At 69.9% G+C, this 55,926-nt stretch carries 53 protein-coding genes (2 of these 53 cut by a window edge); 32 read left to right on the top strand and 21 right to left on the bottom strand.

The genetic code is table 11. The features are described 5' to 3' along the window. The 3 genes in view from JUB11_RS07530 to JUB11_RS07520 are tightly spaced (each overlapping or abutting the next) and all read right to left on the bottom strand, a layout consistent with a single transcriptional unit that may run on beyond the window. A protein-coding gene (locus tag JUB11_RS07530) for a glycosyltransferase (protein ID WP_207457905.1) crosses the window boundary here: on the bottom strand, positions 1-17 show its 5' end (the start). It extends 826 nt beyond the left edge of the window; only the first 17 of its 843 coding nucleotides appear in the window; the start codon lies at positions 15-17; the stop codon falls past the left edge of the window. Beyond that, a complete protein-coding gene (locus JUB11_RS07525) occupies positions 14-1,042 on the bottom strand; it encodes a glycosyltransferase family 4 protein (RefSeq protein WP_207457904.1) in 1,029 nt (342 codons plus the stop codon). The genes JUB11_RS07530 and JUB11_RS07525 overlap by 4 nt, the downstream gene beginning before the upstream one ends. After that, positions 1,029-2,036: an NAD-dependent epimerase/dehydratase family protein gene (locus JUB11_RS07520; protein WP_207457903.1), complete on the bottom strand. Its 1,008-nt coding sequence runs from the start codon at positions 2,034-2,036 to the stop codon at positions 1,029-1,031. Before JUB11_RS07520 ends, JUB11_RS07525 begins: the two co-directional genes overlap by 14 nt. Before the next feature lie 232 nt (positions 2,037-2,268). Here JUB11_RS07520 and JUB11_RS07515 point away from each other — a divergent pair, with 232 nt between their 5' ends. The 7 genes from JUB11_RS07515 to JUB11_RS07485 all read left to right on the top strand — a co-directional run bounded on the left by JUB11_RS07515 (position 2,269) and on the right by JUB11_RS07485 (position 6,819). After that, positions 2,269-2,607, top strand: a complete 339-nt coding sequence (locus JUB11_RS07515; protein WP_207457902.1) for a hypothetical protein — start codon at positions 2,269-2,271, stop codon at positions 2,605-2,607. Positions 2,608-2,647: 40 nt separating this feature from the next. Next, positions 2,648-2,827 (top strand): hypothetical protein, encoded by a 180-nt coding sequence (locus JUB11_RS07510; protein ID WP_207457901.1) that lies wholly within the window; start codon positions 2,648-2,650, stop codon positions 2,825-2,827. 135 nt (positions 2,828-2,962) lie between these two features. Next, entirely contained in the window at positions 2,963-3,517 is a 555-nt protein-coding gene (gene dcd, locus JUB11_RS07505; protein ID WP_207457900.1) for a dCTP deaminase, read from the top strand. 75 nt (positions 3,518-3,592) lie between these two features. Beyond that, the gene (murA, locus tag JUB11_RS07500; RefSeq protein WP_207457899.1) at positions 3,593-4,885 is read left to right on the top strand and encodes a UDP-N-acetylglucosamine 1-carboxyvinyltransferase; all 1,293 of its coding nucleotides are present in this window, start codon (positions 3,593-3,595) and stop codon (positions 4,883-4,885) included. A gap of 30 nt (positions 4,886-4,915) precedes the next feature. Then, positions 4,916-5,371, top strand: a complete 456-nt coding sequence (locus JUB11_RS07495; RefSeq protein ID WP_207457898.1) for a DUF2948 family protein — start codon at positions 4,916-4,918, stop codon at positions 5,369-5,371. A 47-nt stretch (positions 5,372-5,418) separates the two neighbouring features. Continuing rightward, positions 5,419-6,156, top strand: a complete 738-nt coding sequence (gene nfi, locus JUB11_RS07490) for a deoxyribonuclease V (RefSeq protein WP_207457897.1) — start codon at positions 5,419-5,421, stop codon at positions 6,154-6,156. Between the two features lie 78 nt (positions 6,157-6,234). Next, entirely contained in the window at positions 6,235-6,819 is a 585-nt protein-coding gene (locus JUB11_RS07485) for a type 1 glutamine amidotransferase domain-containing protein (RefSeq protein WP_207457896.1), read from the top strand. A gap of 73 nt (positions 6,820-6,892) precedes the next feature. On the opposite strand, the gene JUB11_RS07480 is transcribed toward JUB11_RS07485, so the two are convergent. After that, entirely contained in the window at positions 6,893-7,555 is a 663-nt protein-coding gene (locus tag JUB11_RS07480; RefSeq protein ID WP_207457895.1) for a response regulator transcription factor, read from the bottom strand. A 324-nt stretch (positions 7,556-7,879) separates the two neighbouring features. Between JUB11_RS07480 and JUB11_RS07475 the strand changes: the two genes are divergently transcribed. Then, the gene (locus JUB11_RS07475; RefSeq protein WP_207457894.1) at positions 7,880-8,587 is read left to right on the top strand and encodes a response regulator transcription factor; all 708 of its coding nucleotides are present in this window, start codon (positions 7,880-7,882) and stop codon (positions 8,585-8,587) included. Positions 8,588-8,843: 256 nt separating this feature from the next. Here JUB11_RS07475 and uraH read toward each other — a convergent pair whose 3' ends face one another. After that, positions 8,844-9,200: a hydroxyisourate hydrolase gene (gene uraH / locus JUB11_RS07470; protein WP_207457893.1), complete on the bottom strand. Its 357-nt coding sequence runs from the start codon at positions 9,198-9,200 to the stop codon at positions 8,844-8,846. A 28-nt stretch (positions 9,201-9,228) separates the two neighbouring features. Then, positions 9,229-9,747, bottom strand: coding sequence for a 2-oxo-4-hydroxy-4-carboxy-5-ureidoimidazoline decarboxylase (gene uraD / locus JUB11_RS07465; RefSeq protein ID WP_207457884.1), 519 nt, complete (start codon positions 9,745-9,747; stop codon positions 9,229-9,231). 285 nt (positions 9,748-10,032) lie between these two features. Here uraD and JUB11_RS07460 point away from each other — a divergent pair, with 285 nt between their 5' ends. The 13 genes from JUB11_RS07460 to JUB11_RS07400 all read left to right on the top strand — a co-directional run bounded on the left by JUB11_RS07460 (position 10,033) and on the right by JUB11_RS07400 (position 20,019). After that, positions 10,033-11,088: an ABC transporter substrate-binding protein gene (locus JUB11_RS07460; RefSeq protein ID WP_207457882.1), complete on the top strand. Its 1,056-nt coding sequence runs from the start codon at positions 10,033-10,035 to the stop codon at positions 11,086-11,088. 47 nt (positions 11,089-11,135) lie between these two features. Further along, complete coding sequence (locus JUB11_RS07455) at positions 11,136-11,951, top strand: ABC transporter ATP-binding protein (protein WP_211112455.1); 816 nt, start codon at positions 11,136-11,138, stop codon at positions 11,949-11,951. Next, a complete protein-coding gene (locus tag JUB11_RS07450) occupies positions 11,948-12,727 on the top strand; it encodes an ABC transporter permease (protein WP_207457880.1) in 780 nt (259 codons plus the stop codon). Before JUB11_RS07455 ends, JUB11_RS07450 begins: the two co-directional genes overlap by 4 nt. A gap of 32 nt (positions 12,728-12,759) precedes the next feature. Further along, complete coding sequence (locus JUB11_RS07445) at positions 12,760-13,602, top strand: urease accessory protein UreD (RefSeq protein WP_207457878.1); 843 nt, start codon at positions 12,760-12,762, stop codon at positions 13,600-13,602. 103 nt (positions 13,603-13,705) lie between these two features. Then, positions 13,706-14,008, top strand: coding sequence for an urease subunit gamma (locus tag JUB11_RS07440; protein WP_207457875.1), 303 nt, complete (start codon positions 13,706-13,708; stop codon positions 14,006-14,008). 10 nt (positions 14,009-14,018) lie between these two features. Then, positions 14,019-14,324 carry an urease subunit beta gene (locus JUB11_RS07435; RefSeq protein WP_207457873.1) on the top strand — a complete coding sequence of 102 codons (306 nt, stop codon included), beginning with the start codon at positions 14,019-14,021 and terminating at the stop codon, positions 14,322-14,324. 34 nt (positions 14,325-14,358) lie between these two features. Further along, positions 14,359-16,068, top strand: a complete 1,710-nt coding sequence (gene ureC / locus JUB11_RS07430; RefSeq protein WP_207457866.1) for an urease subunit alpha — start codon at positions 14,359-14,361, stop codon at positions 16,066-16,068. Between the two features lie 51 nt (positions 16,069-16,119). Continuing rightward, positions 16,120-16,971, top strand: coding sequence for a glutamate racemase (gene murI, locus JUB11_RS07425; RefSeq protein WP_207457864.1), 852 nt, complete (start codon positions 16,120-16,122; stop codon positions 16,969-16,971). After that, entirely contained in the window at positions 16,968-17,504 is a 537-nt protein-coding gene (locus JUB11_RS07420) for an urease accessory protein UreE (RefSeq protein ID WP_207457862.1), read from the top strand. Before murI ends, JUB11_RS07420 begins: the two co-directional genes overlap by 4 nt. Positions 17,505-17,718: 214 nt before the next feature. Then, complete coding sequence (locus JUB11_RS07415; RefSeq protein WP_247886910.1) at positions 17,719-18,321, top strand: urease accessory UreF family protein; 603 nt, start codon at positions 17,719-17,721, stop codon at positions 18,319-18,321. Next, positions 18,318-18,962 carry an urease accessory protein UreG gene (gene ureG, locus JUB11_RS07410; protein WP_207457858.1) on the top strand — a complete coding sequence of 215 codons (645 nt, stop codon included), beginning with the start codon at positions 18,318-18,320 and terminating at the stop codon, positions 18,960-18,962. Before JUB11_RS07415 ends, ureG begins: the two co-directional genes overlap by 4 nt. A gap of 110 nt (positions 18,963-19,072) precedes the next feature. Further along, on the top strand, positions 19,073-19,456 hold the full coding sequence (locus JUB11_RS07405) for a DUF2892 domain-containing protein (protein WP_207457856.1): 384 nt from the start codon (positions 19,073-19,075) through the stop codon (positions 19,454-19,456). 284 nt (positions 19,457-19,740) lie between these two features. Beyond that, positions 19,741-20,019, top strand: coding sequence for a hypothetical protein (locus JUB11_RS07400; protein ID WP_207457854.1), 279 nt, complete (start codon positions 19,741-19,743; stop codon positions 20,017-20,019). 9 nt (positions 20,020-20,028) lie between these two features. Here the strand turns inward: JUB11_RS07400 and pbpC are convergent, their stop codons facing one another. The 6 genes from pbpC to JUB11_RS07370 form a co-directional block, all read right to left on the bottom strand. Next, positions 20,029-22,122 carry a penicillin-binding protein 1C gene (pbpC, locus tag JUB11_RS07395; protein WP_207457852.1) on the bottom strand — a complete coding sequence of 698 codons (2,094 nt, stop codon included), beginning with the start codon at positions 22,120-22,122 and terminating at the stop codon, positions 20,029-20,031. Positions 22,123-22,139: 17 nt separating this feature from the next. Beyond that, positions 22,140-27,380 carry an alpha-2-macroglobulin gene (locus JUB11_RS07390; protein ID WP_207457849.1) on the bottom strand — a complete coding sequence of 1,747 codons (5,241 nt, stop codon included), beginning with the start codon at positions 27,378-27,380 and terminating at the stop codon, positions 22,140-22,142. A gap of 106 nt (positions 27,381-27,486) precedes the next feature. Then, entirely contained in the window at positions 27,487-28,311 is an 825-nt protein-coding gene (hutG, locus tag JUB11_RS07385; protein WP_207457846.1) for an N-formylglutamate deformylase, read from the bottom strand. Between the two features lie 177 nt (positions 28,312-28,488). Next, entirely contained in the window at positions 28,489-28,836 is a 348-nt protein-coding gene (locus JUB11_RS07380; protein ID WP_207457844.1) for a metalloregulator ArsR/SmtB family transcription factor, read from the bottom strand. A 162-nt stretch (positions 28,837-28,998) separates the two neighbouring features. After that, positions 28,999-31,236: a response regulator gene (locus JUB11_RS07375; protein ID WP_348771380.1), complete on the bottom strand. Its 2,238-nt coding sequence runs from the start codon at positions 31,234-31,236 to the stop codon at positions 28,999-29,001. A 103-nt stretch (positions 31,237-31,339) separates the two neighbouring features. Beyond that, the gene (locus tag JUB11_RS07370; protein ID WP_247886909.1) at positions 31,340-32,470 is read right to left on the bottom strand and encodes a succinylglutamate desuccinylase/aspartoacylase family protein; all 1,131 of its coding nucleotides are present in this window, start codon (positions 32,468-32,470) and stop codon (positions 31,340-31,342) included. A gap of 101 nt (positions 32,471-32,571) precedes the next feature. Here JUB11_RS07370 and JUB11_RS07365 point away from each other — a divergent pair, with 101 nt between their 5' ends. After that, entirely contained in the window at positions 32,572-33,849 is a 1,278-nt protein-coding gene (locus JUB11_RS07365) for a hypothetical protein (RefSeq protein WP_348771379.1), read from the top strand. Here the strand turns inward: JUB11_RS07365 and JUB11_RS07360 are convergent. Next, the gene (locus JUB11_RS07360) at positions 33,838-36,279 is read right to left on the bottom strand and encodes a PAS domain-containing sensor histidine kinase (protein ID WP_207457839.1); all 2,442 of its coding nucleotides are present in this window, start codon (positions 36,277-36,279) and stop codon (positions 33,838-33,840) included. The genes JUB11_RS07365 and JUB11_RS07360 overlap by 12 nt on opposite strands. 230 nt (positions 36,280-36,509) lie before the next feature. On the opposite strand from JUB11_RS07360, the gene JUB11_RS07355 reads away from it, so the two are divergent. Genes JUB11_RS07355 through JUB11_RS07345 form a run of 3 tightly spaced genes read left to right on the top strand, consistent with a single transcriptional unit; the run spans position 36,510 to position 39,686 of the window. Next, entirely contained in the window at positions 36,510-37,751 is a 1,242-nt protein-coding gene (locus tag JUB11_RS07355; RefSeq protein ID WP_207457836.1) for a glycosyltransferase family 4 protein, read from the top strand. Beyond that, positions 37,744-38,757 (top strand): hypothetical protein, encoded by a 1,014-nt coding sequence (locus tag JUB11_RS07350; RefSeq protein ID WP_207457834.1) that lies wholly within the window; start codon positions 37,744-37,746, stop codon positions 38,755-38,757. Before JUB11_RS07355 ends, JUB11_RS07350 begins: the two co-directional genes overlap by 8 nt. A 56-nt stretch (positions 38,758-38,813) precedes the next feature. Continuing rightward, positions 38,814-39,686 (top strand): glycosyltransferase family 2 protein, encoded by an 873-nt coding sequence (locus JUB11_RS07345; protein WP_207457832.1) that lies wholly within the window; start codon positions 38,814-38,816, stop codon positions 39,684-39,686. A 38-nt stretch (positions 39,687-39,724) separates the two neighbouring features. On the opposite strand, the gene JUB11_RS07340 is transcribed toward JUB11_RS07345, so the two are convergent. The 3 genes from JUB11_RS07340 to JUB11_RS07330 all read right to left on the bottom strand — a co-directional run bounded on the left by JUB11_RS07340 (position 39,725) and on the right by JUB11_RS07330 (position 44,224). After that, positions 39,725-40,192, bottom strand: coding sequence for a helix-turn-helix transcriptional regulator (locus tag JUB11_RS07340; protein ID WP_207457829.1), 468 nt, complete (start codon positions 40,190-40,192; stop codon positions 39,725-39,727). A gap of 124 nt (positions 40,193-40,316) precedes the next feature. Next, positions 40,317-41,132 (bottom strand): glycosyltransferase, encoded by an 816-nt coding sequence (locus JUB11_RS07335; RefSeq protein WP_211112453.1) that lies wholly within the window; start codon positions 41,130-41,132, stop codon positions 40,317-40,319. Next, on the bottom strand, positions 41,129-44,224 hold the full coding sequence (locus JUB11_RS07330) for an SLBB domain-containing protein (protein ID WP_207457827.1): 3,096 nt from the start codon (positions 44,222-44,224) through the stop codon (positions 41,129-41,131). The genes JUB11_RS07335 and JUB11_RS07330 overlap by 4 nt, the downstream gene beginning before the upstream one ends. A gap of 240 nt (positions 44,225-44,464) precedes the next feature. On the opposite strand from JUB11_RS07330, the gene JUB11_RS07325 reads away from it, so the two are divergent. Continuing rightward, the gene (locus JUB11_RS07325) at positions 44,465-45,079 is read left to right on the top strand and encodes a putative metalloprotease CJM1_0395 family protein (RefSeq protein ID WP_207457824.1); all 615 of its coding nucleotides are present in this window, start codon (positions 44,465-44,467) and stop codon (positions 45,077-45,079) included. Positions 45,080-45,087: 8 nt separating this feature from the next. On the opposite strand, the gene JUB11_RS07320 is transcribed toward JUB11_RS07325, so the two are convergent. After that, on the bottom strand, positions 45,088-46,395 hold the full coding sequence (locus JUB11_RS07320; protein ID WP_207457822.1) for a pentapeptide repeat-containing protein: 1,308 nt from the start codon (positions 46,393-46,395) through the stop codon (positions 45,088-45,090). 258 nt (positions 46,396-46,653) lie between these two features. Between JUB11_RS07320 and phoU the strand changes: the two genes are divergently transcribed. Next, positions 46,654-47,442 (top strand): phosphate signaling complex protein PhoU, encoded by a 789-nt coding sequence (gene phoU / locus JUB11_RS07315; protein ID WP_207457820.1) that lies wholly within the window; start codon positions 46,654-46,656, stop codon positions 47,440-47,442. A 63-nt stretch (positions 47,443-47,505) separates the two neighbouring features. Next, the gene (locus JUB11_RS07310) at positions 47,506-47,949 is read left to right on the top strand and encodes a hemerythrin domain-containing protein (RefSeq protein ID WP_207457818.1); all 444 of its coding nucleotides are present in this window, start codon (positions 47,506-47,508) and stop codon (positions 47,947-47,949) included. A gap of 135 nt (positions 47,950-48,084) precedes the next feature. On the opposite strand, the gene JUB11_RS07305 is transcribed toward JUB11_RS07310, so the two are convergent. Both JUB11_RS07305 and JUB11_RS07300 read right to left on the bottom strand, forming a co-directional pair. Then, the gene (locus tag JUB11_RS07305) at positions 48,085-48,315 is read right to left on the bottom strand and encodes a ChaB family protein (protein ID WP_207457810.1); all 231 of its coding nucleotides are present in this window, start codon (positions 48,313-48,315) and stop codon (positions 48,085-48,087) included. 223 nt (positions 48,316-48,538) lie between these two features. After that, positions 48,539-49,237 carry a hypothetical protein gene (locus JUB11_RS07300; RefSeq protein ID WP_247886908.1) on the bottom strand — a complete coding sequence of 233 codons (699 nt, stop codon included), beginning with the start codon at positions 49,235-49,237 and terminating at the stop codon, positions 48,539-48,541. A 566-nt stretch (positions 49,238-49,803) separates the two neighbouring features. Here JUB11_RS07300 and JUB11_RS07295 point away from each other — a divergent pair. The 3 genes from JUB11_RS07295 (at position 49,804) to JUB11_RS07285 (ending at position 54,125) form a co-directional block, all read left to right on the top strand. After that, a complete protein-coding gene (locus JUB11_RS07295) occupies positions 49,804-51,360 on the top strand; it encodes a DegQ family serine endoprotease (RefSeq protein WP_207457806.1) in 1,557 nt (518 codons plus the stop codon). A gap of 224 nt (positions 51,361-51,584) precedes the next feature. Beyond that, complete coding sequence (locus JUB11_RS07290) at positions 51,585-52,349, top strand: glycosyltransferase (protein ID WP_207457805.1); 765 nt, start codon at positions 51,585-51,587, stop codon at positions 52,347-52,349. A gap of 78 nt (positions 52,350-52,427) precedes the next feature. Next, positions 52,428-54,125, top strand: coding sequence for a glycosyltransferase family 39 protein (locus tag JUB11_RS07285; RefSeq protein ID WP_207457804.1), 1,698 nt, complete (start codon positions 52,428-52,430; stop codon positions 54,123-54,125). Here JUB11_RS07285 and JUB11_RS07280 read toward each other — a convergent pair. Further along, the gene (locus JUB11_RS07280; protein WP_207457803.1) at positions 54,095-54,922 is read right to left on the bottom strand and encodes an alpha/beta hydrolase; all 828 of its coding nucleotides are present in this window, start codon (positions 54,920-54,922) and stop codon (positions 54,095-54,097) included. The two genes, JUB11_RS07285 and JUB11_RS07280, sit on opposite strands and share 31 nt — an antisense overlap. 167 nt (positions 54,923-55,089) lie before the next feature. On the opposite strand from JUB11_RS07280, the gene JUB11_RS07275 reads away from it, so the two are divergent. Next, entirely contained in the window at positions 55,090-55,425 is a 336-nt protein-coding gene (locus JUB11_RS07275; RefSeq protein ID WP_207457802.1) for a hypothetical protein, read from the top strand. 25 nt (positions 55,426-55,450) lie between these two features. On the opposite strand, the gene JUB11_RS07270 is transcribed toward JUB11_RS07275, so the two are convergent. Further along, positions 55,451-55,926: the 3' portion of an ROK family protein gene (locus JUB11_RS07270; RefSeq protein WP_207457801.1), read on the bottom strand. 448 nt of this gene lie beyond the right edge of the window; only the last 476 of its 924 coding nucleotides appear in the window; its start codon lies beyond the right edge, outside the window; it ends in the stop codon at positions 55,451-55,453.

Raw genomic sequence — 55,926 nt, 5'->3', positions numbered from 1 at the left:
CCGTTCGGTGGCGTCATGTCTGCGTGCTTGTCAGCGTCTTGAGGCCGGCCATGCGGCGCAGGCTGGCGATCAGGGCGGCCACCAGAAGGGCGGCGGCGAGGAGCGTCCAGGGACCCGCCGACGGTGACAGGACCGCCGCCGCGACGAGGCCGAGGCTGTAGGCGATAATGGTCAGCACGACCCGGTCGTGCCGTTTGATGCCGTCCGCGGCCCGCTGGTAGAAATGTTCGCGATGGGCTTTCCAGACCTCTTCCCCGCGCAACGCCCGGCGGAGCAGCGTGACCGTCGCGTCCGTCAGGTAATAGGCGGGCAGGATCAGCGCCGCGATCCAGTGCCCCTCCAGGCTGAGGGAGATCAGCAGGAAGCCCAGCAGGTAGCCGAGCGGGACGCTGCCGACGTCCCCCATGAACATGCGGGCGGGGCTCCAGTTGTGCGTCAGGAAGCCGGCCGCCGCCCCGGCCAGTGCGGCACCCGCGACGCCGAGCGGGGGAAAGGCCCCGACCGCCAGCGACAGGCTGGCGATGCCCGTGCCGATCAGCACGGTCTCGCTTCCCGCCAGCCCGTCGATCCCGTCCATGAAATTGTAGAGGTTGATGAACCAGAGCCAGGCCAGAGCCGTCAGGGCGCGGTCAGCCCACCAGGGGAGTAACCCCTGCAGGACCAGCGCGTCCGCCGGCAGCACCAGCAGCCCGAGCGCCACGCAGGCCGCCTGAACCGCGAAGCGGAGCCGGGCGGACAGGGTGCGGCGGTCGTCGACCCAGGACACGGCGATAAGTGCCGCCGCACCCGTCAGGACCGGCAGGATCTGCCCGAGCCAGCCATAGGCGGCACCGATCAGCGCCAGGGCCGGCAGGGCCGTCAGCACGATCGCCCAGCCGCCGCCGCGCGGGGTTGCCTTTTGGTGGCTCGACCGCGCGTTCGGCACGTCGAGGATCCGGCGTTCCGTCAGGTAGCGCAGCACGGCGGGCGACAGGCGCCAGGCGGCGATGCCGCACAGGCCGAAGGCCCCCGCCAGAGCCGCCAGACGCTCAACGATGTCCAACGCCGTGCTCCCGGCGGTGGCCGTGATAGCCGAGGTACCAGTCCACGAAGCGCGGCAGCCCGACCTCGATCGGGGTGGCGGGCTCGTAGCCGAGCGCAAGGCGCGTCGCCTCGATGTCGGCGCTGGTGGCCTGCACGTCGCCGGCCTGCATCGGCTCGAACTGCATGATCGCCTTCCGGCCGAGCGCCTCCTCGATAAGGGCGATGTAGCGCATCAGCTCCTCGGACCGGTTGTTGCCGAGGTTGAAGATCCGATGCGGCGCGCCGTTCCCGTCCACCGGCGCCGGACGGTCCAGCGCCGCGACGACGCCGGACACGATGTCGTCGATGTAGGTGAAGTCGCGCTGCATCCGGCCCTCGTTGAAGACGCGGATCGGCCGGCCGTTCATGATCGAATCGGCGAACTGGTAATAGGCCATGTCCGGCCGGCCCCAGGGGCCGTAGACCGTGAAGAAGCGCAGCCCCGTCGCCGGCATCTTATAAAGGTGGCAGTAGGCGTAGGTCATCACCTCGGCCGCCTTCTTGGTGGCGGCGTAGACGGACACAGGGCTGTCCACCCGGTCCTCGACCGAGAAGGGGGTCTTGCGGTTTGCGCCGTAGACCGAGGAGGTGGAGGCGTAGACCATGTGCTCCAGCCGGGGCATCCGCCGCGCCGCCTCGAGCATCGCCACCTGGCCGGTGACGTTCGCGTCCACGTAGGCGTAGGGGTTTTCCAGTGAATAGCGCACCCCGGCCTGGGCCGCGAGATGGACGATACCCGTGACGTCGGCGAACTCCGGCGCCATAGCCTCCAGCAGCCGGTGGTCGGCCAGATCGATCCTGGCGAAGCGGAAGCCGGACTTCCCCTGGAGCCGCGCCAGCCGCGCCTGCTTCAGCCCGACGGAGTAATAGCTGTCGAGGCTGTCCAGCCCGAGGACGGACTCGCCGCGCTCCAGCAGGGCTGCCGCTACGTGTGAGCCGATGAAGCCGGCCGCGCCGGTGACCAAGATCGTCATGTCCGCCATCCTGAAACCACGTGCCGGGCCGGAAAGGAACGGGCTGGGGCCGAGTCCTTACCGAAGTCTTATGCCCGACCAGGGCGCGGGATGCCAGAACACAAAAGACGGGCGTCCCGCCAGAAAGACAGGTGTACCGCCATAGCCCTTTCCGGCGCTGCATCCTTGACAGGCGCTCGGGCGTACCGATCTACTGCCGCGACCGAATTTCCGCCTTAATATGTGGACGATCATGGCGCTGAAGAAGAACCCGCTCAACCTGAACCCGCTCCAGCTGAAGACGCTGACCCTCATCCAGGAGATCGCCCGGATCGAGAACAAGCCGGCCGAGGGCGAGGAGGGCGCCTTTATGGTCACCAGCCTGCCGCACGCCCACGGCAACCACTTCCACCTCGGCCGCTACGTCGTCAGTGCCGCCGACGCCACCGGCCTGCACAACCAGGCGGTCTGGGTCGCGCTGGAGCGCAAGGGCATGCTGCGCAGCCAGACGAACAGCGTCGAGGTCACGGCGGCCGGCATGGCCTACGACACCGGGCTGAAGGACAAGATCCTGCACGGCTCCGACCACTGAGACGTCCGGTTCACGCGGCGGCCCGATGACCGGATACGCGATGACCGAAGACGACAAGACACCCGTTGGGCCGAGGCCGCCCGAGGACCGTGCCGGGGGCCGCTCCGGCGAGCGCCGGGAACGGCAGGACCGGCTTGCCGCTGCGTTGCGCGCCAACCTGCGCAAGCGCAAGGAACAGGCGCGTCAGCGCGAGCAGGCCAAGGACGGGGAGGGGGGCTGAGGCGCCGCCCGCTCCCCGCCCTCCGGACTCCCTTCGGAGTCCCTGAAAAAGGCTCATTTCCATCCCTTGAGCCGGCCAGTATGGTCGGCTACAACGCCTTTCGAATAACCCCTATCCTTGAGGAGCACCCCCGCGATGGGCATCATGCCGGACACCTGGATCCGCGAGATGGCCGAGACCAAAGGCATGATCGAGCCTTTCGTCGAGAAGCAGAAGCGGGAGGGGGTGATTTCCTACGGGCTGTCCTCCTACGGCTACGACGCGCGCGTGGCGGACGAGTTCAAGATCTTCACGAACGTCGACAACGCCATCGTCGATCCCAAGAGCTTCGACGAGACGAGCTTCGTGGACCGGCAGGTCGACGTCTGCATCATCCCGCCGAACAGCTTCGCGCTGGCCCGGACGGTCGAGTATTTCCGCATTCCCCGTGACGTGCTGGTGATCTGCCTGGGCAAGAGCACCTACGCGCGTTGCGGCCTGATCGTGAACGTCACCCCGCTCGAGCCGGAGTGGGAGGGCCACGTCACGCTGGAAATCTCCAACACCACGCCGCTGCCGGCGAAGGTCTACGCCAACGAGGGGCTCTGCCAGTTCCTGTTCCTCAAGGGGGACAGCGTCTGCGAGACCTCCTACGCCGACAAGTCCGGCAAGTACATGGGCCAGAAGGGCGTGACCCTGCCGCGCCTGTGAGGCGGCGGGGCCTCCTGGCCCCGGCCTTCTACTTTTCAGCACTCCTACAGCACCAGATCGGGCAAGACAGGTTTCATGGACAAGATCCGCATCCGCGGCGGCAACCCGCTGCGTGGTTCCATCACCGTGGGCGGCGCCAAGAACGCGGCCCTGCCGCTGATGACGGCGGCGCTCCTCACGGACGAGACGCTGACGCTCACGAACCTGCCGATCCTCGCGGACATCAACACGCTGTGCAACCTGCTGCTCCAGCATGGCGTCGCGATCCACATGCAGGGTGCCGGCGGCGCCGTCGACCGGCGCGTCGTCGAGTTCACCGCCCGCGACATCACCAACACCACCGCGCCCTATGACTTGGTGCGCAAGATGCGCGCCAGCGTGCTGGTGCTGGGGCCGCTGCTGGCCCGCTGCGGCGAGGCCACCGTGTCGCTGCCCGGCGGCTGCGCCATCGGCGCGCGTCCGGTGGACCTGCACATCAAGGGCCTTCAGGCCATGGGCGCCGAGATCGAGATCGAGAGCGGCTACATCAAGGCGAAGGCGCCGGCCGGCGGCTTGCGCGGTGCCGAATACATCTTCCCGAAGGTGTCGGTCGGCGCCACCGAGAATCTTCTTATGGCGGCGACGCTGGCGAAGGGCACCACGGTCCTGGTCAACGCCGCGCGCGAGCCGGAGGTGACCGACCTCGCCGAGTGCCTCGTGAAGATGGGCGCCAGGATCACGGGCATCGGCACCGACCGTCTGACCATCGAGGGCGTGGACCGGCTGCACGGGGCCAAGCACATGGTGGTGGCCGACCGGATCGAGACGGGCACCTACGCCATGGCCGCCGCCATCACCGGCGGCGAGCTTGACATCCTCAACACCAATCTCGATCTGATCAAGGCTGCGGTGACGGCTCTGTCGCCGGCGGGCGTGGCCTTCACGGAGATCGAGAACGGCGTGCGCGTCTCGCGGGCCAACGGCGCGCTGCACGGCGTGGACGTGATGACCGAGCCCTTCCCGGCCTTCCCGACCGACCTGCAGGCGCAGATGATGGCGCTGATGTGCGTCGCCGACGGCGCCTCGATGATCACCGAGACGATCTTCGAGAACCGCTTCATGCACGCGCCGGAGCTGATGCGCATGGGCGCCAAGATCACGGTGCACGGATCCTCGGCCCTGGTGCGCGGCGTGGAGCGTTTGACCGGCGCGCCCGTTATGGCAACGGACCTGCGCGCATCGGTGTCGCTGGTGCTCGCCGGCCTCGCCGCGTCGGGGGAGACGACGGTCAACCGCGTCTACCACCTCGACCGTGGCTACGAGAGGCTGGAGGAGAAGCTGGCGGCCTGCGGTGCCGACATCGAACGCGTCCGGGGGGAAGAGGACTGACCCCCCGGCCCTGACACGCCGAGGAGGATCATGACCAAGCCGCTTCGCCTGCGCGCCCAGGACGACGACGACCTGAAGGTGGTGTCCGCCTGCCTTCAGGACGCCATCGTGCCCATCGGGGACATGTGCTATCTGCCCGACGAGAAGCGGTTCGTGCTGGTCGCCAACCGCTTCAAGTGGGAAACCGCCGACCAGCCGCCCCCTGGCCCGACGGCGGACGACGACGACATACTGGCATTCGAGCGCACCCACACCGGGCTGCGGGTCGAGAATGTCCAGGCGGCGAAGCTGCGCGGCATCAACCTGAAGGACCGCACCCAGATCCTGGAACTGCTGTCGCTGGAGGCGGTGGAGGGCGGCGTCGCGCTGCATTTCGCGGGCGGCGGCTGCATCCGGCTGGACGGGGCGAACTGGCAATGCTTCGTGGAGGACATGGGCGAGCCCTGGCCGACCACCTGCCGGCCCTGCCACCCGCTGGAGGAGTAGCGCCCCTCCGGAAGCGGTAGGGCCGCTTCCCGGACGTCCGTCCGGCAGTGACGGCTGTTCTCCCGGGCATGGACGCCATTCCGGATGCCATTTCCGGCGAGGGGCCGGACCCCTGGCCGACCACCGAGGCCGAGGCGCGCTCCGTGCAGGAGCGGCTGCGCGGGCTCGTCGTCACACGCGACGAGTTCGGCCCCCTGCGCCGCATCGCGGCGGTGGACGCGCATTACAGCGAGGACCTTCATAGCGAGGGTCATTACAGCGAGAGCGGGGGCGTCACCTGGGCCGCCGTCGCGGAGATTGATGCGGAGACGCTGGAACTGACGCGCAGCGTCCTGCTGTCCCGCCCGACCGTCTTCCCCTATGTGCCGGGCTTCCTGTCCTTCCGCGAGGCGCCGGCGATGGTGGAGGCCATCGGGCTTCTGCCGGAGCCGCCGGACCTGCTGATCATCGACGGGCAGGGGACGGCGCATCCCCGCCGCTTCGGGCTGGCCTGCCATGTGGGGGTGGTGACCGGCCTGCCGGCCATTGGCGTCGCCAAGTCGCGGCTGGTCGGCCGCTTCGAGGATCTCGGGAACGAGAAAGGCGCCAGCGCGCCCCTGTGGCACCGGCGCGAAATGATCGGCGTCGCCCTGCGCAGCCGCACCGGCAACAATCCCCTGTTCGTCTCCCCCGGCCACCGCGTCAGCCTCGCCACCAGCGTGGAGCTGGTCATGCGCTTCACCCCGAAATGGCGGCTGCCCGAACCGATCCGGCTGGCCGACGCCCTGTCCCGCATGCACGGCTGATATCGGGGCGGGAAAAGGAACCACGGTGCGCGGATCCGGTTGGCGGGCGGGAATGCCCACAACGGAGGAGGTGCCGTGATGGCCCAGACAACCAACGGCAAACTGAACGGAAAGACCGTCGCCGTCGTCGCGACGGACGGTTTCGAGCAGGTCGAGCTGACCGAACCGGTGAAGGCGCTGAAGGAGGCCGGTGCCACCGTGCATGTCGTGGCCCCGAAGCCCGGCCAGATCCAGGGCTGGCAGCATTTCGACAAGGGCGACATGGTGCCGGTGGACGCGACGCTGGACGGGGCCGACCCCGCCCGCTACGACGCGCTGCTGCTGCCGGGCGGTGTCGTGAACCCGGACCAGCTCCGGCTGGAGCCGAAGGCCATCGACTTCATCCGGCATTTCGTCACCAGCGGCAAGCCGATCGCCGCCATCTGCCACGGCCCCTGGACGCTGATCGACGCGGATGGCGTGCGCGGCAAGCGCATCACCTCCTGGCCGTCGCTGAAGGCCGACCTGACCAACGCCGGGGCGAACTGGGTGGACGAGCAGGTGGTCACCGACCAGGGCCTCGTCACCTCGCGAAACCCGAAGGACCTGCCGGCCTTCTGCCCGAAGATGATCGAGGAATTCGCCGAGGGGCAGCATTCCGGCCATCGCCGCGCCGCCGAGTGAGGCAGCCGGGCAGGGGGATTGCCCCCGGGTTAGCCGAGGCGCGGAGGGGCTTCCCTCCGCGCCTTCTTTTTGGTCAGGCGTTGATCAGCGGCGACAGGCCGTTCTGGATCGCCCAGACGGCCGCCTGGGTGCGGTTCTGGGCGTGGATCTTCCGCATCACGTTCTTGAAATGCATCTTCACCGTCGATTCGGTGATGTGCAGGTTGCGCGCGATGGTCTTGTTGGACTGGCCGGCAAGCAGACAGCGCAGAATCTGGATCTCGCGCTTGGACAGCTCGTTTCCGGCGGCGGGAGCCGGGCGGGGCGGGGCGGGGCGCTCGTTCGCCGACGCGATCAGCAGGCTCGCCACATGGGTCGGATAGACCACCTCGCCCAGCATGACCAGCTGGAGCGAACGCAGCAGGGATTCGCTCGACATGCCCTTGTTCAGATAGGCGTCGGCGCCCGCCTTAAGCGACAGGGATAGGCTCTGGTCGGCGGTGACGTCGGCGAGCACGGCGATGCGGGCTCCGGTGCCCGCGCGCAGGCGGCGGACCGCCGCCATCTCCTCCGCCGATCCCTCCTGGAGCGCCAGGACGATCAGGTCCGGGTCGGTCCCGCCGTCGATCGCCGCCAGCGCCTCATCCAGGCTCGCGGCGTGGTGGTTCACACGAAATGGTCCGCTACCGATGAGCGTGCCGAGCGCGGCCGAGAACAGCCGGTCGTGATCGATCAGCATTACAGTCCAAGTCGACATGGAACTTCTCCGCGAACAGGTCGGCGCAACGGGCCATCGGATGTCAGTGAGCGAGGCAATTCAGGCAATTTTATGAAAACACTGAATAGATTGGATGCAAAACAGTGTTTACGCTCGAAAGATCGATGATTTATACGGGTGGGCCTCGGGCGGTGCAAGCCGCGCGTCGGAAAAGATTTGCCTCAAGTTTGTTCTCGCCGGAGACCGGCAATGTTTGACTTGCGGGGGCGCTTGGATTGTTGATGAGGCATCGGCCCCCGGTCCCCACCGGGGCCGGATCACCGGCCGAACCGGCGTTCGGCGGCATGACGAGGTGGCAATACGATGGAAGTGCGGCTGCACGCGCGCGGCAGGCAACAGGTTCCGGACCGCAAGGCGTCCGTCCGGAGCAAGGCGCAGACCTTCCTGGTGGTGGACGACCATCCGCTCATCCGGCATGGCTTCGCCCTGTCGGTCGCGGAGATCCATCCCGGCGCCGAGGTGCTGGAGGCGGGCTCGCTGGAGGACGCCCTCACCCTGGCCGAGCGGACGGTGGACCTCACCATGGTCCTGTTCGACTTCAACCTCGGCAGCCGCGACGGCGACGACGGCCTGCGCCGGATGGTGGAGGCGATCGGGGACGTGCCTCTGCTGGTCATTTCCGGTTCCGACGAGGTCGCGGACATCGTGGACAGCCTCCAGCAGGGCGCGCGCGGCTACATCCTGAAGACCAGCTCGACCGAGGTGCTGGAACACGCGATCTCGCTCGCCATGACGGGCGAGACCTTCCTGCCCCTGCCGCGCACCGTCCTGACGGGCGGCCTCGCCGCGGACGCCGAGCAGCCGACCGGCAGCATCCTGGGGCAGCTCACCGACCGCCAGCGCGACGTCTTCCAGCTCCTCCTCGCCGGCAACTCCAACAAGGAAATCGCGCGCGAACTCGGCGTGCTGGAAGGCACCGTGAAGGTGCATGTGCGCGCCATCATGCAGAAACTCGGCGTGCGCAACCGCACCCAGGTTGCCGTCGTGGCCGCGCGCAGCGGGTGTTTTTGAGGGCTAGTAAGGAGCCCGTAAAGCTGCGCTTGCACCTTAGTTCCGGGCTGACAACAAAGCCGTCATCTCCGCGGAAGCGGGGATCCAGAAGTCTGCGGAATGGCCCCCATGGAGAAGTCCTGGACCCCCGCTTTCGCGGGGGTGACGGTTGAGTTGTTATCTGCTGATTGGGATACTGCACTGAAAAGCATAGTGTGAAGGCTGGACGACTGTTTGCCTAACAACCGGTGCTTTGCGACATTTGAGAGCTTTCCCTTCAGCTCCCCCGGTAGGTCGAATAGCTGTAAGGGCTAACCAGCAGCGGGACGTGGTAGTGGGCGCTGGCGTCGGCGATGCCGAAGCGCAAGGGGACCACGTCGATGAAGGCCGGGTCGGGCAGGGCCGTGCCGAGCGCGCGGAAATAGTCGCCGGCCTGGAAGACCAATTCATAGGTCCCCGTTTTGAAGGCCTCGCCCTCCAGCAGGGGGGCATCGGCGCGGCCGTCGGCGTTGGTGGCGATGGACTTCAGGTGGCGCCGCGCGCCGCCGGGCTCCAGCGCGTAAAGCTCGATGGTCAGGCCGGCGGCGGGGCGGCCGTTGGCGGTGTCGAGGACGTGGGTGGTCAGGCGGCCCATGGCGGGGTCTCCGGATGGCGGGAAGGGTTCAGGAGGCGATCAGTGCGTCGAGCCGGAAGCGGGTGATCTTGGCGACCTCGCCGAGCGCGGTGCGCATCTCCACCTCCGCCGTGCTGCGGAGGCGGCGTTCGAAGGCGGTGAGGATGCTGTCCTTCGTGTGCTCCTTCACCGCCACGATGAAGGGGAAGCCGAAACGCTCCCTATACTCGCCGTTCAGTTCGTCGAAACGCCGGGCCTCCGCCTCGGCGAGCGCCGTCAGGCCCGCCCCGGACTGTTCGTCCGTGGAGTGCGTGGTCAGCAGCTTCCGCCGCATGGCGGCCCCGGCCAGTTCCGGGTGCGCGCGCAGCAGGGCCAGCTGGGCGTCCGTGCCAGCGTCCGACAGGGCCGTCAGCATGCGTGCGTGCAGGTCGCCGATGCTCGCGAAGGGCCGGTCGGGCCAAGCCGCCTCCGCCACCCAGGGGGAATGTTCGAAAATACCGCCGAGCGCCCCGACGAAGGCGTCGCGGTCCATGGCGTTCAGTTCGGCAAGGGTCAGGGCGGCGGTCATGCGGGAACCCGTGCGGTGGTCGGCCCTGGAATGATCCGGAGGGCGGGCGGCGCTGTCAACGCGGGCATCCCGTGAACAGTTTCAAAGGATCAGCAAGGATCGGGCAGCGTCTGCCCGCATTGGAGGCTGGTCACGCCAGAAATGCTCAAAAATTGGGCGAACAAACCGCGCCGCCGCTGCTCAGACCCCGTCACGGCTGGTCTGGTACGCCGTTTGCTTTTGCCGGGGTCCGTCCGGCGGCGCCCCTGTGCCCGCCGGTCCCAAACGACAGGAGTTCGCCCGCCGATGCCCCGCACCCCGTTCCGGATTTCCGCCCTGACCCGCCGCTGCTTCGGCACCGCCCTCCTGGCCGGCGCGGCGCTGGCGGCGGCCGCCGGCTTCGCCGGTCCGGCCCGGGCCGACACGGCCATCAAGGTGACGCTGGATTGGGCCTTCCAGGGGCCGCAGGCGCCCTTCCTGCTGGCGCTGGAGCGCGGCTACTACAAGGCCGAGGGGCTGGACGTCACCATTGACCGGGGCGAGGGCTCCGGCGCCGTGCCGCCGCGGCTGGCCGCCGGCACCTACGACGTCGGCTTCGGCGACATCAACCCGATGATCCGTTTCGTGGCCGAGAAGGGCGCCGACCTCGTGGCCGTGGCGGTGCTGTACGACGCCTCGCCGCTCGCCATCCTTTCCACGAAGAAGGCGGGCATTTCCTCGCCCAAGGAGCTGGAAGGCCAGACCCTGGCGGCGCCCGAGACCGACAGCGCCCGCCAGCTCTTCCCGGCTTTCGCCAAGGCCGCGGGCATCGACGCGTCCAAGGTGTCCTGGCAGACCGTGACCCCGCAGCTGCGCGAGACGATGCTGGCGCAGGGACAGGTGAAGGCGATCAGCGGCTTTCTGACGACGGGCATCTTCTCGCTGAAGGCCGCGGGCATCCCCGAGGGCGACATCGTCACCCTGCGCTACCGCGACCAGGGCGTGGCGCTCTACTCCAACGCCATCATGACCACCCGCAAGTTCGCGGAAGCCAATCCGAAGGCGATGGCCGGCTTCGTCCGGGCGACGCTGCGCGCCCACATCGAGGCGGTGAAGGAGCCGCAGGCCGCCATCGACGCCTTGAAGAAGCGTGATTCCCTGATTGACCCGAAGATCGAGCTGGCGCGCATGCAGCTCGCCTTCAACGAGCTGATGCTGAGCCCGGAGGCCAAGGCCAATGGCCTCGCCACCGTGGACGCCGCCCGCTTCCAGAAGGCCATCGACATCCTGAAGGAGACCTATGCCTTCCCCAAGGACGTGAAGACCGCCGACGTCTACACGGACGCCTACCTGCCGCCCCTGTCCGAGCGGACACTGCCGTAAGGGCCGGTCCGTCAGAAGGAAGTTGGGCCGGGAAGAGAGTTGGAGGAATGGTGCGCCCCTTCGTGGAACTGGACCGCGTCGCCCTGGCTTATGGCGGCGGGACGCTGGCGGTGGACGGGCTGAGCCTGCGGGTCGGGGAGGGCGAGTTCGCCGCCGTCGTCGGCCCGTCCGGTTGCGGCAAATCCACCCTGATGAAGCTCGTCACCGGCCTGATGCGGCCGACGCGGGGCGGGGTGATCGTGGACGGGCAGGAGGTCGGAGGCCCGCTGAAGATCTGCGGCATGGCCTTTCAGAATCCGACGCTGCTGCCCTGGCGGACGACGCTCGACAACCTGATGCTGCCCCTGGAGATCGTCCAGCCGCACCGCTCCCGCCTGCGGCGGGAGCGCGCGGCTTACGAGGCGGAGGCGAAGAGGCTGCTCGCCCAGGTCGGGCTCGCCGGCTTCGAGGAGCGATTCCCCTGGCAGCTCTCCGGCGGCATGCAGCAGCGGGCATCGCTGTGCCGGTCGCTGATCCACGGGCCGAAGCTTCTGATGCTCGACGAGCCCTTTGGCGCGCTCGACGCCTTCACGCGGGAGGAGCTGTGGGATGTCCTCCAGCAGGTCTGGATGGAGCGCAGATTCACGGGCATCCTCGTCACCCACGACCTGCGGGAGGCGGTGTATCTCGCCGACGTGGTCTATGTGATGTCGGCCCGGCCGGGCCGCGTGGTCTCCGTCCACCGCATCGAGCTGCCGCGCCCGCGCACGCTGGAGACCACCTTCACGCCGGAGTTCGGCGCGCTCGTCCACACCCTGCGCGACGAGATCAGCCGCGTGCGGCAGGGCCAGCCGGTCGGCGGCGTTGCGGAGGGCGGGGCATGACCAGGGACCGCACTCTTCAGCAGGTCATGCCCTGGCTGGTCGTGATCGGCATCTTCCTGATCTGGGAGCTGGCCTGCGTCGGCTTCGCCGTGCCGGAATTCGTGCTGCCGCGCCCCACGGTCGTGTTCGCCACCATGTGGGAGTTCGCCGGGCCGCTCTGGCAGCATTCCAGCTACACGCTCCTCACCACGCTCGCCGGATTCGCGCTGGCGGTGGCGGGGGGCGTGCTGCTCGGGCTGGCGGTCGGCTCCTCGCCGCTGGTCTATCACGGTCTCTACCCCGTGCTGATCGGCTTCAACGCGATCCCCAAGGTCGCCGTCGTGCCGGTGCTGGTGGTCTGGTTCGGCATCGGCACCATCCCGGCGATCCTGACCGCCTTCATGATCAGCTTCTTCCCCATCGCGGTGAACGTCGCCACCGGCCTCGCCACGCTGGAGCCGGAGCTGGAGGACGTGCTGCGGTCGCTGGGCGCCAGCCGGATCGACATCCTGCGCAAGGTCGGGCTGCCGCGCTCGCTGCCCTACTTCTTCGCCTCGCTGAAGGTGGCGGTGACGCTCGCCTTCGTCGGCTCGGTCATCGCGGAGACAGTCGCCTCGAACGAGGGGATCGGCTACCTGATGCTCCAGGCCTCCTCCCGTTTCCAGATCCCGCTGGTCTTCGCCGGGCTGATTGTCATCGCGGCGATGGGCGTGATCATGTACTTCCTGTTCGCCGCCATTGAGGGCCGGCTGACCGGCTGGGCGACCCGCAAGACGGAGTTCGCCGCCGGAAGCTGACGGCGGCGGGAGAGGACAGGAACGATTCGGGCATGACTGCGGTGCTGACGAAGAAGGTCGCCGTCCATGGCGCGGCCACGGTGCGGTTCGAGCACCGGCACGGGGCGACCCGGCTGGCGACGCTCTACCACCACGACCCCCTGCGGGTGCTGCTGCCCGACCCGCGCGCGGGCGACCTGCCGGTGGCGGTGCTGGTCACCACGTCGGGCGGCATGGTCGGCGGCGACCGCATGGACGTGGAGCTGTCGGCCGGGCCGGGGGCGGCGGCGCTGGTGACCAGTCAGGCGGCGGAGAAGGTCTACCGCTCCGCCGGTCCCGACTGCCGGATCGACACGCGGGTGCGGGTGGAGGACGGCGCTTGGCTGGAATGGATGCCGCAGGAGGCCATCGTCTTCGAGGGCTCCCGCCTGCGCCGCCTGACCCGGCTGGAGCTGGAGGGCGGCGCCCGGCTGATCGCGGGGGAGATGCTGGTCTTCGGCCGCGCGGCCTTCGGCGAAACGGTGAGCTACGGCCTCGTCCGCGACGCCTGGGAGGTGGCGCGCGACGGGCGGCTGGTCTGGGCGGACGCCTTGCATCTGGACGGCGACATCGCGGAAGCCTTGGCGCACCCCGCCGCCTTCGCCGGGGCGGGGGCCTGCGCCACGCTGCTGCACGCCGGCCCGGACGCGGCGGCCCAATTGGAGATGGCGCGGGAGGCCACGGCGGCCCTGCCCGGCGTGCGCGCCGCCGTGACGGCCTTCGACGGGCTGCTGGTGGTCCGCATCCTGGGCGGCGACGCGGTGGCGGTGCGCCGCGCCTATGCGTCGCTCTGGTCCCTGTTGCGGGCGGCGGCGGCGGGGCTGCCGCGCCGGCTGCCGCGGCTGTGGGAAATGTAGTGGCGCCCGGAAAGGCGTTCGGAATCAACGTGAAGGGTTGGCGGGCCGCCACGCCGTGGCATAATCCCGGCCGACCTGAAGGGAAGAGGCGGAGACGAGCCCCATGAACCTGACACCGCGCGAGAAGGACAAGCTTCTCGTCGCCATGGCCGCCATCGTGGCGCGCCGGCGGCTGGAGCGAGGCGTGAAGCTGAACCACCCGGAGGCGGTGGCGCTGATCACCGACTTCGTGGTCGAGGGTGCCCGCGACGGCCGCACGGTGGCGGAGCTGATGCGCGACGGCGCCACGGTCATCACCCGCGACCAGGTCATGGACGGCATCGCCGAGATGATCCACGAGATCCAGGTGGAAGCCACCTTCCCGGACGGGACGAAGCTCGTCACTGTCCACCAGCCGATCCGCTGAGGGGACCGACATGAAACCGGGTGAACTCTTCCCCGCCGCGGGCGAGATCGAACTGAACGCCGGCCGGCCCACGGTCGAACTCGACGTCTCCAACGCCGGCGACCGGCCCATCCAGGTCGGCTCGCACTATCATTTCTACGAGACCAACGGCGCGCTCAGCTTCGACCGCGAAAAGGCGCGGGGCTTCCGGCTGGACATTCCCGCCGGCACGGCGGTGCGCTTCGAGCCGGGCCAGACGCGCACCGTGCGGCTCGTCGCCTATGGCGGCGCGCGGGTGGTGATCGGCTTCAACGGTAAGGTGAACGGCGCCCTCTGACGGGCCGGACCGCAAGGCATTTTGGGGGCAGGACATGGCGCATCGCATCGACCGGGCCGAATACGCGGCTCTCTACGGCCCGACCGTGGGCGACCGGCTACGGCTGGCCGACACCGAGCTGATCGTCGAGGTGGAGAAGGACTTCACCACCTACGGCGAGGAGGTGAAGTTCGGCGGCGGCAAGGTGATCCGCGACGGCATGGGGCAGAGCCAGGTCTCGCGCCAGGACGGGGCGGTGGACACCGTCATCACCAACGCGCTGATCATCGACCATTGGGGCATCGTCAAGGCCGACATCGGCATCCGCGACGGCCGCATCGCCGCCATCGGCAAGGCCGGCAACCCGGACGTCCAGCCGGGCGTCACCATCGTGGTCGGGCCGGGCACCGAGGTGATCGCGGGCGAGAACAAGATCGTCACGGCCGGCGGCATCGACGCCCACATCCATTTCATCTGCCCGCAGCAGGTGGACGAGGCGCTCTACAGCGGCGTCACCACCATGCTGGGCGGCGGCACGGGGCCGGCGGCCGGCACCTCGGCCACCACCTGCACGCCCGGCGCCTGGCACATCGCCCGCATGATGCAGGCGGCCGAGGGGCTGCCCATGAATCTGGGCTTCTTCGGCAAGGGCAACGCCAGCCGCCAGGACGCGCTGATCGAGCAGATCGTGGCCGGCGTCTGCGGCATGAAGCTGCACGAGGACTGGGGCACCACGCCCGAGGCCATCGACACCTGCCTGACCGTCGCCGAACTGCACGACATCCAGGTGGCGATCCACACCGACACGCTGAACGAGTCCGGCTTCGTCGAGAACACCATCGCCGCCTTCAAGGGCCGCAACATCCACGCCTTCCACACGGAAGGGGCGGGCGGCGGCCACGCGCCGGACATCATCAAGGTGGCCGGCCTGCCCAACGTGCTGCCCAGCTCCACCAACCCGACGCGGCCCTTCACGGTGAACACGGTGGACGAGCATCTCGACATGCTCATGGTCTGCCATCACCTGAGCCCGCGCATCCCCGAGGACGTCGCCTTCGCCGAAAGCCGCATCCGGCGCGAGACCATCGCGGCGGAGGACATCCTCCACGACCTCGGCGTCTTCTCCATGATCAGCTCCGACAGCCAGGCCATGGGCCGGCTGGGCGAGGTGATCATCCGCACCTGGCAGACCGCGCACAAGATGAAGGTCCAGCGCGGCCGACTGCCGGAGGAGCGCGGCGACAACGACAATTTCCGCGTGAAGCGCTACATCGCCAAATACACGATCAACCCGGCGCTCTCGCACGGCGTTGCCCATGTCGTCGGCTCGCTGGAGGTTGGCAAGCTGGCCGACCTCGTGATCTGGTCGCCGGCCTTCTTCGGCGTGAAGCCGGACATGGTGCTGAAGTCCGGCACCATCGCGGCGGCGCTGATGGGCGATCCCAACGCCTCGATCCCGACGCCGCAGCCCGTCCATTACCGCCACATGTTCGGCGCCTTCGGCCGCTCGCTCCAGGCCAGCTCCGTCACCTTCGTCAGCGGCCTGTCGCTGGAGCGGGAGAGCTTCAAGGGGCTGGGGCTGAACCGGGAGCTGATCGCCGTGCGCGACGTGCGCTCGGTCGGCAAGAAACAGATGATTCACAACGATTCCACACCAAACATCGAGGTGGATCCGGAAACCTACGAGGTGCGCGCCGACGGGCAGCTCCTCACCTGCGAGCCCGCCGACGTGCTGCCCATGGCACAGCGGTACTTCCTGTTCTGACGGCCAAAGGGCCGGGGGCGGGAGTGCCCGGTCGGTGAAAGGTTCATTGTTGTGATCGGCGTTTTCGATTCCGGGCATGGCGGTCTGACGGTTCTGCGCGCCCTGGTGGAGGCGGCCCCGGACCGCCCCTTCGTCTATCTCGGCGACCACGCGTCGGCCCCCTACGGGCCGCGCGACGAGGAGGAGATCTACCGCCTGACCGTGGCGGGGATGGACCGGCTGTTCGGCCAGGGATGCCGGCTGGTCGTGATCGCCTGCAACACGGCGGCGGCGGTGGCCCTGCGGCGCATGCAGCAGACCTGGCTGCCGACGGCCTGGCCCGGGCGCAACGTGCTTGGCGTGCTGGTGCCGATGGTCGAGGCGATCACGCGCGTGCCCTGGATGACCGAGGCGCCGCCAAGCGACCGCCCGCCGGAGCCGCGCACCGTCGGCATCTTCGCGACCAGGGCGACGGTGTCCTCCGGCTCCTTCCCAAGGGAAATCGGCAAGCGCGCGCCCGACGTGCGGGTCGTGCAGCAGGCCTGCCCGGACCTCGTCCCCTTCATCGAGCGGGGCGCGTCGGACGCGGAGATGGCACCGTCGGTGCGCCGCTACGCCGCCGAACTGACCGACCAGCTCGGCGGCGAGCCGCTGGACGCGGTGGTGCTGGGCTGCACCCACTACCCGCTGGTGGCGCACCTCTTCGCCGAGGCGCTGCCGCCGGGGGTGGAGGTGCTGTGCCAGCCGTCCCTGACCGCCAAATCCTTGGAGCATTACCTGGAGCGGCACCCGGAATACGCGCCCGAGCGGCTGGGGCGTCCGGTGGAGCCGCGCTTCTTCACCACGGGGGCGGCGGAACCGGTCGGCGCGCTCGCGGGACGTTTCTTCGGCCGGCCGACCCCTTTCGAGACCTTGTCCCCATGACCGAATCCCTGCGCCGCGCCATCCAGGTACACCCCCACGGGCACTGGCCGGAGGCCCTGGCGACCGCCACCGTCACGCTCGCCTTCGACGACCGCTTCCGCCGCCGCATGCGGATGACCGACGACGCGGGCGCGCCCTTCCTGCTCGACCTCGCCCGCGCCATGCCGATCGGCGACGGCGATGGGCTGGAGTTGGAGGAGGGCGGCTACCTGCTGGTCCGCGCCGCCGACGAGGAACTGATGGAGGCCCGCTGCACCGAGGGTCCAGAGAAGTTCGCCCGCATCGCCTGGCATCTCGGCAACCGCCACCTGCCGGTCCAGTTCGTCGGCGACACCATCCGGCTGCGCCGCGACCATGTGATCGAGGACATGCTGCGCGGCCTCGGTGCCGAGGTGCGGCACGTCCACGCGCCCTTCGCCCCGGAGGGCGGCGCCTATGCCGGGCAGGGCGGCCATGGGCACGGGCACTCGCACGGCCATGATCATGACCACAACCATGACCATCATCATGATCACGGGCACTCCCATGACTGACGCTCCATCTCCCTCTCCCCTCCGGGGAGAGGGTCGGGGTGAGGGGGATGCAGGGGGACGGGAAAGTTCGGCAAATGCCGGACCCCCTCACCCTAACCCTCTCCGCAGGGGGGAGAGGGAACATGCCGTTTCCACCCACCAGCTCACCAAGCTCCTCGCCTGGCTGTCGCCCTCCTTTCCGGTCGGCGGCTTCTCCTACAGCCACGGAATCGAGATGGCCGTGGAGCAGGGGCTGGTCCGCGATCGCGACAGCCTCGTGCGCTGGATGGACGGCATCCTGCGGCACGGAGCCGGCCGCACCGACGGGATGCTGTTCGCGGCGGCTCACCGCGCCGTGCTGGCGGGGGACGAGGCGGGCTTCGCCTGGGCGGTGGAGCGGGCGGACGCGATGCGCGCCTCCTCGGAGACCGCGCTGGAAAGCCGGTCGCAGGGGCAGGCCTTCCTGTTGGCGATCCGCTCCTCCTGGCCGATGGACGGGCTGGAACGCTGGGACACCGTGCTGAAGGCGACCGGCCGGCCGGCGGCCTATTCCGTGGCGGTTGGGCTCGCCTCGGCCCTGATCGGGGTGGCGGAGGGGCCGGCGCTGGCCGCCTACCTGCACGCCTTCGCGGCGAACCTCGTCTCGGCCGGGGTGCGCCTCGTGCCGCTCGGCCAGACGGACGGGCAGAGGGCCTTGGCGGCGCTCGATGCCCTGGTGCAGGATTGCGCGGACACGGCGCTGGCGACCCCGCTCGATGATCTCGGCAGCCGGGCGATGGCCGTCGATTGGACCTCCATGATTCACGAAACCCAGTACACGAGGCTGTTCCGCTCATGAGCAACGCGATTTCGAAGGGCCATGGCGGCCCCCTGCGGGTGGGCATCGGCGGGCCGGTGGGCTCCGGCAAGACCGCGCTGGTGGACGCGCTTTGCAAGAGCATGCGCGACGGCTGGAACGTCGCCGCCATCACCAACGACATCTACACCAAGGAAGACGCGGAGTTCCTGACCCGCTCCGGCGCGCTCGATCCGTCGCGCATCATGGGGGTGGAGACGGGCGGCTGCCCGCACACGGCGATCCGCGAGGATGCCTCCATGAACCTCGCCGCCGTCGAGGAGATGACGGCGCGGTTTCCCGGCCTCGACCTGATCTTCATCGAATCGGGCGGCGACAACCTCGCCGCGACCTTCTCGCCGGAGCTGGCGGACATCACGATCTACGTCATCGACGTGTCGGCCGGCGACAAGATCCCGCGCAAGGGCGGGCCGGGCATCACCCGCTCCGACCTGCTGGTGATCAACAAGACGGACCTCGCCCCGCTGGTCGGCGCCAGCCTGGAGGTCATGGACCGCGATTCCCGCAAGATGCGCGGCCAGCGCCCCTTCGTCTTCACGAACGTGAAGCGCGGCGACGGGCTGTCGGCGGTGCAGGACTTCATCGTGGAGCGCGGCGGGCTGCCGGCGGCGCGGCCGCAGTAATCGCGGCTTCCCTCCAAGGTTCCGGACCCCCGTTGGAACCTCCGGCTTGGCCGTGCTGTTCATGCAGCAGCAAATGCCGACCGGCGGATACCGGAACCGAGGAGGACAGCATGGCAATCACCGAACACAGGAACGAACCGGGCCGGATCATCAATGTCGGCCACACCGAGCGGTTGGTGTCGCTCGTCGGCGGCGGGATCCTGGCCGTGCTCGGCATGCGCCGCCCGACCGTGGGCGGCGCCGCCCTGGCGCTGGCCGGCGGCGCGCTGGTCGCCCGCGGCCTGACCGGCTATTGCCCGGCCTACGGCTTCCTCGAAAGCCGCAGCGACCACGCCGCCATCCCGAACGAGGACGTGGAGGACGGCCGCGACATGTACTCGCGTCACCCCGGCGACATCTACAACGAGCCGGACGAGAAGGAACTGGTGGACGAAGCCTCCCAGGAATCCTTCCCGGCCAGCGACCCGCCCTCCTTCACGCCGGGCCGTGCGTAAGGGCGACGGCTGAAGATCTCGGCGGAAGTGATGAAGGGCGCGGGCGTGTTCCGCGCCCTTTTTCGCTGCTTGGTTGATCGCTTCCTTTGAAAATAGCGACTCAGCCGTCACCTCCGCGAAAGCGCATGGGCGTTAACTTCTGCATGTTCGTCCGCTCGACCGAAGCCCGCGCAATCCCTTTTCGTCATTCCCGCGAAAGCGGGAATCCAGTCCCTTCCAGCAGCGAACCTTTTGGAAACTCTGGATCCCCGCGTCCGCGGGGATGACGCTGGAAGGGTGGTCGGATGCTCGGTCTCGTCGGTCGACTCTCAAAGTTAGCGCCCATGCGTGAAAACGGGACCGAAGGTTCACCGAACACCAACATCTGGCCCGAGAGGGTCGATCGCATGACGATGCTCGGAAACTCCGACCCGCTGACGCCTGATTTGCGGATCGAACTCGACGCCCTGGAAGCCATGCTGGACGACACCGTCGATACCAGTGATGCCCCACCAACGAGGGACTGGACGGGAGGCAGACGGGGCGTGTTCTTCCACCGTCATCAGCGACACAAGCACAACTAACGCCAAACCTCACCGGATCTCCACCGTCGCGCTGTCACTCCGGCCATCCGCGTCCACGACCGTGATGCGCACCGTGCCCGGCCCGTCTGGGCGCCATTCGGCGTCGCGCCGGATGGGGGAGATGGCGACGCGGCGGCCGTTCACCAGCCAGGACAGGGGGCGCCGGCCACCCGAGGCCGACAGCTTCAGCGGTTCGGTCCCGTCCAGGGCGAGCGCTTCCAGCACCATGCGGTCAGAGGGGAAAACCAGGCGCGGCTTGTCCAGGCCGCGGGCCGCAGCCACAGGCTGTCCGGCGGCCTCCCCGGCGGACAGGCGGCCGAGCAGGGCCGGGGGCGTGGCGTCCGCCGCCAGCGGGCCGGCGGGGCGGCCGCGGTCGCGCGGCAGCCGGTCGAAGACGCGGTAGAGCAGCGGGGCCGCCGTGTTGCGGCCAAAACGGTCGGGGCTGGGCGTGCCGTCCGGGCGGCCGACCCAGACGCCGACCGTGTAACGCTCCGTCACCCCGAAAGCCCAGGCGTCGCGGAAGCCGTAGCTGGTCCCTGTCTTCAACGCGATTGGGCTGGCGGACTGGAAGGCGGGGTCCTGCACCACGCCGGCTGGCGGGGCGGTGCCCTCCAGGATCGCGCGGACCTGCTGCGCGGCGGCGGCGGAGAGCAGCCGGCTCTCAATGCCGGCGGGGGCGTCCGGCTCGACCCGCAGCGGCGCCGTCAGACCGCCGCGCGCGAGGCCGGCGTAGAGGCCGGCCATGTCCCACAGGCTGATGGACGCGCCGCCCAGCGCCACCGGCAGGCCGGGCTGCGAGGCGCCGGCCGGCAGAACGAGCCGCGCCCCCGCCCGCCGCAACGCGTCGGCGAAGCGGACCGGGCCGACGCGGTCGAGCACCAGGACCGCCGGCACGTTGAGCGAGCGCTGCAGGGCCTCCCGGATCGTCAGCTCCCCGCTGAAGCCACGGTCGAAGTTGCGCGGGGCGTAGTCGCCGAAGCGGGTCGAGACGTCGGCCACCTGGGTCAGCGGATGGATCACCCCGTCGTCGAAGCCGAGCCCATAGATGAAGGGCTTCAGTGCCGAGCCCGGCGAGCGCACCGCCCGCACCATGTCGATGGGACCCTGGCGCCGCTCGTCCAGCGCATCGGGGCTGCCGACATAGGCCAGCACCGCGCGGGTCCGGTTGTCGATGACGAGGATGGCGAGGCCAGCTCGCTCGTGCAGCGTTTCCCGTTCCCGCCGGGCGAGATCCTCCAGCCCGCGCTGGAGGTAGCCGTCCAGCGTCGTCGCGACCACGGTCTCCGCCGGGTGGCGGGCCTTCACCGTCCGGGCGAGATGTGGAGCGCTGGAGGGCAGGGCGAGGCGGGCGGAGGGTACGGGCTCCGTCTTCGCCTCCTCGGCGGCGCGGGGGGCGAGGACACCCGCCGCCACGGCGCGGTCCAGCACCTTGTCACGCGCCGCCCGCGCCCGTTCCGCCGCGCGGTCGGGCCGCAGCAGGGAGGGCGCTTGGGGCAAGGCCACCAGCAGCGCCGCCTCCCCGACGGTAAGCTCGCGCGGCGGCTTGCCGAACAGGGTCAGGGAGGCGGCCCGGATGCCCTCGACGTTGCCACCGTAGGGGGCCAGCGTCAGGTACATGCCCAGCACGCCCGGCTTGCCATAGCGCCATTCGAGTTGCAGAGCGCGCGCGGTCTCGACCAGCTTGGCCGAGAATGTGCGCGGGCGCGGCTCCAGCAGGCGGGCCACCTGCATGGACAAGGTGGACGCGCCGGATACCACCCGCCCGGCGGCGAGGTTCTGGACCGCCGCGCGGGCCATGGCCGCCGGATCGACGCCCGGATGCTGAGAAAAGCGCCGGTCCTCGTAGGCGGTCAGCAGGCCGAGGAACAGCGGGTCCACCGCCTCGGCCCCCGCGGGCAGGCGCCAGGCCCCGGAACGGTTCAGGAAGACGCGCAGGGGATCGCCGGACCTGTCCGTCACCGTGACGGACAGGTCGTGCAGCCGGTCGAGCGGCGGCGGGAACAGCGCGTCCAGCGTGGCGGCGCCGGCCGCGAGCAGGCCGGCACCGGCAACGCCGACGGAAAGGACGCCGGCCACCGTGCGCCGAACCCGACTTGCGCTCATGGCCCGCATGGCCCGCTTCACTCCACCGCGTGGACGGTGATGCGGCCGGTCGCCTGCTGCGCCCGGAAGCGCGGCTTGTACATGTCCTCCAGCGTGGCGCCGGGCAGCTCGTAGGTGCCCGGAGTCACCGCACGGACGAGGAAGGCCAGCCGGAAGCTCCGGGTCGTTTCCGTGAGGTCGAAGGCCGCGATGAAACGATCATCGCGCGCCTCCAGCGTGTGGGCGAAGGTCAGGTCGCCCATCCAGCGCATGGCTTCGCCTGCGCTGTCCAGCCGGACGCTCTCGATCTCCCACCCCGCCGGGAGGGGGAGGGTGAGTGCCGCGCGGTGGTGGAGGTTCGTGCTGGCCTCGCCCTCCAGAAGCACGACGAAGACGTCGTTTTGGCGCAGGCTGTCGAGGTTCAGCGGCTCGCCGGCGCGGGTGAAGAAGTTGCGCTTGACGCGCAGCCCCTCGCGCGCCGCCGGGGATGGCACCACCGGCACGCCGGACAGCGACACCGCCTGCCAGATCGCCGCCTTTCCGCTGTTGCCCACCGGGAATCCGCCGGCGAGCTGCACCGGCGTCGGGTTCAGGTTCACGCGCGTCCCCTTCCGCTCTCCACCGGGCAGGGCGAGCGTCACCGAGTTGGAGGAGCCGCGCATCAGCGCTTCGGCCGCGAGCACCGCCCAGGCCTGCTCCTGCGTGCTGGTCCGGTCCACGGCGGACGAGGAGGCCGGCAGCCGGTCGACCAGCGGCTCGATGCGGCCCTCGCTCATGCCGGCCTCGGTCACGAGCACCACCAGGGCTGCCGCGTCGCGTACGGTGGAGCCGTAATCGAAGGCCCATTCGTTGCGGGCGAGCGCGGCGAGTGCGGAGTCGAAGGCGCTCGCCGCGCGTTCCCGGTCGCCCATGCGCGCCAGGGCCGCGCCGAGCTGCCCCTTGGCGAGCGGCGTCGGCAGCTTTTCGAGCGCGGTGTCGTGCAGGTAGCGCGCTTGGCCCCCCATGGACACGCCGCCAAGCGCCAGCGCGTGGAGGGCGTAGGCGCGGGCCGCCAGCCCCTCCGCCGTGTCGCCGCCGGCCGCGACGCGCTGGCGCAGCCAGCCGAGAGCGTCGGCGAAGGGCTTGTCCGGAACGGCGTGGCCCTTCTGCCGGGCGCGGGCCAGGAACTCGACGGCGTAGGCGGTCAGCCAGTCGTCGGTCTCGTCCCCCGCGCTCCACAGTCCGAAGCTGCCGTCGAAGCGCTGGCGGTCGAGCGTGCGGGCGACCGCCTGCTGGACGCGGGCCTCCAGCCCGTCGCCCGGCTTGCGCGCCGTGCCCAGCGCCATCTCGACGTCGGCCACGGCCAGCAGCGGCAGCGCGCGGCTGATCGTCTGCTCGACGCAGCCGAAGGGATAGCGGTCGAGCGCCCGCAGGATGCCGGCCACGTCGAAGGGCGGGGCGGCGCTGAAGCTGACGGACATGGCCGACGTGCCGGGCAGATAGCCCGCCAGCTCCGTCCCGTCGATCCGGGCCGTTTCGCCCGGCGCCACCTGCCGCGTGACGAAGCGCGTTTCCGGCGCGCGGGCGGGGCGCACGGTGATGGCGTAATCGTGGCCGAGCGCCAGGCCGTCCGGCCCCGTCACCGACAGGGACACGCGCCCGATCCCGGCCGACAGGCCACGGAGCGGCAGGGCCAGCGACGCGCGTTCGCCCGGCGCCAGCGCGACGCTCTGCGTCCCGCCTTCCACTCCGACGGCATCGGCGCCCAGGACGGTGACTTCATAGTTGCCTGCGGGGGCTTCCACATTGTGCAAGGACACGGTCACGCGGCTGTCGTCGCCGGGGGCGAGGAAGCGCGGCATGACGGCGTCGGCCACCAGCGGGTCGCGGACCGTCACCGGCTGGGCGGCGGAGCCGACCCGGCCCCGGCTGAAGGCCACGGCCATGAGGCGAAGCTCGCCGTTGAAGTCGGGAAGGTCCAGCCGCAGACGGGCGACGCCATCCGGTCCGACCTTCACCGGCCCCCGGAACAGCGAAACGACCGAGAAGGGGACCACCGGCAGCCCGCCCATGCTGGCGTCGCCGCCCTGGCGCAGGGCGCCGAAGGCGCCGTCCATCGGATGGATCAGCCGGCCGTAATCGTCCCGTATGTCCAGCCCGAGCATGCGCTTGCCGAAGAAGTGCTTTTCCGGCTGGGGGCTGGCGAAGTCGGTCAGGCGCAGGATGCCCTCATCCACGGCGGCCAGCGTCACATAGGCGTCCTTGACCGCGTCACCATCGGCCGCGCCGCCACCGGCCGCGGCGACCTTCACGGCGACCTCCAGGGGCGTGCGCGGGCGCACCGTCGCGGGCGCTTCCAGCGCCACGTCGAGCGCGCGGGCGGCCGGGTCGATGCCGACCCAGGCGACGCCGAGGGCGCGCACCGGCTGGCGGTCGCGGCCCCGGACGGGCGGACGGAAGGCGGTCGCGGTGACATAGGCGCCCGGCCCCCAGGCCGCGTTCACCGGCACCTCGACCGTGGCGCCGTCGGCGGGCACCGACAGGGCGCGGACCTCGAACAGCCGGTCGGTCGCGACCGTGAGCAGCACCTCGCCCGCGAAGGGCGGCGTCAGCCGCACACGCGCGGTCTCGCCGGGGTGGTAGGCGGGCTTGTCCAGCGAAACCGTCAGCTTGTCCGGTGTCTCGTCCGCCTCGTCGCTGGTCTGCCAGCCCGACGCGAAGCGCACGGAACTGGCGACACCCGTCGCCCGGTCGGTGACCTCCAACCGGTAGCGCCCGAAATCCCGCCGGCCGGCGGACAGAGCCGCCGGGCCGGAAGCGGTTGCGTTTACCGTTCCGGAGGTGAGCGGAACGTCCTTGGTGATGGCCTTGTAGCTGTAGAGGCCGTCCTGCTCGTACCAGACGAAGGTGACGCGCTCCTCGATCAGCTCCCAGGAGAGGCCGGGTTTTGCGACCAGTGCGCCGTCGGGGGCGACGGCGATGACGTCGAACTGGGCCTCGTGCCCCTCGCCGATCTGCCCGTCCGGGAAGCGCGGGCGCAGCCCGACGGAGAAGTCCTTGGCCCGCACCGGCAGCGCCACAGACGCACGGGCGGGGCGACCGCCCGGCTCGGAGAGGGCCACCCGCACGTCGGCGCGCAAGGGGCGCGTCACGTCGGGCAGGGACGGCAGCGACACCGAAACGACCGAACGGCCCTCAGCGTCCGTCTCCGGGAATTCCAGCGTCTCGACGCGCGCGTCGAAGGTCTCCTGCTCCAGGCCGAACTGGAAACCCTTGTGCTGCGGGAAGGGAAGCGGGTCGGTGCGCAGCACGAGTTCCGCCGTGCCGGTGAGGCCAGCGGCGGGCGGGCCATAGAGGAAGCGCGCATCGACCGTCACATCGACCGGCTGGTCCGGCGTCAGATGCGACGCGGCGGCCTTTGCCTCCAGCGCGAGCTTGAGCGGTACGAAGTCATCGACTTGGAAGGTGGCGCGGCCGACCGGCTCTCCCTTCGGGTCCGCGTAGGCCAGCACCTCCCAGCCGCCGAGCGGCGCCGTCGCCGACAGCGTCAGCGGCAGGAAATGGGCGCCCGCCGGCCCGGCCGGCAGCGTGCCGGCGAAATACTCGGTCCCGCTCGGCCGCAGCACCTTGACCGTCAATGGAAAATTCTCGACGGCCTCGGTCCTGTCGTCGCGCAGCAGGATGGAAAGGTTGACCGTCTCGCCCTGGCGGTAGACGCCGCGGTCCGTGTAGACGAAGGCGTCCATCGGCCCCGGCGCCGCGCGCCCGCCGACGCCCCGGTCGCTGAGGTCGAAGGCGGCCCTGGTCAGGTCCAGCATGGCGAAGTCCGGACCGGCATAGGCCATGACCGCCTGCGGGGCGTTGCCGCCCTCGGCCGCTGGACGGTCGGGGAAGCGCACGCGGCCGAGATCGTCGGTGACGGCGCGCGCCAGCTCCGCGTTGTTGCGGGCGAGCAGGGCGACCTCGACCCCCGCCATCGGCTTGGCCGTGGCGTAGGAGCGGGCAAAGACGGTCAGCCCGTCCGCGCCCCGGAAGCTCGTGAGACCGATGTCCGACACCAGCACCCACTGGGTCGCCAATTCCATCCAGTCGTCGTTCGGATCCCGGTCGGGGGCGGACGCGGTGACGGCGTAGAGGCCGGGCTTCGGCGACTCCCCGGCGACCTGGCGGAAGGACAGGGCGGTGACGGCTTCCCGGTTGCGCTTCCCGGGGGTCGCCATGCTCCCCTTCCAGACCAGCTCGCCGTTGCGCTCGGCCAGCCGCTCGGCGCCGTAGGCGTTGAGCTGACCGAACAGGCCGTCGTTGCCCAGGGCGGGGGCGATCATCCGGTCGCCGACCCGGTAGACGGCGACATCGACGGAGTCGGCGTTCACGGTGATGACGGGGATGCCATCGGGCCCGCCGCGCGGCAGGATGAAGGAGGAGCCGCGGAAGGAGATCATGGTAGGGCGGTCGGGAACGCGCAGGCGCTGCGTCTCATCCGCCTTCAGGACCAGCCCGTCCTCGCCCGGCAAGCCCTGGCGCAGGGTGAGGCTGTAGCCGGCTCCGAACTCGAAGCCGCGCAGGCAGAGCGTCTCGTCGCGTGCCTCCAAGGCTGCCTGCACCGGCGGCTCGATCCGCAGGAAATCGTCGAAGCGCACGCCCTGGCGCGTGCTCAGCCGGTCGGAGAAGGTGAGACAGACGCGCGGCGTGGCCTCATCGGTCAGGACCTCCGCCGAGCGCAGGTTCAGCCCGACCTTGCGCCGCAGGCCGAGGCGCCGCTCCTCCAGCCCCGGGGTGAGCTGGTCGCGCAGGCCCGCCGGCAGGGATTGCGCCTCGGCGTCGATCTCGCGCAGCGCCTGCAAGGCCTCCGCCGGCCGCGCGAACGGCCCGTCCAGGATGTCGGCCATGCGCCAGAGCGCCGTGACGCGATGCTCGGCGTGGCCGCCCTGGCGCTCCTCGGCCTTGTAGGCAAGGAGGGCGCTTTGCAGGGCGCGGTCCTTGTTGGGCGTGGAGCCCGCCGCCCAGGCTCCGCTCAGCTCCAGCCAGACGGTGGGCGAGGCGGCGCCGAGCGCGATGGCCGACTCGAACTTGGCTATGGCCTCGGCGAAGGCCTTGCGCTCCAGCGCGGCGCGGGCCTGCTTCAGCGTTTCGTCCCGCTGGCCCGGACGCGGCTGCGGCGGCGCCTTCGCCGTCAGGCTTCGGGCGTAGGCCGACGCGTCGGTCATCAGGCCGGGCGGATCGAACTCCGCCCGCGCCACGCCCATTACAGTCATGGCGGCGACCGCCATGACCAAGAACAGCCTGAACAGCTTCGCCATGGTGCCACCGCACGGATATGTCTAATCCGTTGAGGCTAACCCATCGCCTCCCTCTTGGCGAGAGATCAGGCTGTGACCGGCGGTGCCGGGGACGGGGCGGGGCAGCTTACCGGTGGGCGACGCGTTTGCGCATGGTGGTCTGGCTCCAGGCCCATTGCACGACGGTGCCGAGCATCCGTTCCAGCGTCGGGCGGAGTTCGTCGGCGCCCTCCGGACGGAAGCGGAAGGGGGATTCCTCCTCCATGTAGATGCCCTGGCTCATCTCGAGATGGAGCGCGTGGATGCCATCCGCCGGGCGGCCGTAATGGCGGGTGGTGTAGCCGCCCGTGAAGTGGCCGTCGAGAACGGAACTGTAACGTTCGGCCGTGCTCAGGACGCAGGTCAGGCGGCCGACGAGATGGGGGGAGGCGGTCGTACCGGAGCCCGTGCCGAGGTTGATGTCGGCGAGCCGGCCCTCGAAGAAGCGCGGCACATGCGACCGGATGGAGTGCAGGTCGAAAAGCACGGCGACACCGAAACGGTCGCGCAGGCTTTCCAGTTCGTCCCGGAGCTGTTCGTGGTAGGGGCGCCAATAGGCGCCGGTCCGCCGTTCGATTTCCGCCGCGTCCGGCTCCAGCCCCGGCCTGTAGATGGGCATCAGGTCGAAGCTGGTGGTCGGGCAGAGTTCCGTATCGTCGGCACCGGGATAGCACGACGCGCCGGCCGGATCGCGGTTCAGGTCGATCACGTAGCGCGACAGGGTCGCCTTCAGGAATCCCAGCCCCAGCGCCGGCGCGAAATGGCACAGCCGGTCGAGATGCCGGTCGGTGTCGGGAAGCGCCAGCGCCTCCTCCGTCATCGTCGCCGCGATATCATCCGGCACGGCGGTGCCGACATGGGGAATGCTGAGCAGGACCGGCGTCTCGCCGGGCTGGAAGCGGAAGCTTTCCACGTCATGCCCCCTGGAAGGATCTTCGGAAGGGGAACAGCCGCCTTTGTGCGCTTCAACCTCGAATGATTATGATCCGCAGGGCACGGTGGGGTCAAACCAATTACGGTTTTGCTACAGCGGCTTACCGCCATCCGGAAAGCGGTGCCGGGATGGACGTCCGCTTTCCGGAAAGCACCGTCAGGGTTCCAGGTCGCCTTCGCTTTCGGACACGTGGTCCACCATGTCCGACAGCACGCGCCGGATGTGTTCGTCCGTGATCAGATAGAAGACGCGGTTGCCGCGCCGCTCCGCCTGGATCAGCCGCCCGGCGCGCAGGAGGCGAAGATGGTGGCTGACCAGGGAGGGCGAGAGCCCGAGCGCGCTTGCCATGTCGCCGACCGAGGTCGAGGTGTCCAGGCAGGCGAGGATGATCCGCAGCCGGCTGGGATCGCTCATCAGCCGGAACATGTCCGCCAGTTCCGTGGTCTGGTCTTCCGACAAGCGCAGGTGCGCCGGCTTGTCCTTCGGCGAAGGCCCCTTCAGCATGAACGCTTTTTTCCCGCCTGTCTGTTCCGGCCACGTCCGTTCCGGCCGCCCGCATTCCGGGTGAACTATAATCGGCCCGGCCGTCCGCGCCTATAGGCCGTGCGGAAAGCTTCCGCATCCCGGCGATGGCGCCCTGGGTGGCGTCGGTGGAAAAGCCCGTCCTCAGGACGCCATCGCCGCGTCTCCGGCCCGCGTCGCGGCATCGATGCGTGCCGCGAGCTTTTCCGGGTTGAAGGGCTTGGTGAGCACCTCGACGCCCGACTCCAGCATTTCCGTCCGCAGCACAACGTTCTCCGCATAGCCCGTGACGATCAGGACGGGCAGGCCGGGGTGCCGGGCACGCGCGAAGCGGGCCAGTTCCAGCCCGTTCATGCCGGGCATCGCGAAGTCGGTGACGAGCACGTCGATCTCCGCCCCGGCGAGCAGCATCTCCTGCGCCTCCTCCGCCTGTTCGGCTTCGGTCACGCTCAGGCCCGTTTCGGCGAGGGAGGCCGCCGTCGCCATGCGGACCAGGGCGTTGTCCTCGACGAGGAGAACGCGCACCGCACGCGGGGCAGGCTGTTCCGCCGGCTCCAACGCGGCCGGTTCCGGCCGGGGCAGGCTTTCCGCCTCCAGGGCCTCCTGGGCGCGCGGGAGATAGAGGGTGACCGTGGTGCCGTGGCCCAGCCGGCTCTTCAACTCAATCCCGCCGCCGGACTGGGCGGCGAGGCCGTGGACCATGCTCAACCCCAGCCCGCTGCTCTGCATCGCCGGCTTGGTGGTGAAGAAAGGTTCGAAGGCCCGTGCCGCGACCTCCTCCGCCATGCCGGTTCCCGTGTCCTGCACGGTCAGCACGACGTAGTCTCCGGCCGGCAGCCCGGATGGGCGCGGCGTGGCGGCCAGAGGGACGCGGCTGTTGGCGATGCGGATCGCCAGCGTTCCGCCGGCGGGCATTGCGTCCCTGGCGTTGAGCGCGAGGTTGAGCAGCGCCGTCTCGAACTGGTCGGGATCGACCAGCGCCGGCCAGGCGCCGGGCTCCTCCTCCACCTCGATCTGGATGGACGCGCTCAGCGCCCGTTCGAGCAGGGCGGCCATGGTCCGCACCAGCCCGCCGAGATCGACCGGCTTGGGTGCCAGCTGCTGCCGGCGCGAGAAGGCCAGGAGGTGCTGCGTCAGTGTGGCGCCCCGTTCCAGCGCCTGCTGGGCGACTCGCAACGGGCCGAGGACGGCCTCCCCGGAGGAGCGCGTCTCGATCAGGTGATGGCTCGACCGGATGGCCTGGAGCAGGTTGTTGAAATCGTGGGCGACGCCGCCCGTGAGCTGCCCCAGCGCCTCCATGCGCTGGAGTTGCAGCAGGTGCTGGTGGGCCTCCTCGCGTTCGTCGATGGCCTGCTGCCGGTCCGACAGCGCGCGCGTCACCGCCTCGTAGGCGCGGACCTGGCGCAGCAGCGCCCACATGGCGAGTGCGGCGGCGAGCAGGCAGACCAGCCCGGCCGTGGCCGTCACGGCTGCCTGCCGGTACCAGCCCTCGAGGATGACGTCGCGGGTCCGGCTCACCCCGACCGCGAGCGGGTAATTGCGGAGCGCCTGGAAAGAGAGGATGCGGTTCTGCCCATCCACCGAGCTGTAGGCCTCGAAGGTGGCCGAATCCGCCTTCCCGAGCATCGCGAGGGTGCCCGGCGAGGCGGCGACGGTGCCGATCTTGTCGTCCAGGGCGGGCCAGCGCGCCAGCAGGGTCCCGTCGCGCCACCACAGGCTGATGCCGCTGCCTTCCCCGTGGTGGAGGCTGCGGTAGAAGTCCTGGAAATAGCTGAGTTCGATGATGCCGATGAGGAGCCCCATATACTCCCCGCCCGCGCCGACGACCTTGCGCGCGAGATAGATCGTCCAGGCGCCGGACACGCGGCTGCGAAAGGGGCGGGTCAGGACCGACTGGTTCGGCGGAACGCCTTCCACCGCCTGGAAGTAGTCACGGTCCGACAGGTCGAGGTCGGGCACCGGGAACTGCCGGGAGAAGTTCACCAGCGTGCCGTCGGCCGCGACCATGCTGAGCCCGGCGACCTGGGGGAGGCCCGATATGACCGCCTTCAGGAACTCGTGGGTATCCTGCCGGGATTTCAGCGCCTTGAAATCGGCGGCGTTCTGGATGTTCTCTGCACGGAGATGCTCGGCGAGGCCGGTCAGGATCACGTCCACGCTTTCGATGGCGCGCACGGTCTGTTCGGCGAGCGAGACGTTGAGGGTGGTCAGCTCCCGCTTCGCGTCCTCGATGTAATCGGTGTGGAGCTGCTGGAGCACCACCAGCAGGCTGGCCGTGACGGCGAGCAGCACGGCGGCGCCGATGCCGAACAGCCGGCGCAAGGGGTGGCCGGTCCGCGCAAGGCGCGGCGGCTCCTCCCCCGATGTGCGCGGCGATGCCACGGCGTCCTTCTCCATTCCTGTCGGCGCGATGCGCCCGGCGCAGCTTAGTCTGTTGTCGAAACCATTGCGAGGGGCAGCATACGCTCCGAAAGGCCACCCGTCTTTAGTCGAAGAGCAGCCCGCGTCCGCTCGCCGGCAGGGCGGCGGCGCCCGCGATGGAGGCGATGAGGTCGCCCCGGCCGGCGAAGCGGACGTTGCTGCGCGCCATGACGAGGCCGGCGACGGGTGCCGTCAGCGCGATGCGCGCGGCATCCGGGTCTTTTGCCGTGGGATCCACGATCTCCGCCACGGTCTCGCCCGCCTCGACCCGGTCGCCGACGCTCCGCCGGAAGGCGATGACACCGGAGGCCGGCGCGATGACCCGCGCCAGTCCGGCGAGCGGGGTGGCCTCGCAGGCCGGGTCGGGCAGGGGGACCGGGTCACCCTCGACCACCCCGCGCCGGACCAGGGTGCGCAGGATCGCCTCGGCGTCGGCGGTGGCCCGGGCGTCGTCCACGTCAGCCTTGCCGCGCAGCTCCACGGTTACGGCGGCGCAGGCCGGGGGAACGGGGCCTTCCGCGCCGAGCCGTTCGGACAGGCGCCACCAGGTCGCGGAACAGGCCTCGTCGAAGGGGGGGCCGCCCGAGTCGCTTGCCAGCAGCACCGCCTCCGCGCCGAGATCGGCAGCCAGGTCGGCGAGCTCCGGCCAGAGCGCGTCGCCGGTGTAGAGATGGACGACCGCCTCCATGTCGCAGTGGAGGTCGAGCACGAGGTCGGCGTCGAGCGCCAAGCCGAGCAGCGCGTGCTTCATGGCGGCGATCTCGTCGCCCGGCCGTACCTCGGCATGGGCGTCGCGCAGGGCGCCGCGGATCAGCGCGACGTTGGCGGCCGCGTCCGGCCCGAGCCTGCCCTGCACGCGTGCCTGCGCGGCTTCGGCGAGATCGGCGAAGCCGCGGTTGAAGTTTCCGCCGTCGTTCAGCGCGTAGCGCCCGACATGCGTGCCTTTCACGACCTGCGACAGCCCGACGGGGTTGGCCACCGGCACCACGACCACCTCACCCAGGACGCGTGCGGAGGCCAGCCGGCGGATCAGGTGGTGTGCTGTGAGGAAGCCGGGCGTCTCGTCTGCATGCAGCCCCGCCTGGATATAGACCTTCGGCCGCGTGCCCGGCGTGCCGAAACGGTGCACGGTCAGCGAGCGGCTCGTGCCGATCCGTTCGGAGGGCAGCGGGTGGGTCTCGACGCTGTGGGGCAAGGCTTCCTCTTTCCTGGGGTTGAGCGGCGTGGAATTCTGCCACAGCAGCGGGAACAAGGCGCGCCGAAGATGTGGATAGGCGAATCGGGGGAGCGGAGCAGGTGACGGCGCTCGCATCGCGTGGAACGGACGGCGCCGGAAACGCCGCCCTGCGCCGGCGCCTGTCCACGCTGGTTCTCGCACTGGCGGTTTATGGCGCCCTCAGCGTCCCGGCGCCGCCCGAGTTGCGCTTTGCCGAGCTGGCGATCGGCGCGCTGCTCGCCCTAACCGCCGGGCTTTGGCGGCCGCTCACCGTCGTAACCGGCCATGCGTTGCGCGGAAGGGGCGGTGGGCGGGACGCTTGGGAGCTTCTGGGCATCCTGGCGCTCGCCTGGCTGCTCTGGGTGCCCCTGTTGCGCGGCGCATGGCAGGGGTGGAGCTTGGCCAACACCCTGCGTGACGTGGTGCCGCTGCTCTACCTGTTCCTGCCGGTGATGCTGGTGCCGGTGCTGCGCCGGGCGCGAGACGGTGCGGCTGGCCGGCCCGTGCCGGGCTTGGCGGTGGACGCGCTGGCGCTGGGGCTGATGCTGGCCGGCTTCCTGTTCGTCCTGCGCTGGTGGCGGCAGGCGGGCTGGGAGTTCGAAGCCGTCGGTGCGCGGGCGATGGCCGATGGAAGCGCCTATGTCCTGAACGCGCCGTCGGTTCTGTTCGCCGCCGTCGGGCTGCCCTTCGCGGCCGCGGCGCTGGCCCGGCGCGGCGGGATGCTTCGCTGGGGCCTCGCCATGCTCTTCCTTTCGGCGGGCCTCCTGTGCCTTGCGGCGTTGGCGGGGGCCGTGCACCGGGTGGCGCTCGGGCTCGCGGCGCTCGCCTTCCTTGCGGTCGGCGCGCGCTGGGCGGCGCGCGTGCCGCTGACAATGCTTCTGCTGGCACCGGTGGCCGGCGGGCTGGGCTGGCTGTTCGCCGGCACGCTGCTCGGCGCCGTGGATCTGGCCATCGAAAAGACCAGGGTGACGGGCGCCAACGGCCGCTGGGAGGAAGCGGCGGCGGTGCTGGCGCAGATTTCCCGTTCGCCCTGGTCCTTCCTGTTCGGGGACGGATGGGGCGCGCTGGTCGAGAACCCGGCGGTCGGCGGATGGCGCGTGTCCTACACCCATACGCTGGTGAGCTACATTCTGGCAAAAGCGGGCGCGCTGGGGCTAGTGGCTCTGCTCGCCTATTTCGGGGCAATGGCGGTGAGGGCCGCCGGCCTGCTGCGCGCCAACCCGCCGCTTGCGTGGGCGCTGCTGGCGCCACTGGCGATGGCGCTCGGCCTGCACACGAGCTTCAAATACCTCGACACGGGCTTGCTGCTGACCCTGATGATGCTCGCTGCGGAGCACCGGCCCGCTTCAGTGCGCTGATCCCGCTCCGGCTTGACCGGCCTCCGCCAGCGCCGCGTCGAGCACCGCCACGAGTTGGTCGATCCGGTAGGGCTTCGGCAGGACCTGGACGCCGGTGGCGCGGGCGATCTCCTCGCTGTAGCCCGTCGCGAGCACCACGGGCAGGCCCGGATGGAGACGCCGCACCTCGCGTGCCAGATCCACGCCGCTCATGCTGCCGGGCATCACCACGTCGCTGAACAGCAGGTCGATGCCCCCCGCCGCCAGGAGGGGAAGCGCCGCGTCGGCCGAGGGCGCGCGGAGGACGGAGAATCCGATGTCCTCCAGCGCGGTGCCGACGGTCATGGAAACGATCGGGTCGTCCTCCACGATCAGCAGGCGCGCCGCGCGGCGGGGCGGGGCCGTGCCGGGCTCGGGCTGGGCGGGCTCGGCGACCGGGGCGGCGCCGGAACGGCGGAGCAGGATCTCGACGGTCGTGCCCCGGCCCGGCCCGCTCACCACCCGCGCGGTGCCGCCGGCCTGCTGGGCGAGGCCATAGACCTGCGCCAGCCCCAGCCCAGTCCCCTTGCCGATCTCTTTGGTGGTGAAGAAGGGTTCGAAGGCACGGGCCGCCACATCGGCCGGCATGCCGGTGCCGGTGTCCGACACCGACAGGCGCACGAAGTCACCGGCAAGCCCCGACGGATCCCCCCGCAGCAGGGAGACGTTGGCGGCCTCCAACGTCAGCGTGCCGCCCTCGGGCATGGCGTCGCGCGCGTTGACCGCGAGGTTGATCAGCGCAAGCTCGAACTGCGTCGGGTCCACCTCGACCGGCCAGAGCTGCGGCGCGAAGCGGGTTTCGAAATGGATGTCGGCGCGCAACGCGCGGATCAGCAGCTCGGACATGCCGAGCACCCGGTCGCGCACATCGATGGGTTCCGGCCGCAGGCTGCCGCGCCTCGCAAAGGCCATGAGCTGCTGGACCAGCTTCGCCCCCCGGTCCACCGCCTGCTGGCCGGCGTCGAGCAGCGGGCGGATGCGCGGCTCGTCCGTGCGCCGGCCGATCATGGTCAGGCAGCCGCCCAGCGCCTGGAGCAGGTTGTTGAAGTCGTGCGCCACGCCGCCGGTGAGCTGCCCGACCGCGTCCATCTTCTGCGCCTGGCGCAGCTGGTCCTCGGCCTGCCGCAGGGCCGCGTCCGCCTCCTTCTGGGTGGTCACGTCGCGGCCGACGCCGTGCATGAAACCCTCCTCCGGAACCGCGATCCAGGAGATCCAGCGGTAGGACCCGTCCTTGTGGCGGTAGCGGTTCTCGAACTGGAGGGTGGTCTGGCCCGAGGCGATGTGCGCCATTTCGGCCTGCGTGGCCTGCCGCTCGTCCGGGTGGACCAGCTCCATGAACGAGCTGCCGAGCAGCTCCTCCTGCGTCCAGCCGAGCAGGCTGGTCCAGGCGGGGTTCACCGCGGTGATGCTGCCGTCGAAGCGGGACACCAGCATGATATCGGTGGACAGCCGCCACATGCGGTCGCGCTCGGCCGTGCGTTCGGCGACGCGCCGCTCCAGCGTAGCATTGAGGTCCCGCAGGGCATCTTCCGCCCGCTTGGCCTCCGTTACGTCGCTGCCCTCGACGAAGATGCCGGTCACCCGCCCGTCGGCGTCGCGCGTCGGCTGGAAGACGAAGGTGACGAAGCGCTTCTCGGCCCGCGCGCCGGGGCGGCGGCGGATGGTGAGGGGCTGCGCGTGGCCGACGAAGGGGTCGCCGGTCCGGTACACGCGGTCCAGCAGATCGAAGAAGCGTTGTTCGGCGAGGTCGGGCAGCGCCTCGCGGGCGGATTTGCCCAGGAGATCGCGCTGGCCGACGAGCCGGTGGTAGGCGTCGTTGGCGAGTTCGAAGACGTGGTTCGGCCCGCGCAGCACGCACATGAAGCCGGGCGCCTGCCGGAACAGCTCGCGCAGCCGGTCGCCTTCCGCGGCGATCTGGCGCTTGGCCCGCACCTCCTCCGTGGTTTCGGTGCAGGCGCAGAACATCCCCGCGACGGCACCGGATTCGTCCCGTACGGGGCTGTAGGAGAAGGTGAAGTAGGTCTCCTCCCGGTAGCCGTGCCGCTCCATCACGAGGAGCCGGTTCTCGTGGAAGGTGGCCTCGCCCGACAGGGCGCGCTCCGCCAGCGGGCTGAGCGTGTCCCATATGTCGGACCAGACATCGGCGAAGGCGCGGCCCAGCGCCTCGGGCTTGTTGCCGAGAATCGGGCGGTAGCTGTCGTTGTAGAGGAAGGTGAGGTCCGGTCCCCAGGCCGCGAACATCGGAAAGCGGGAGGTGAGCATGAGGCTCACCAGCGTCCGCAGGGACTGCGGCCATGTCTCCGGCGCGCCGAGGGGAGTCCCGGCCCAGTCATGCGCGCGCATGCGCGCGCCCATGGCGCCTCCTCCGGCGAGGAAGTAGGGAGCTGCCGGCTCGGCGGGGGATGTGCTCATGAGATGGTCTGGTCCGTCGAGCGCGGTGGCGTCCGGCTTCCGAGTCGGCGCATTCCGGACCGGCCGTCCATGACTGCGCCGCGCCATTTTCTATAACGGAGGCGGACGGTCATGGGCAACGCCGCCGCGCCGGCGCGTGCGGATTAGGACCGCTGCGGAAGTCGTTGCCAGCTGCTTCGTGCCGTGAATACTTATGAGTGTATTCGTCAGGGCAGGGAGCCGTTGCGGGAATGGGACCGTCCATCTTGTTCGTCAACCGCGTGTTCCCGCCGGATGTCGGGGCGACCGGGCGGGTGCTCGCCGATCTGGCCGGACGGCTCGCCGCGTCCGGCTTCCGGGTTACGGTCTTGGCGGACGGCATCGCGCCGGACGAGCCGCCGGACGATGCTCCGCGCGATGTGACCGTCCTGCGCGCCGGCACGCCATCGTCCCAGGAAGTGGCGCCGCGGACAGCGGCCTATGGCGCGGCGTGGGGCCGGCTGCTCCGTCGGGGGCTGGCCCTGCCGCGCCACGATCTGGTGGTGACGATGACCGACCCGCCGCTCCTGGCGGTTCTCGGATCGATCCTCGCGGCCCGGCATCGCGCGGCGGCGCTGCACTGGTGCCAGGATCTTTACCCGGCGCTTATGCCCTTGGTCGGCGTGCGGCTGCCGGCATTCGCCCACACGCTTCTGGAAGCCGTGACCGTGTCGGCGCTCCGCCGTTGCGACGCCGTCCTGGCACTCGGCGACTGCATGGCCGACCGTATCGCGGCCATGGGAGTCCCGCGCCGGCGCATCGCCGTCCTGCCCAACTGGCCCGATCCTCTCATCCGGCCGGTGCCGCACGCCCAGAACGCGTTCCGGCGGGATCTCGGGATCGGTGACCGGCCGGTCGTGGCCTATTCCGGCAACTTCGGGCTGGCGCACCCCATGGCCGGGCTGCTGGACGCGGCGGAGGAGCTGCAACGCACCGATCCTGCCATCCTGTTCCTGCTGACGGGCGCTGGGCGCGGCCTCGCCGCCGTGCAGGAGGCGGCACGGAGGCGGGCACTGGACAACCTGCGCTTCCTTCCCCGGCAGCCCGCCGGGCGGCTGGCCGAGAGCCTGTCGGCCGCCGACCTCCACCTCGCCAGCCTCGACCCGAGGGCCTGCGGAATGATGGTGCCGAGCAAGGTCGGCGGTGCCCTGGCGGCGGGTCGGCCCGTCCTGTTCCTGGGACCGCCGGGGAGCGACGCGGCGCGGCTGGTGACGCGGTGGAGATGCGGGCGCGTGATCGAGCCCACGGATGGGCAGGGCCTTGCCGGGGCCATACGGCGTTACGCGGCGGACCCGGACTTGCGCGACGCCGAGGGGCGCAGGGCGTCGAGGGCTGCCGCATCCTGGACGGCGGATGACGCGGCGCGGCGGCTCGGGACAATCCTGCGGGACACACTGGCGCGTCATGGCGGGGCAGAGCCCCGTGCCCTGGCGGGAGGGATGCCGCATGGCTGAGGGAGGGCTGGGCCTTTTCGTACCGGAGGCAGAACGGGCAGGGGACGGAGCCCGGACGACCGGCGGCGAACTGCGGGCGCTGGCCAGCAGCCTGCGAAACGGCTGGCAGCTGCTCGCCGGATCGGCCGTCGCGGGTTTGGCCGCTGCGGTCCTGATGCTGCACGCCATCACGCCGCAGCACACGGCGACTATGCTGGTCGGCCCGACCGCCCGCGCCGGTGCCGCCGCCGGCCCGCGCGTGCCGGTGTCTGCTGACGCTCCGCCGCACAGCTCGGGCCATCACCTGGCGGAACCGGGGCCGGGGGATGAGACGCTGTCGGATTACACGCGCTATCTGGAGCTGCTGGCGTCCCGGCCGGTCGCGGCGCGGCTGATGAGCACCGATCCGGATCTTGCGAGACGGCTCTTCCCCGATCGCTGGGATTCCGAACGGGCGGCATGGCGCCCGCCCGTGGGCGCGGGACCGGCGCTGAGGCGGCTGTTCCTGGCTCTCTTGGGGCGAGAGGACTGGCTGGAACCGGACGCCGAGCGTGTCGCCCGCGCCTTGCGTGACGGCATGACGGTGGAGCGGGTGGGGACCGGCCCGATGCGGCGCGTCGAGCTGCGCCATCCCGACCGCGCCCTCGCCATTGGCCTGCTGGAGCGCGCGGCGAAGGCCACCGACGCGCATCTGCGCGACGAGGCGGCACGGCGGAGCGCGGTTCAGATCGCCCATGTGAAGGCGCGGATGGGCGGGCTGACGATGGAAGAGCACCGCCGCGCGCTCGCGGACCTGCTGGCCCATCAGGAACGCGTCTCGATGATGCTTGAAGTGGATCTTCCCTATGCCGCCGACCTTCTGGAGCCACCCTATGCCGGAGATGGCCCGGACTGGCCGGACCCGCTGGTGATTGTTCCGATCGCGGGATTCGTGGGCTTCGTCGTCGGTTTGCTTCTGGTGTGCCTGCGCGCGGCATTGCGCGATTCGCCGCCTGTTCCGGCGCCCGGCCCAGGCCTGCTCACATGAGGCCTGCTCACATGAGGCCTGCTTCCACGAGCAAAACTCCAGCGAGTCCAACTTCCATGGCGATCCCCGTGTCGGTCGTGGTCATGACGCGGAACGAGGCGGTGAACCTGCCATCCTGCTTGGCCTCGCTCGACCGCTTCGCCGAACGGTTCGTCGTGGACAGCGGCAGCACCGACGGCACGCCGGCCATCGCGGCGGCGTTCGGCGCGCGGGTCGTGCCCTACCGCTGGAATGGCGCCTACCCGAAGAAGAAGCAGTGGTGCCTGGACCATCTGCCCTTCGCATCGGACTGGGTCCTGTTCGTGGACGCGGATGAGCGGCCGACGCCGGAACTGGTGGAGGAGATCGCCGGCCTGATGCGGGCTGGCCCCCGGATGGCGGGCTACTTCATCGACGGCAGGCCGGTGTTCCTCGGGTGCCGCCTGCGTTTCGGTGCCTGGAACCGCAAACTGGCGCTGTTCGACCGCCGGCGGGCCTCCTGGGCGCCGGTGCCGGATCTCGACGTCGCTTCCATGTGGGAGGTCGAAGGCCACTACCAGCCGGACATAGGCGGGCCGGTCGGGCGCCTGCGCCACCCGCTCGATCATGGAGACGGCAAGCCGCTGTCCGCATGGTTCGAACGGCACAACCGTTATTCGGACTGGGAGGCGGCGTTACGGGCGGATGGACGGCTGAAGCCGCTCGCCGGCCGCGAGAGGGGCCTGCGCCGTCGCCTGAAGGGAATGTTCGCGCGGCTCCCGTGCCGGCCCTTGTGCGTCTTCCTGCACGGCTACGTGCTGAAGATGGGCTTTCTCGACGGCGGCGCGGGCCTGCATCACGCGCTGGCCCGCGCCTTCTATTACTGGCAGATCGACGCAAAGGGCCGCGATCCGGCAACGTTGCGACGCCGCGCGGCGCCGATTCCGGAGGAGCCGGTCCGCGACGGGTGAGCGTCGCCCTTCGGCGGCCGGCCTGTTCGCCACGCGCCCTATTCGGCGGCGAGCGCGGCCTTCTCGCCGCCCAGCGCCTTCAGCAGGTCGAAGGTGCGCTTGCGGACGGCGGTGTCGTCGATGCGGTAATAGGCACGCACCAGTTCCAGCGTTTCGCGCCGGGCCATCGAGTCGACCTCGTCGCTTTCGGCGGCACCCTCGGACAGCGCCACAAGCTTCTGGCCGTCCGGCGTGGACAGGTCCTCGAAGAAGTAGCTGACCTGTACGCCGAGAACCTGGGACAGGTTGAACAGGCGGCTGGCGCTGATCCGGTTCGAGCCGCGCTCGTACTTCTGGAGCTGCTGGAAGGTGATTCCGACCGCCTCGCCCAGCTTTTCCTGGCTTAACCCAAGTAACGTGCGCCGTAAGCGGAGCCGTGCACCCACATGAATGTCGATGGGATTCGGACCTTCCCCCCGACGCGAAAGAGTGTGGGCGGGGGCAAGCTTCACTTTGGCTGCACTCATCGGTCAACCCTCAAAGCAGGTGCGATGCTGGACCAGATAAAGGTCAATGGCTGTGCCATTCAGCCAATGGTATTATACAACTCGTTGTGGGCATCAACGGTTTGTTAGGGCTCAAACAGTCAAATTAACGAAAAAGAAACAATCTTTCTAAAATTGAGAAGCGCAATTTCACGTAAATACCGGGGAGATTGCATCTTATGGTTAACGCAAGCCATTGAAGCGCCTGGATGATCGCCGCCGGCCCAAATCCCATTCCGAGCAACTCACGGCGAATCGCGGTCTGCTCCGCTCGGCCCTGCCGGGCGTTCCGTTGCGAAAGACCTCCCGGCGCGAAGACGCAGACGGGGTAGGGCAGCCTCACCGCAGTTTCCGACCGTGCCAGGGTCCGCAGGGTGAAGCCGTAATCCGCCGCGATGCCGTGGTGCAAGTCGAACCGCAGGTCCGCGACGGCGCGGCTCCGGTACAGCATGGCCTGATGATGGGTGAACATGCCAAGGACGGCCAAGCGGTGGGAACGCGCGGTCTTGCGGATGAGGCGGCCATCCTCAAGCCGCTCCAGCGCGTCGCCATAGAGCAGGCCCGCGTGCGGCGCGCCTTCGAGCGCGGCGAGCAGCCGCGCGACGGTGCAGGGGGAGACCAGACGGTCGCCGGCGTTCAGGAACAGCACCGATTCGGCGCCCGTACGCAGCGCCGCCTCCAGCGCGACGTTCATGGCGTCGTAGAGCCCCCGGTCGGGCGCCGAGCGCCACCAGAACAGCTCATCGTCATGCGCGGCGAGCCATGCGGCCGTGCCGTCCGTGGAGCCGCCGTCGACGACGATCCAGGCGAAATCCTGCCGGTCCTGCGCGCGCAGGCTGGCGCGCGTGTCCCGCAAACTGGCGAGGTCGTCGCGCACGACGGTCAGGATGGCCAGAGCGGGTCCGGTGCGGGCCGGGATCAATCCGCGATCACCGAGATCGAGGCCGCCGTGATCGCCAGCTGGCTCAGGATGCCGCCGATGCTCTTGGAGAGTTCCAGGAACTCGAAGGGTTCCGGATCGCGCGTCACCACGATCACCGAGCCGGGCGGAACCACGGTGACCGTGTGGTTCCAGGACGACAGGGCGAGCGGCTGCGCGGCCCCGTTGGGCAGCTTCAGATAAATCCGGTCATGGTCGGCCTCGCGCGTGAGGCCGCCCGCGTCGCGCAGGTAATCCTCGGCTGTCTTCCCGCTGACGAACTGGAAGCTTCCGGTGTTCAGCACCTCGCCGGAAACGGCGACGGAGAGCGGCCGCTTCGGGATCACCACGCGGTCGCCCGCTTCCAGCAGCATGTCCAGTTCGGGCCGAGCGGCAAGAACGGCCGGGTCCGACTCCACGACGATGCGTCCGTCGGGCTTCGCTTCGTGCAACTTCGCGGAAAGGAGCTGCGCGCGCGCGATCTGCTCCGGCTTGACGCCTTCCCCCTTCTGAAGGTTCGTGGCCAGCCAGCGGTCCACCTCCATGGCCGTTTCGAGCTGTTCGCCCCTGATCCGCCGCTGTTCGGATTCGCGGGTGAGGATCGTGCCGGCGGGATAAGCCACCTCCGTCAGACCGCCGGCCCTTTCGATAAGCGACGAAAGGGTCTCCCCGCGCTGGATGTCGTACTCGCCGGGCCGGTTCACCTGCCCTTCGATGGTGACGGAACGGCCCTCCATGATCCGCACGGACGCGGCGATCCGGACCGAATCGCCCGGCCCGAGCAGAAGGCGGCCGGTGCCCGGCGACCGTAGGTCCGCGACAGTGCGCCGGCCCGATGCGCTGTTCGTTTCGATGGCCGAAGGATCGGCGTGAACGCTCAACCCGCCCGCTGCCGCAATGATCGACTCGAGAGGCGTCGGAACGGCGACCGGGTAGTTGCCCGGCCGCTGGGCATGACCGCGGAGCCAGACGCCGTGCTCCTGGATCAGCCGCGCAATGGCCGGCTCGGAGACTGCATCGCCGATCCCATCCTCGGGAGGTTCAGTAGGAGAGGGCGGCGCTTGCACGCTCTTGCCGCGCATCGGCGCCTCCCCAGGGGCCGCCTTGGTGGTTCTTGGTTTGCCTCCCTCCGGCGGGACCTTGCTTTCCGGATCGGGCGTTTCGGGTTCCTTCCGCTCGTCCTCCGGCTCGTCCATCAGCGCCCTGATCTGCCGCGCCGAGAAGAGATGGATGACGTCGTGATCCGACAGGACCCGGTCAAATCCCCTGGTGGCGACCTCTTGCGGAGAGAAGGGGATGAGACTGGGGGTCAGAGTGCGGCGGTCGAAGCGCTCCAGCACGGCGAAAAGGGGATAGACGCCGGGCAGCGCTTCGTCGCCGCCGGACAGCGCGTCGCGCAGAGTGACGCCTCCCTCGAGCGAGCGGACGCCGGGATGGCGGGCATGGCCGCGAATTTCGTAGCGCGGCTCCTCGCCGTCCAGCACGCCGCTGCCACCCCTCACTCCCGGACGGTGCGTTCGGCCGGGGTGGCGCATGTTCCCGGCAACCGGGTGAAATCCCGGCCTGCCGCCGCCGCCCCTCCGCAGTTCGGAATGCTCCAGCGCGAAGACCAGCAGGTCCGGAACGCGATCGAACAGCGGGGGGCAGGGTCCGCGCGCGCCCGTCATGGTGGCTGCGGCGCGGGCCTGCGCCCCGTCGGCGAGCGTGCCGCGCGGCGCGGCGGACAGGGTGCGTGCCAGCATGACCAAGCCCGCGCAGCTTTTTGGGGGCGGCTGCGGGGACCCGCGCAGCAGAGCCAGAACGGGCTCGGACGACAGGAAGTCCACCTCCTCGGCACCAAGGACATACAGCACGTCCTCCTCGGCGAGCGCGCGGTCGTCACGGCCATTCAGGATCTCGGAGAGATCCACGGCCCGCAAACCTACTGTCCCGGTGTTCCTGTCCTGGCCGGCGAGGATCGCGAAGGGAAGGTAGGGAGCCGGCGCGAGGTCCGCCCGCCCGACAAGGCGGGCGAGCGTCGGTGCCTCGCGCAGGGCGCGAGGGCCGGGGCGGATCACATGGCCGTCCAGCCGGACGAGACCGCGCCGGTTCTCCTGCGCGGGCGACAGGACCAATATGTCGCCGTTTCCGAGCAGGGGGGCTTCCCGGTCAGCGACCTCTTCGGCCGTCTCCTCGCCGGTGGGGCGCAGGAAAAGGCGCAATGCCCGATGCGCCCCCGGCCTGATCACGCCGCCCGCCAGGTCGGTCAGCGCACGCACCGACAGGCGCGTCTGGTCCTGGGGAAGCTCGAAGACATGGGGGCGCTTGACGGGACCCGCGACCGCGACCGTGTCGCCGAGCGTCGGCACGAACAGCGTGTCACCGTCGCGCAGCCGCAGCCCGGCGTTGCCGCCGCCGCCCGCCAGCAGGAGGTCGTAGAGATCGATGACCGTGCCGCCGCCCGATGAGCCGCCCGATGAGTCGCTCGGGGCGCCGTGGGGGGCGCCGTGCCGCAGCAGCCGGATTTTCCGCAGCGATCCGTGCGGCGCGACGCCGCCGGCAGCATTCAGCGCGTCGAGCACGGTGGAGAAGGCGGTCATCTGATGGACGCCCGGTCTTGCCACTTCTCCCGCCACGAGCACCCCGATGCGGCGCACCTCGGCCAGCGAGACGAACGCATCCGTGTCCCGGTGCAGCGCGCCGACGGAGGCGTCGATCTCCGCCCGCAACGCGTCGAGCGTGAGGCCGGCGGCGGTGATCGGGCGCAGGTCGTCGATCAGGATCTGGCCGGCGCTGTCGATCAAGAAACGCTTCGAAAAGGAGACCCGTCCGCGCAGGCTCACCGTCAGCGCATCGCCGATTCCCAGCCGGTAGTCACCCCCAACCGCGCCGGAGGAGGGAGCGGGCGGTTCGGAGCCGGCGAACAATCCCGCCCCGAAGATGGTCAGCGGCTCGCCGGTCCGCTCGGAGAAGGCCTCTTCGACCGGAGAGAGCCGCCCCACGAAGGTGGAAGCGCCGGGACCGGATGCATGGGGCGCCGACCGCGCCGGCTCCCCAGCCGACACGGTGCACGCCCACGACAGCAGCGCCACCAGCGGCGCAAAACGGGCGATCATTCTGCGAGCAACAGCAAACATCGGTGGATCGATGATTCCAAACAGTGCCTAGGATTATTAGCGAAACCGGGCAATACATACGAAAGCGTGTTTTAGAAAAATTTTCAACAGCTATCGAGATGCGCGGCCCGGCCGCTTGGAAGCGTGCGTCGGTCCTCTCCCCATCGCTTTCGCTGCCGGATTGCCGCGCTCCGGCGGCGGGTGTAAAATCGGAACGGATGCCCGCAACGCGAGGGGAGCATGATCTCCGCCCTGTCCGCCGGTGTTGCTTACGGCTTGGCGCAGCTTCGCGGCGCCCGGATGGGTGGTGCTCGCGGTGACGGCGGCGCGGCGGCGGAGGATGGAGCCACAGGGGCGGGGACGCCTGCGCAGAACCGCGACATCCAGGAATTGCGGCGCACCGACGCGCAGGTCCGGCAGCATGAGGCGGCGCACCAGGCGGCGGGCGGGCCGCACGCCGGCGGCGCGTCCTTCACCTACACGCGTGGGTCCGACGGGAAGAACTATGCCGTCGCGGGCGAGGTGCCCATCGACGTCAGCGCCGAACGCGACCCGGCCGCGACCATCCGCAAGATGGACACGGTCAAGGCCGCCGCACTCGCTCCCTCCGATCCGTCCCCCCAGGACCTGCGGGTCGCCCAACAGGCGGACGCCAAGAAGGCGCAGGCCCGGCAGGAGCTTCAGCGCGAGCGGATGGGGGAGGGGAGCGGCGGCGCCGGACCGGGCAGCGCGGCCGGGGACGGCGCGGGGGCATCGACTCCGCCCGCTCGTGGGGCCGCCGCCTATGGGGCGGTGCAGGCGCTCGGTTCCGCCGCGCGCCGGGGCGATCTGCTCGGCGGCGGTGTCTGGGCCTGAGGAGCGGTTCAGTCGTCCGGATCGGGCAGCGGGGGCAGGCTGGTCCCGGTCAGGTTCGCGTCGGTGAAGACGGCGTCGCGGATGTTGGCGTCCGACAGGATCGCGCCGGTCAGGTCGGCGTTGGTGAAGTCCGTGTCGGACAGGTTGGCGCCGCGCAGGTTCGTGCGCACGCAGGAACTGCCGACGAACTTGCAGCCGGTCAGGTTGGCGGCCCAGAGCCGCCCCGTGGGACGGCCGTCCGCCCCCTTGATGTCGACGCAGCCGATTCCCGTTCCGTCGAGCCGCGCGCCGGACAGGTCGGCGCCCCGCAGGTTGACCCCGTCGAGAATGGCGTTGCTGATGTCGGCGTCGCGCAGGTCCGCCCCGGTCATGTCGCACATGATCAGCATAACGTCGCGGAGGTTGGCGCCCGCGAGGTTGGCGCCCTTGAGGTTGGCGCCGGACAGGTTCACGCCGTGCAGGTCGATGTGCGCGAGGTCGGCCCGGGTCAGGTCGGCCCGCGCCCCCAAGGTGCCGTTCGTGTTGATCCAGTTGAAGTGGTTGTGGAGCGCTTCCTGGATCTGGACCGGGAAATTCTCCGCCGAGCGGGCGAGGTTGGCACCCGTCGTGTCCACATCGGCGAGGTCCACGCCTTCCAGCTTGGCGCCCTCCAGGTTGGCGTTGCGCAGGCTGGCGCCGGTGAGCACGGCCCCCGTGAGGTTGGCGTCGCGCAGCGTCGCCCCCTGAAGGTTCACGCCGGAGAGGTTGCAGCCCCGCAGGTCCGCCCGGGACAGGTTGCAGTTCTTCATGCTGGAGCGCGCCAGCGTCGCGCCGGCCAGATGCGCGCCCTCGAAGTCCACCCCGTTCATCGACACGTCGCTGAGGTCGGCGCCGGACAGGTTCGCGTTCGACATCTGGGCGTCGTCGAATTCACTGTTGGAAAGATCCGCCCGGACGAAGTTCAGCCCCTTGCCGTTCCCGTCGTTCCCGCCGTAAAGCAGGGCGCCGCCGCGCAGATCGGCCTCCTTCAGGATGGCGCGCTTCATCTTGGCGCCGCGCAGCCGGGCGCCGCGCAGGTCGGCCCGGTACATGTTGCAGCCGCTCAAATCGGCCTTGACCAGTTGTGCGGCGAACAGGTCGGCATGGCTGAGATCGGCGTTGGAAAGATCGCAGCGCACGAGGTTGGCGCCCGAAAGCTTGCCCGACGAAAGGTTGATGCCTGAGAGGTTCGCTCCTTCCAGAACGGCCATCGTCAGATTGGCACGGCTGCCACCCTGCTTGTTGTGAAGCCAGCGCTCATGCTTTTCGAGCATGGCGACCAGTTCATGAGGCGTCATCTTCCATATCCCCCGCGTGCGGCGCATTCGCCGTCCCGTGCGGCCATTGTCTTAAAATTGTCTGCGTGAATCGTTAAGCGTGTGGCGGATTTGCGCGCGCGCGGCGGCGTGCCCGCGGATTTCATGGCTTGGCGTTGCGGACGGTGAAAGTTTTGCGTGTGCGAAACTGCGGACTGGCGGTGGCGGCATGCGTCCCCATGTTTGGCGCAGTCTTGAGCGCGGCTTTCGGCCGGCGCGTGCGACCGTCGGGAGGGGACAATGGCAGTCGGACACACGGTGACCGCTTTCGATGCGGAACTGAAGAAACTCCACGGAACGATCGCGGAAATGGGGCGCCTCGTCGGCGAGCAGTTCTCCGCCGCACTCGCGGCCATTGCCGAGAACGACGCCGAGCGGGCGACCGCCGTCGTCCGCGGCGACGCGGCGATCGATCGCCTGGAACTGGAGGTCGAGGCCATGGTCGTGCGGACCCTGGCGCTCCGCCAGCCCATGGCCAAGGATCTCCGGGAGATCGTCGCGGCCATGAAGATCGCCTCGAACCTGGAGCGGATGGGCGACTTCGCTAGCTCCGTCGCCAAGCGCACCGTCACGCTGTCCACCCTGCCGGTCCTCCCGCCCGCCGCGTCGCTGTCCTGGATGGGCCGGACGGTCGAGGGCATGATCCATGACGTGGTGCGGGCCTATGTCGAGCAGGATGCGGCGCTGGCCACCGCCGTGCGCGACCGCGACGGCGAGGTCGATGCCGCCTACACCAGCCTTTTCCGAGAATTCCTGACCTACATGATGGAAACCCCGGCGCAGATCACCGGCTGCACCCATCTGCTGTTCGTCGCGAAGTCGATCGAGCGCGCCGGCGACCACGCCACGAACATCGCCGAGAACATCTGTTTCCTGGTGAATGGGCGCCTCCCCCCCGAAGAGCGCGCCAAGGGCGATCTCAGCAGCTTCGCGGTCCTTCCCGACAGGCCGGATGCCGCCGGGGAGAGCGGCGAGGAGCCGTCCGCACCGGGGACGCCGCCTGGAGCGGCGCCGGGAACGGGGAGTTAGGCAGGGAACCGCCGCGCTTCCGCAGGGTTCTTCTGCAAGATCTGGAAGCGGAGACCTTGCGTCATGATCGCGGAAATTCTTGAATCCGACTTTGAGGCCGGGCGTGAAATATTCGCCATGATCGGCAACGCCGAACAGCCGGCCTGGAAGAAGCGCGCCGGGGAAATGACCCAACTGGCCAAATTGTGGGAGAAGCACGGGACCGTGCTGGAAGCGGTCGTCTTCCCGCATCTGGAACAGGCGGCGAGCGGTGAGCTTCTGGACGCCCTGAAGGGCTGGAACCAGCGGATCGTCGAATTGGCGACCGATCTCGCGCGGCGCACGGAGTCTCACGATGCCGACGGGCGCTGGCTCACGGATTTCGAGGAGCTGAAGAGCCTGTTCGACAAGCAGCTGCTGCGGGAGCAGGGGGAAATGGTGCCGCTGATCCGCGACCGCGTTCCCCCCAGCGAAGTGGCCGACATGACCCGGATGGCCCGGTCGCTACGGCAGTCTCACGCCGCCTGACGAAAACCGGAAGCCTGATGGAAAACAAGCAAGGCGCGCCAATGGCGGCGCGCCTTGAAAACCTCATTTTGAAAACGAGCCGCGCGGGAAAGTGCGATCAACCCGCAGCTCGCTTCGACGCTTAGTAATTGGGGCCTAATATTTCGGCTGCCAGTCGCCGCCGATGAGTTCGAAGCGGCGCTTGACCGCTGCCCAGGCCACTTTGTGGGCAACCTGGTCCGTGGGGGCCGTCACGCTGGCCGGGGTGGCCATGCCGCGGCATTCCTGCCAGACATGATTGAAGGCGGAACGATAAATGTCCTGTGCGGAAACGGGCAACGTGCCTTTGACCGACTCGGGCAGTTCATCGTTTTTCCGATAGGGCATGCCGCGTTTCCTGCAACGTCTTGCCTGAATTTTTTGCAATATAACGGAAACCTGGCGCGCATGCGTACAGAAAACGGTGATTGGGCACACACTCTTTGGGCTGTATTGGTGATACAAGCAGTTCGTGACGCTAACATTACAGCAATGAAAATGCCCTTCTTCCAAGGGAAGAAGGGCACTTCACGGTCAAGCAGTAGCGTCTTCGCTGAGATGCCGCGCCGGTTTAGGGTGTGCGGCGGGAGGTACGGTGGGCCGGGATCGGAATGGGGCGGATCGCCTGCTCTTCGCGGCGGCTCGCCGACATGTCGATTTCGATGCGCGCCAAAGCCTTGCGAAGCTCATGCACCGCCTCGGAAAGGGCCTGGATCGACCCCTCGCCGGGCTGCTGGCGCCAGCTGCGGTAGGCGCTGAGGCAACCGCGCGCCGTTTCACGCAGGCGGCCTTCCACCGCGTCCACCGGAGGCGTCGGCTCCGCCCGGACGGCGGTGCCGCGCGCGGGCTCGGCCGCCGGAACCGGGGCCGCCGGAGCGGGCTGCGGCGCGGTGGCCTGCGCCACGGGCTGCGGCTCCGGGCGGTTGAGGCGCAAGGTTTCCGTCCCATGCGAGCTGGTGGGAGCCGGTGCGGGAGCGGGCGCCGGGGCGGCAGCGGCGGGCGGGGCGGCTTCCGCGGGCTCCGCCGCGCTGGCGGGCGCGGGGGCCGCGTCCGTGCCGTCCGTGCCGGCCTCCGGCGTTTCGGCGGGCGGCTCGCTGGACACGGCGCGCACGCCCCGGCGTCCCGCCGGCTTGGCCCGCGCGGGCGCCTCGGCGGCGTCGGTGGCAGCCTCGGTCTCTCCGCCGGCCTCGGCGTCGGCCGACTCGGCCTTGCGGAGAATGTAGGAAATGGCGCTCGGCGTGCACTCGAACTCCCGGGCGATCGCGGACAATGTCGCGCCGGCCCGGTAACGTTCAAGAATCTGCGGCCAAGCCGACTGAGGAATACGTCCGCGCTTCTTCGGAGATTCCGGTTCGTTGCCGGTTTCTGCGTTCATTATGTCGCTCGGTTGCCAAAGTGAATTCTGCGTCATGCGGTAACTGCTTGAGCCGTATCGCACGCAATTGACGAACCGTCGCGCCGGGAGCGCGCACGATTGCCGTCGATGCCGTGTTCTTGCGGACGATGTTGTCGGTACCGATGAATATCGGGGACTGTCGGCGAAAATACCAGCATATCTTTGCGCGTGAAACCAAAAATGCAGTGCTGGAGCCATTCCGGCGTATGCGTTCCGGACAGTCCGGCGGGCGTCCCGGACAGGACTCCGGAGAATGGGCGGGCTCCCCGCGGAACTAAAAACATAGTCGGTACGGACGGAGGCGCGGTTCCTTTTTTAAAACTCCTGCCCAAAAGGGGAGCTTTCAAAATACCGGCGGAGCCGGAATGCGTTCTCGCGCGTTCTGTTGTCGAGACATTGCCCTTTGCGGGCGCGTGCTGTCCGACTGGCGGAGACCGTCCATGCCGCATTCATCCGAGTCCACCCGGCGCCCGGCAAGCATCCTGCTGCCGGCGGCCATCACGGCGCTGCTGCTGGCCGCTCCGCTCCAGGCCCAGGAGCAGCCGGGCAGCAGCCCACCGGCGGCGAGCCCCATGCCGGTGCCGCAGGAACGCCCGCAGACCTTCGCGCCGCTGGCCCAGGCCCAGCTCGAAACGGTCGTGAACATTTCCACGACGCAGGCTTCCCCGCAGGCACAGGCCGGTCCGGACGGGTCGGGCATCCCCGGCATGCCGCAGTTCCCGCCGGGCTCACCCTTCGGCGAATTCTTCGAGGAATTCCGCAAGCGCCAGCAGCAGGCCCCGACGCCGCCGCCGGGACCGGCCTCGGCGCTCGGGTCGGGCTTCATCATCGACGGGTCCGGCTTCGTGGTGACCAACAACCATGTGGTGTCCGAGGCGTCGGAGATCGCCGTGATCCTCCATGACGGCACCCGGCTGGACGCCACGCTCGTCGGGTCCGACGCGGCGACAGACCTCGCCCTGCTGAAGGTGGACAGCGACAGGCCCCTGCCGGCCACGAACTGGGGCGACAGCGACCAAGTCCGCGTCGGGGATTGGGTCGTCGCCATCGGCAACCCGTTCGGGCTCGGCGGGTCGGTGACCGCCGGCATCCTGTCCGCCCGCGCCCGCGACATCCAGCAGGGTCCCTACGACGACTATCTCCAGACCGACGCCTCGATCAACCGCGGCAATTCCGGCGGCCCGCTCTTCAACGTGGACGGCCAGGTGATCGGCATCAACACGGCCATCTACTCCCCGACCGGCGGCTCGGTGGGCATCGGCTTCGCGGTTCCCTCGGCGGTCGCCCGCCCGATCATCGAGCAGTTGAGGGACCATGGGCGCGTGCGCCGGGGCTGGCTGGGCGTCCAGGTGCAGCGGGTCACGCCGGACATCGCCGACAGCCTGGGCCTGTCCGAGCCGGAGGGCGCCCTTGTCACCAGCGTCGATCCCGCGAGCCCGGCCGGGGAGGCGGGCCTGCGTCAGGGCGACGTGATCACCGCTTTCGCCGGCCAGACCATCGAGCGGATGCGCAGCCTGCCGCGTGTCGTCGCCGCGACCGAGATCGGCAAGACCGTGGACGTCGCGGTGATGCGCGACGGCGCCTCGCAGACCGTCCAGGTCACGGTGGGCGAGCTGGCCCCGCCGGAGGAGCAGATCGCCTCGTCGGGGTCCAGTGGCGAGCCTCCCGCCGCGTCGGAGCCGACCGACTCCAAGATGGTCATGGGGCTGAAGCTCGCGCCGCTCACCCCGGTGCTGCGTGAGACCTTCTCCATCGGCGGCGACGTGGAAGGCGTGGTGGTGACCGACGTCGGCCCGGACAGCCCCGCCTCCGACCGCGGCATCGATCCCGGCGACGTCATCCTGGAGGCGTCCCAGGAGCCGGTCCGCTCGCCGGACGAGTTGCAGTCCCGCATCAACCAAGCGCGCGAGCAGGGGCGCAAGACCGTCCTGATGCTGGTGAGCCGCAACGGCGACCTGCGCTACGTGCCGGTCCCGGTGGCGGGTGGCCGGGGCTGAGCCGAAAGGTTCCGCACGGCATTGTTTGACGTGATCCCCCTGTGGGTCCGGCGGAGGGCCGGCCACACAGGGGGATTTTTCGTTCTGAAGTGCCCGCTTCGACGCAACAATGGGCGTGCGTGCGGGAGGCCCGGTTTGCGAGGGCCGGCCTTCGGGCTTTTCCGCTACCGCTCCCATCGCCGCGGGGGTATTTTGCCGCCCGCTTGGCGAATGGGATAGCAGAAGTGAGCATTTCAACCGTGGACGGGAAAGCGGGCGAGGGGCGGCCGGTGCGGCTGTCCGTCGTGGTTCCCGTCTTCAACGAGGCCGAAAACGTGCTGCCGCTGCTCGACGAGATCCAGCGGGCGCTGTCGGGCCGCGTGGCGTTCGAGGTCGTCTATGTCGATGACGGCTCGACGGACGGCACGGTGGCGCGGCTCGCCGAGGCGGTGGCGTCGGGGCGCCTGCGCCTGGTCCGGCATCTGCGCCGGTCCGGACAGAGTGCGGCCGTGCGCACGGGCGTCAAGGCGGCGCGCGGGGAATGGGTCGCGACGCTGGACGGCGACGGGCAGAACGACCCGGCGGACATCCCGGCACTGTTCGAGCGCGCCTCCGGCGGCGAGGGGGCAGAGCGGCCGGTGCTGGTCGGCGGGCTGCGCCTGAGTAGGCGCGACACGCTGTCCAAGCGCTTCGCCTCCCGCTTCGCCAACGCCGTGCGCCAGTCCTTCCTTCAGGACGGCTGCACCGACAGCGGTTGCGGCCTCAAGCTGTTCCGCCGCGACGCCTTCCTCGATCTGCCCTTCTTTGGTGCCATGCACCGGTTCCTGCCGGCCCTGTTCAAGGCGCATGGCCATCCGGTCGCCTATGTGCCGGTCAACCATCGCCCGCGCGAGCGCGGAACCTCGAAATACACGAACTGGCAGCGCGGGCTGGTCGGCGTCGTCGATCTGCTCGGCGTCTATTGGCTGAAACGCCGGACCGTCGTGCCGGCCTCCGTCGAAGAGCGCTGAGGCCGGCCTGGGATCCCCGATGATCGAGCACGCCGTCGCATTCCATTTCATCCCGAACCAGCGGAAGGCCGGCGAGCCGTGACCGATCCTGATCCCGCCCGGACCTCCGCCGGTGGCCGACTTCCGGCCTTTGCCTATCTGCTGCTCGCGGCGGTCGCCGTGGCGCTGTTCCTGCCGGGCTTCTTCGACCTTCCGCCCTTCGACCGGGACGAGGCGCGCTTCGCCCAGGCCTCCTTCCAGATGCAGGAAAGCGGTGACCTCGTGGACATCCGCTTCCAGGAGGAGGCGCGCCACAAGAAGCCCATCGGTATCTACTGGCTCCAGGCCGCCGCGACCGAGCTGCTGGGCGGAACGGAGCCCAAGCGCATCTGGACCTACCGCGTTCCGTCCCTGCTGGGGGCCGTCGCCTCCGTGCTCGCCACCGGCTGGGCGGGGGCGCGCCTGTTCGGCCCGGCCACCGGCTTCATCGCCGGACTGCTGATGGCCTCCTGCGTCGTGCTCGGTGTCGAGGCGCGCATGGCGAAGACCGACGCCGTGCTTCTGGCCACCATCGTGGCGGGACAGGGCGCGCTGGCCGCCCTTTACCTGGGGCGCCGTGGACCCGCGCCGGGATGGGCGCCGCCGCTGGTCTTCTGGATCGCGGCGGGGCTGGGCATCCTGGTGAAGGGGCCGATCGTCCTGCTCGTCTCGGGCACCACGGCCCTGGGGCTCGCCCTGTGGGACCGGGAATGGGCCTGGCTGAAGCGCCTGAAGCCGCTCGCCGGGCTCGCCATCGTGGCCGCCATCGCGGCACCCTGGCTGATCGCCATCACCGTGAAGACCGGCGGCTCCTTCTTCGCCGAGTCCGTCGGGCATGACATGATGGGCAAGGTCGCCGGCGGGCAGGAAGGGAAGGGGCTGCCGCCCGGCTATTACCTCGGCACCTTCTGGGTGACCTTCGCGCCCTGGTCCTTCCTGGCTCCGCTCGCCGCGGCCTGGGCCTGGGCGAACCGGCGGACCGACGCCGTGCGCTTCTGCATCGTCTGGATCCTGCCGAGCTGGATCGTGTTCGAGGCCGTTCCGACGAAGCTGCTGCACTACACGCTGCCCGTCTTCCCGGCCATCGCCATCCTGGCCGGCGCCATGCTCGCGGGCTGGATGGCCCCCCGCCCGGCCGGTTTCGCGGAGGGGCGGGGCGGGCGGCCGCTGTTCGCGGTGGCGGCGGGGCTCGGCACGCTCGGCTTCGTGGCGCTGGCGGTCGCGGTCGCGCTGCTTCCCTGGCTGGTCGACGGCTTCATTCATCCGCTGGCCGTCGCCATGGTGCCGGTGGCGTCGGTGCTGTTCCTGCTCGCCGTCCGGCTCGTTGCGGAGCGGCGCGTCCGCAACGGCCTGGCCGCCGGGCTGGCCGCCGTGGGGGTGCTCTACGCCGTCGCCTACGGCGCGGTGCTGCCCTCGGTGGACGGGATCTGGATTAGCCGGCAGGCGGCCCGGACGGTCGCCCGGGTGGCGCCATGCCCCGGCCGTGTCGTGGCCTCGGCCGGCTACAGCGAGCCGAGCCTCGTCTTCCTGCTGGGGACCGGGACGCGGCTCGTCGACGGCGCCGAAGCGGCACGCCACCTTGCCGAGGGCGGGGCCTGTGCCCTGGCGCTGGTCGAATCGCGGCAGGAAGCCCCCTTCCGGGGCGCGCTGGCCGGGACCGAGCCGGTCCGCCATGGCGTGGCCGAGGGCATCAACTACAACAATGGGCGCCGCATCACCCTGACGCTCTACAGCCTGGCTTCTGGAACGCGCCCCTGACCGAGCGGCGGCGCCATGCCGCCTGAGAGTCCGCGGATGAAGGAGGCGCCGGCCTCCAGCACCAGATCCTCGCATTCGCGGTGCGGTGTGTGGCCGCAGCAGGGGAGCAGCAGCGTTTCGGCAGGCCCGCGGACCTGCCGGGCCACCGCGTGGATCTGCTCTGGCGTGCCGTATTCGTCGTTCTCGCCCTGGATCAGCAGGAGCGGGCAGCGGATCGCGGGCAGAAGACCCTCGATGTTCCAGGCGGCGAAGGAAGGGGACAGCCAGGTGTCCGTCCAGGCGCGGAAAAGCGGTTCGGGGTCGCGGTGGTGGCGGCGCAGCCGCTCGATCAGGTCGGCCGCCCTGGTTTCCTCCGCCGCCTCGCGCACGCCCTCCAGCGTGATCGGCTCGACGAAGCTGTGCGGCGCCTCGACGATGGCGCCGCGCAGGGGGCGCCCGGAGGAGGCCGCGAAGATCAGGGCGATGGTGGCGCCGTCGCTGTGGCCGACCAGCAGCGGGTCCGTTATGCCCATCTGGTCGAGCACGGCGGGCAGCACCTCCAGCGCCTCGCGGTGCAGGTAATCCAGCCCCCGCGGCCCGGTCATCGGGTCGGACCCGCCATGGCCCAGCCGGGAATAGACCAGCGCCGGGGCGCCGGTCGCCGCCGACAGACGGTCGGGATAGTCGCGCCAGGAGGAGGTCGATCCCAGCCCCTGGTGCAGGAAGACGAGCGTCGGCCCGGTTCCTCCGGTTTCCCCAATTCCAGGGATCCAGCGGTGTTCGATGCGGCGGTCCTGGAATGTTAGGAATGCTGACATTCCGTATGTCCTAACAAAATCGCGGCTATGCCGCAAGACGCTACCCCTAGTCGCAGGCCACGCCCGATGGGGGCTCCCCGCGGTGGTAACGCGCCTCCCCGCTGGACGGCGGACGCGCCTTGCGGCGCTATGAGGGCCGGATTCCGAAGAAGGAAAGGCTGTCCGCCATGCTTCGCACGCTTCGTTTGCCGGCCGCCGCCCTGGCGTTCTGCGTTTCGGCGGCGATCCTGCCCGGCCAGGCGCTGGCGCAGAAACAGGCCTACGAGCCCTGGGTCTATGAGCAGATGGTGCCGACCGGGCCGGAGCTTCAGAACCTCGAACAGGCGCAACCCATTCCCGAGCAGCGCCCGTCCCACTGGCAGGGCGTGAAGCGGCTCGGAACCGGGGAGAACGGCAGGGCCTATTCGAACCGGCTGAACCTCGGCTCGAACAACCGCGTGCCCGCGGGGAACCCCTCGGGCGAAAACAACCGGCCTGCCGGACGGATGTACGGGTTCGAGTAGGGCATCCGTCCACGGCCTGTGCCCGTCAGCCCGCCGTGGCCAGCTCCTCCGGCCGCCAAAGCCAGGCGGCTCCGCGCACGCCGCTGGAATCCCCGTGCATGGCGCGGCGGACGGGCGTGTCGATGCGGTCGGAGAAGGCCCAGCGCCCGACGACCGGCGGCAGCGCCGTGTAGAGCGCGTCCAGGTTGGAAAGCCCGCCGCCCAGCACGATCACGTCGGGGTCGAGCAGGTTCACCACGGCGGCGAGACCGCGGCCGATGCGGTCCGTCAGCCTGTGCATCGAGGCGACGCATGCGGCGTCGCCTTCCGACGCCCGCGCCGCGATCTCCACGGCGGTGAGAGACTCTCCGGTCGCCTTCCGGTGGTCGGCGGCGAAGGCCGGGCCGGAGACGTAGGTTTCAAGGCAGCCGTTCTTTCCGCAGTAGCAGGCCGGCCCCGCGCCTTCCGCCTCCGTCGGCCAGGGCAGGGGGTTGTGGCCCCATTCCCCGCCGATGGCGTTGC

It is taken from the genome of Azospirillum sp. SYSU D00513 (assembly GCF_017356015.1).
In the GTDB taxonomy this organism is placed as follows: domain Bacteria; phylum Pseudomonadota; class Alphaproteobacteria; order Azospirillales; family Azospirillaceae; genus Azospirillum.
Note: the sequence above shows the minus strand (reverse complement) of the source record. Positions and strands in the feature narration are given on the sequence as shown.

What these genes read in the sequence shown, in the direction of transcription:
- JUB11_RS07520 (WP_207457903.1), bottom strand. Translation starts at nt 2,036, where the DNA reads ATGACGATCTTGGTCACCGGCGCGGCCGGCTTCATCGGCTCACACGTA.
- JUB11_RS07515 (WP_207457902.1), top strand. Translation starts at nt 2,269, where the DNA reads ATGGCGCTGAAGAAGAACCCGCTCAACCTGAACCCGCTCCAGCTGAAG.
- JUB11_RS07510 (WP_207457901.1), top strand. Translation starts at nt 2,648, where the DNA reads ATGACCGAAGACGACAAGACACCCGTTGGGCCGAGGCCGCCCGAGGAC.
- dcd (WP_207457900.1), top strand. Translation starts at nt 2,963, where the DNA reads ATGGGCATCATGCCGGACACCTGGATCCGCGAGATGGCCGAGACCAAA.
- murA (WP_207457899.1), top strand. Translation starts at nt 3,593, where the DNA reads ATGGACAAGATCCGCATCCGCGGCGGCAACCCGCTGCGTGGTTCCATC.
- JUB11_RS07495 (WP_207457898.1), top strand. Translation starts at nt 4,916, where the DNA reads ATGACCAAGCCGCTTCGCCTGCGCGCCCAGGACGACGACGACCTGAAG.
- JUB11_RS07485 (WP_207457896.1), top strand. Translation starts at nt 6,235, where the DNA reads ATGGCCCAGACAACCAACGGCAAACTGAACGGAAAGACCGTCGCCGTC.
- JUB11_RS07480 (WP_207457895.1), bottom strand. Translation starts at nt 7,555, where the DNA reads ATGTCGACTTGGACTGTAATGCTGATCGATCACGACCGGCTGTTCTCG.
- JUB11_RS07475 (WP_207457894.1), top strand. Translation starts at nt 7,880, where the DNA reads ATGGAAGTGCGGCTGCACGCGCGCGGCAGGCAACAGGTTCCGGACCGC.
- uraH (WP_207457893.1), bottom strand. Translation starts at nt 9,200, where the DNA reads ATGGGCCGCCTGACCACCCACGTCCTCGACACCGCCAACGGCCGCCCC.
- uraD (WP_207457884.1), bottom strand. Translation starts at nt 9,747, where the DNA reads ATGACCGCCGCCCTGACCCTTGCCGAACTGAACGCCATGGACCGCGAC.
- JUB11_RS07460 (WP_207457882.1), top strand. Translation starts at nt 10,033, where the DNA reads ATGCCCCGCACCCCGTTCCGGATTTCCGCCCTGACCCGCCGCTGCTTC.
- JUB11_RS07455 (WP_211112455.1), top strand. Translation starts at nt 11,136, where the DNA reads ATGGTGCGCCCCTTCGTGGAACTGGACCGCGTCGCCCTGGCTTATGGC.
- JUB11_RS07450 (WP_207457880.1), top strand. Translation starts at nt 11,948, where the DNA reads ATGACCAGGGACCGCACTCTTCAGCAGGTCATGCCCTGGCTGGTCGTG.
- JUB11_RS07445 (WP_207457878.1), top strand. Translation starts at nt 12,760, where the DNA reads ATGACTGCGGTGCTGACGAAGAAGGTCGCCGTCCATGGCGCGGCCACG.
- JUB11_RS07440 (WP_207457875.1), top strand. Translation starts at nt 13,706, where the DNA reads ATGAACCTGACACCGCGCGAGAAGGACAAGCTTCTCGTCGCCATGGCC.
- JUB11_RS07435 (WP_207457873.1), top strand. Translation starts at nt 14,019, where the DNA reads ATGAAACCGGGTGAACTCTTCCCCGCCGCGGGCGAGATCGAACTGAAC.
- ureC (WP_207457866.1), top strand. Translation starts at nt 14,359, where the DNA reads ATGGCGCATCGCATCGACCGGGCCGAATACGCGGCTCTCTACGGCCCG.
- JUB11_RS07420 (WP_207457862.1), top strand. Translation starts at nt 16,968, where the DNA reads ATGACCGAATCCCTGCGCCGCGCCATCCAGGTACACCCCCACGGGCAC.
- JUB11_RS07415 (WP_247886910.1), top strand. Translation starts at nt 17,719, where the DNA reads ATGGCCGTGGAGCAGGGGCTGGTCCGCGATCGCGACAGCCTCGTGCGC.
- ureG (WP_207457858.1), top strand. Translation starts at nt 18,318, where the DNA reads ATGAGCAACGCGATTTCGAAGGGCCATGGCGGCCCCCTGCGGGTGGGC.
- JUB11_RS07405 (WP_207457856.1), top strand. Translation starts at nt 19,073, where the DNA reads ATGGCAATCACCGAACACAGGAACGAACCGGGCCGGATCATCAATGTC.
- JUB11_RS07400 (WP_207457854.1), top strand. Translation starts at nt 19,741, where the DNA reads ATGCTCGGTCTCGTCGGTCGACTCTCAAAGTTAGCGCCCATGCGTGAA.
- pbpC (WP_207457852.1), bottom strand. Translation starts at nt 22,122, where the DNA reads ATGAGCGCAAGTCGGGTTCGGCGCACGGTGGCCGGCGTCCTTTCCGTC.
- JUB11_RS07390 (WP_207457849.1), bottom strand. Translation starts at nt 27,380, where the DNA reads ATGGCGAAGCTGTTCAGGCTGTTCTTGGTCATGGCGGTCGCCGCCATG.
- JUB11_RS07380 (WP_207457844.1), bottom strand. Translation starts at nt 28,836, where the DNA reads ATGCTGAAGGGGCCTTCGCCGAAGGACAAGCCGGCGCACCTGCGCTTG.
- JUB11_RS07360 (WP_207457839.1), bottom strand. Translation starts at nt 36,279, where the DNA reads ATGAGCACATCCCCCGCCGAGCCGGCAGCTCCCTACTTCCTCGCCGGA.
- JUB11_RS07355 (WP_207457836.1), top strand. Translation starts at nt 36,510, where the DNA reads ATGGGACCGTCCATCTTGTTCGTCAACCGCGTGTTCCCGCCGGATGTC.
- JUB11_RS07350 (WP_207457834.1), top strand. Translation starts at nt 37,744, where the DNA reads ATGGCTGAGGGAGGGCTGGGCCTTTTCGTACCGGAGGCAGAACGGGCA.
- JUB11_RS07345 (WP_207457832.1), top strand. Translation starts at nt 38,814, where the DNA reads ATGGCGATCCCCGTGTCGGTCGTGGTCATGACGCGGAACGAGGCGGTG.
- JUB11_RS07340 (WP_207457829.1), bottom strand. Translation starts at nt 40,192, where the DNA reads ATGAGTGCAGCCAAAGTGAAGCTTGCCCCCGCCCACACTCTTTCGCGT.
- JUB11_RS07330 (WP_207457827.1), bottom strand. Translation starts at nt 44,224, where the DNA reads ATGATCGCCCGTTTTGCGCCGCTGGTGGCGCTGCTGTCGTGGGCGTGC.
- JUB11_RS07325 (WP_207457824.1), top strand. Translation starts at nt 44,465, where the DNA reads ATGATCTCCGCCCTGTCCGCCGGTGTTGCTTACGGCTTGGCGCAGCTT.
- JUB11_RS07320 (WP_207457822.1), bottom strand. Translation starts at nt 46,395, where the DNA reads ATGACGCCTCATGAACTGGTCGCCATGCTCGAAAAGCATGAGCGCTGG.
- phoU (WP_207457820.1), top strand. Translation starts at nt 46,654, where the DNA reads ATGGCAGTCGGACACACGGTGACCGCTTTCGATGCGGAACTGAAGAAA.
- JUB11_RS07310 (WP_207457818.1), top strand. Translation starts at nt 47,506, where the DNA reads ATGATCGCGGAAATTCTTGAATCCGACTTTGAGGCCGGGCGTGAAATA.
- JUB11_RS07305 (WP_207457810.1), bottom strand. Translation starts at nt 48,315, where the DNA reads ATGCCCTATCGGAAAAACGATGAACTGCCCGAGTCGGTCAAAGGCACG.
- JUB11_RS07295 (WP_207457806.1), top strand. Translation starts at nt 49,804, where the DNA reads ATGCCGCATTCATCCGAGTCCACCCGGCGCCCGGCAAGCATCCTGCTG.
- JUB11_RS07280 (WP_207457803.1), bottom strand. Translation starts at nt 54,922, where the DNA reads ATGTCAGCATTCCTAACATTCCAGGACCGCCGCATCGAACACCGCTGG.
- JUB11_RS07275 (WP_207457802.1), top strand. Translation starts at nt 55,090, where the DNA reads ATGCTTCGCACGCTTCGTTTGCCGGCCGCCGCCCTGGCGTTCTGCGTT.